This is a genomic window from Bradyrhizobium sp. USDA 4541 (assembly GCF_024171085.1).
In the GTDB taxonomy this organism is placed as follows: Bacteria; Pseudomonadota; Alphaproteobacteria; order Rhizobiales; family Xanthobacteraceae; genus Bradyrhizobium; species Bradyrhizobium australafricanum.
Genome location: NZ_JALJZF010000001.1, coordinates 4,826,943 through 4,880,206, shown reverse-complemented (window position 1 = coordinate 4,880,206; position 53,264 = coordinate 4,826,943). Strand labels below are relative to the sequence as shown.

The following is a 53,264-nucleotide window of genomic DNA, read 5'->3' as shown; positions in this document are numbered from 1 at the left end:
TTGCACTGCTGCTCCTGCTTCGCTTCGCCTGTAACGCTCGCCGACCGCCAGCATCACGCCCTGTCCGCCGGCGACGCCCATCTCGAGGCTCGAGGCGATGCGCCGCGCGCGATCGATGAAATGCGCCGCCGCGTCAGGCGGGCACAGCTCGGCCGCGGTCGCCTCGAACAGTTCGAGCCAGCGGTCGAAATGCGCGGCGTCGATCGGCAGCGGCATATGCTTGACCATCGGCGTGCCGTGATAGCGCCCGGTCATCAGCGCAACCGAAGACCAGAACGCGCACATCTGCGCCAGATGCGGCTCCCAATTGCTGATCCTGGTCTCGAACACCGGTCCGATCATCGGGTCCTTGCGGACCTTGGCGTAGAAGGCATGCACCAGCTGCTCGATCATGGCCTCGGTGATCCCGGTCCGCGCGACAATCCCGGCGGTGATCTGCTCGCGGCGCTCTGCTGCTGTCATGGCATACATCCTAAATAGGTATTTCAAATGCCTATTTAGGCTGCTATAGCTGATCCGCCAAGTGCTGATTTCGAAGGGCTTCCATGCGCCTGACATCGTTCACGGATTTTGCGCTCCGCGCCCTGATGCGGCTGGCCGGCGAGCCGGACCGGTCGTTTGCGACCAGCGAGATCGCGGCCGAGTTCGACATTTCCCGCAATCACCTTGCCAAGGTGGTGCGCGACCTTGCCGACGCCGGCTTCATTGCCACCCAGCGCGGCGCCGGTGGCGGGTTTTCGCTGGCACGGCCGGCGGAGACCATCACCCTCGGCCAGGTTGTCCGTGCGCTGGAAGGCGACAGTGCGCTGGTCGAATGTTTCAGGGATGATGGCGGAGATTGTCTGCTGCTGCCGCGCTGCCGGCTGAAGGCGAAGCTTGCGGCGGCACGCGAGGCCTTCATGCGCGAGCTCGACGGAACGACGCTCGCCGAATGCGCGTACCTGCCGCGTCCCGGCCGCCATCCCGCGAGGGCATCATGACGACGATCACATTCGCGGACGGCGCGTTCGAGGTCGACGCCAATATCGTCGCCGAAGGCCTCGGCATCGCGGTTCCGCTGCTGCAGGCCGGGATGCGCTCGGGCGCAATCACGACGCGCTCGGAGCGCGGGCTTGACGCCGATCAGGGGCGGCATCGCCTCACATTCTTCTCGGGGAGCAAGCGTTTCCGTCTCGTCATCGACGAGCACGGCACGATCATCCAACGCTCGACGCTGGATTTCGGCAATTCACCGTTGCCACGCGCGGCGCACCGGCCGAGCGGCTAGTGTGCTGAATGCGAAGTTCGTGCGATTTCGCAGCAGCCACTTTCACGAACTTCGCATTCATAAAGCACACTAGAATCATAAGTTTGCTAGTGTCCTTATCGAATCCGAAGTTCGCTCCGAAGGTGCGGCAAATGATGCGAACTTCGGATTCGGGACACTAGCACTACTTTGGCAGATTGTTGATTTTGCCGCGTTTTATAGGATTCCCGAATCAATTTTTCAATGATTCATGGGTGGTCGGCTCTGGGAGGGCTGACCATGCCCGGATGGGAAGACGAACTCGAACGTTGGCTGATGCCGTTCTTGGACCGGCTGGGTCATAAGACCCGGCAGCGGATGTGTCCTCTGTATGTTGCGGGATTGATCGGTCCGGGCGATCGCAAGAGCGTTCAGCCGATGGCGGAACGCCTTGCCACGGGCAACTACGACCAGTTGCACCATTTCATTGCGGACGGTGTCTGGGACGCGACGCCGCTGGAGACAGAGCTGCTCAACCAGGCGGACCGACTTGTCGGCGGCAGGGATGCGGTGCTGGTTATTGATGACACCTCACTTCCCAAGAAGGGTGAGCGCTCGGTCGGTGTTGCGGCTCAATACGCCTCGGCTCTCGGTAAAACGGCAAATTGCCAAACGCTGGTGTCTTTGACGCTTGCTCGCGGCGAAGTGCCCGTGATGGTCGCGTTACGTCTCTTTCTGCCTGACAGTTGGACAAGCGACATATCTCGTTTGAAGCGCGCTCGCGTGCCAGTCGAACATCGAACGGCACGGTCCAAGCCCGAGATTGCTCTAGCCGAGATTGACCGCGCGATGGCAGCCAACGTGCGCTTTGGATGTGTGCTGGCGGATGCAGGATACGGCCTCAGCGCACCGTTTCGACAAGGGCTAACAGAGCGCGGGCTGACCTGGGCTGTCGGCATCCCTCGGCACCAGAAAGTGTATCCGGTCGATGTGAAGCTCATTTGGCCGATTACCAAGGTCCGCGGAAAACCACGAAAGCACCACGTGCCCGATATCTTATCGATTGCCGCAGAACAAATGCTCGCCAGCGCCAAATGGAAAACCGTGAGTTGGCGTAGCGGGACGAAAGGTCGGCTGAAAGCCCAATTTGCTGCTCTCCGTGTCCGGACCGCCGACGGCCCTCCGCAGCGGATATGGGATAAAGGTCAGCAGCATCTCCCAGGCGACGAAGCCTGGCTCATTGGCGAGCAACGTGCGTCCGGGGAGAAGAAATACTATCTGGCCAACCTTCCGGCGGCGACGGATCTGCGCACGCTGGCCGCCACCATCAAGGCACGGTGGATTTGTGAGCAGGCGCATCAGCAGTTGAAGGAGGAACTTGGACTTGATCACTTCGAAGGGCGATCATGGCAAGGTCTTCATCGTCACGCCTTGATGACAATGATTGCCTACGCCTTCCTGCAACATCGTCGCCTCGCATACGCGGGGCGGAAAAAAAAGAATCAACGGGCCTCCGCCTCAGCCAACCATGCCAGCCGTACGTCACGCCATCGTCGATCTCATCCTTCGGCCGCCGTCTCAGCAGTGCCCATATTGCCGAAAGCAAATCCGTGAAAAACAGCGGCGAAAAAACAATCTGTTCGCGGTAGGGACCCCCATCACTGGGCGCCCCCCGCGCAGATCCCGGCGAGCCCAATTAAGGCACCGGGCTCCTACCTCGGGTGTTTGACGGCGAAGCGCAGCTTCGGCCATGGATGAAGGATGCGAACCTTGGGGAGCCAGTCGTCGGTGATCTGCGTTATGCGATCCCAGGTCAGACAGTTCCGCTGACTGCGCCGCCGAAGCGTACGCCTCCAGAGGTCGGTCAGATAGAACCGAAACGCATTGAGCGCTCGGCCATTCGTCGGGACAGCAAAGTACGCAAAGTGGCCGGTCACGACCTGCCTGAGCCATCTCCCCTGTGCAGGGATCGGCCAGTGCATTCGGCGCCTCAGCTCCTCCTTGATCTCGCGGAGTTTGGTTCGCATGCGGTCGCTACGGGTCTTCCGTTGAAGCTGGAAGCGCCCTTGGCGTGATTTGCCGCAGATGAATGTGAACCCCATGAACGCAAAGGTTTCCGGCTTTCCGAGTCCGCGCTGCTTACGTTGAGCCGCCGCATGGCGACCAAACTCAATCAGGCGGGTCTTGGCCGGATGGAGCGTCAGCTCGAACTCCTCCAGTCTCGCGCGCATCGCATCGAGGAAACGACGTGCGTCGTCCTCGCGCTCAAAGCCGACCACTACATCGTCCGCGTAACGCACGATGATCATGCCGCCGGAGGCCTCGCGTTGTCGCCAGCGCTTGGCCCACAGGTCGAGAGCGTAGTGTAGGTAGATGTTGCCGAGGAGCGGTGAAATCACCGAACCTTGACCCGTTCCCCTGTCATCAACGGTTACGACGCCGTCTTCGAGAATACCTGCCTTCAGCCATTTCTGGATGAGGCGGATGATGCGCTTGTCGCCGATCCTATGTTCCAAGAAGCGCGCCAGCCAAGATTGACTGACTGCGCCAAAGAAATTTTGGATGTCGGCGTCAACGATCCAGTTCACCTGCCGCGTCTCGATCGCTGTGCAGAGCGCGTCCAACGCATCATGTGGCCCTCTGCCGGGCCGAAACCCGTAGGAAAAGCCACAGAAGTCTCCTTCGTAGATGGCGTTGAGCACGATGACGGTGGCGCCCTGGACGATTTTGTCCTCGAGAGCCGCGATCGCTAACGGCCGCTGCTTGCCGTCTGCCTTTGGTATGTACGTCCGGCGAGACGGTTGCGGGCGGTATGTTCCTCGTTGGACCCGTTTGTGCAGATCGGCGAGCTGGGGCTCGAGATCTTCCTCGTAGTCCTGCCACGTCATGCCATCCACTCCGGGAGCGGCCCTACGCCTGAGCGCAAAGAACGCCGCCCGCAGTGTATCGACATTGATGTGGTGAAGGAGCGCGGTGAACCGGTCCTTCTTCCTCAGCCTTGCGGCTGCCCGTACGCGGTCCAGCGACTGGGTCATGCGAGCCCGGCCCTGTGTCCGGTGTATGCGCCGCTGTTCCGCGTTTCCCTTGGTCCCCAGCCTTGGCTCCACCCACTCCTCCGCCGGTAATCCGGCTTTGTTCGTCGGCTTCTCAGCTACTATGCCAGAGTCAGACTTCTCCGTGTCGTGCATCAGCGGCTACGGCTCCTCGCCTTCCCGCTGCGGACCATATCCTCGGAGGAGGAAGGTGGCCGACCCGGAGATATCCCGGTTCCCGTACAAGGAGCTTCCATGCATGCCAGGGTCTACGACCACGCCGGGCTGGACGGGTGCTCGCGTTTGCGCACTCGCCCATGTTGCCTTCCGCTCTTTGGACAGCGTCGACGCCCGGGATAACACTGTTTCGCGGCTCAATGGCTGGCCTGCATGCTCCCCTACCGACGCTTCGCCGACCCCCTCGCGGAGGCCTGCGCACGGCTCGGGGCCGATGTGGTTCGCTACACCTTCATCGCAATGGACTTTCACCATCTACTCCTTGCCGGTCTCCCGGCGCACCCAAAGTAGTGCTAGGTGGTGTGGACATTTATCGCATCCATAAGACGATGGCTGCGAGAGTAACGACGGCCAGGTAATTTCGGGCGGTCTTTTCGAAGCGGGTTGCGACGCGGCGGAACTGCTTGAGTTTTGAGAAGCAGCATTCGACGAGATGACGCTGGGCATAGAGATGCTTGTCCAGCGGATATTTGAGCGCACGTGACGGGTTGTTGGGGATGACGGCGAGCGCGCCTTTGGCAGCGATCGCCTGGCGCAAGTGATCGGCGTCATAAGCCGTATCCGCCATGACGACCTGGGCAGGTAATCCCTCGATCAATTCGGCGGCTTGCGGTACGTCGCTCTTCTGACCTGCGGTGAGCTTGAACCGTACGGGACATCCCAGGCCGCGAACGGCCATATGTATCTTGGTGCTCAGGCCACCGCGCGAGCGACCGATCGCCTGATCTTCAGACCCCCTTTTTTCGCCCCAGCGGCGTGCTGGTGCGCCCGGACGATGGTGGAGTCGACGATCAGATACTCGAAGTCCGGATCACCGGACATCGCTTCGAATATGCGCCACCAGACCCCCTTGATGCTCCATCGACTGAAGCGCCGAAACACGCTGTTCCAGTCTCCAAACACCTCCGGAAGATCACGCCAGGGAGAGCCAGTGCGCACGATCCAAAGTACGCCCTCCACAAACATCCGGTTGTCCCGTCCGGTCGAACCCTTCTGGTCAGGCCGGCCGATGATCAGCGGCGCCATCCGCTCCCATGTCGCGTCGCTCAATACCAAGCGGTCCATCACACCCAAGGCGGCCTCCCCAAAAGCAGCCTTGAATCTGATTTGCGCCTAAAAGGGAATCCTTAGAGTCCACACCACCTAGAGCGTTTTCGAGCGACGTGAGTCTCAGGCGTTCAGCGCCCGAGCGGTGCCGCGCTTCGACGAGGCGGCCTTCTTGCCCGCCGTGTTGATCAGGCTGTGGCCATTCAGGTGCTTGCCGTTCAGCGCCGTGCCGTTGGCGAGCTTGCCGTTTGCTTTGGCTGCCTTCTTCGCCTGCCGCTGCCTGGCCCGCTCCTCGGCCAGTTTCTCGGCCTTGCGCTGTGCCTTCCGCTCGGCCCTTTCCTTCAGCCGCACCCGCTCCGCCCTCGCCTCCGCGCGCTTCTTCTTGCGCTTCTTCTCGCAGGCATCGCACTTGCAGCCGATCGGCTTCAGATAGGCTTTGAAATAGTCGGTTCCGTAGTCGTAATTGATTTCGTCGCCCGGCTCGATGTCCTTGATGGCGCGGATGAACACCTTGCGCTTGCGTGGGCGAACGTCGGATTCCGCGTTCGGCCTGCAGGCATGGTTGATGTAGCGCGCGACGTTCTCGCGGATCGAGCCGTCGATGGTCCAGCGGTTGGTGAGCTCGAACAGATATTTGTTCTCGATCGCGTCCTCATCCTTCTTCTTCGAGTCGAGCAACGGCCCGAAATAACGGATGATCTTGGTGCCTTTCTTGATCGGCTTGGTGGCGAAAAGGCCAAGACCGGTCCGGGAACGGCCGACGCGATAGGGCTTGTTGGATGATATCGTGGGCATGACGATCGAGGTTACGGCACGCAGGTGCACGCGACAGAAGTTGCGAAGCCGCCCTTCTAGGACGATTCCGCGCGCCTGTCAGGTGTTTCCCGCGTGTCTATTGAACCTTCCCCAGATTGCATATGTCAGAGACAAAGTAACGTCCGGATCGCAGGTTTCCCCCGATGAAATACCTTGCTTTTGCAACAGTCTTTATGACGGCTGCCGGCGCAAATCCCGGTCATGCCGGCTCCGAGACGATCAGCAGCAGCTACACATCGACCGCGCCCAAGGCCTGCCGCATGATCGGCAAGCCCAGCGAAGAGGACGGCAGCACCACCAGGGTCTGCCCGGGAAAATCCGGGCTTGTGGTGCTGATCAACGAGGGCGATCTGCGTGAAGTGGTCTCGGTGGGCCGAAACCGCGAGGCGGCAGCCAGGGAACCGGCGGCGCGGGCCTGGTTCGGCCCGTTCAGTTCGACCGGCGACAGGGTCGAATGGCGTGCAGCCGGCGGCAAACCGTTTGCGATCATCCAGCGCTGGCAGATCGCCGACAACAGCGAACAGGACAAGCGCGGCGGTCCTGTCTCGCGGGCAATGCTCGCCGTGACCCGGCTGCCGCCGGGCGATGTCTGTCATGTCGCCTATGTCGACGTCGCGGCCAATCCCAACGCCAACGAGCTGGCGCGGCAGGCTGCCGATGATTTCGCCCGCGATTTCAAATGCGGCACGGATACGGTGAAGACGATCGGACAGAGCGGCCGGACCACGTCGCTTGTGAGGCGCTAGTGTGCTGAATGCGAAGTTCGTGCGATTTCGCGGCAACCACTTTCACGAACTTCGCATTCATAAAGCACACTAGAATCATAAGTTTGCTAGTGTCCTTATCGAATCCGAAGTTCGCTCCGAAGGTGCGGCAAATGATGCGAACTTCGGATTCGGGACGCTAGCCCAGGGCAGCACTGGTTATTGCCGCGCCGAGCGGCCCGCGGACAATCGCAGCATCGCGGTCAATAGCGTTTCCGCGGATGTGCCCTCGGGCGACCGATCCAGAATCGTCTTGAGGCGTCCGTCGAGCAGCAGCATGGTGAAACCATGCACCAGCGACCAGGCCGACGCGATCGCGGCGGCCTGATCCAGCGTAAGCTGCTCCTTGGAAATCTGCTCGTGCCGGCTGGCGCCGACGCCGCGGGTCAGCCCTGCGAACGAAGCCTCGGACGCCTCGTGCAGCGACGGGCGCGAGTGATCAAGCCGCTCGCTGCGGAACATCAGCCCGTATATGCCGGGATGTGCCTGGGCATAGGCAACATAAGCCTTGGCGCTCGCCACGCCCTTCTCGGGCGTCGTGGCCGCCGAAGCGTCCGCAGCCGCCATTGCCAGGCCGAATTGCCGGAAACCGATCGCCGCAAGTTCGCTGAGCAAACCGGTGAGATCGCCGAAATGATGCGTCGGCGCGGCGTGCGACACGCCGGCCTCGCGCGCCACCGCACGCAATGTCAGCCCCGCCAATCCATCACGCTCGAGCACGCGCTCGGCGGCCTTCAATAGCGCCTCATGCAGATCGCCATGGTGATACGGCGTGTCATTGGCGCGGCGCCGTCGGGCCGGACGAGCTGCCGCAGTCCGTGCAACCCGGCGGGTCGGAGCCCGTGCCGGGCGAGTCGCCTTGTTTTCTTTGGAGATTCTTGCCATGCGGCCTTATAGGTCGCAATTTTTACACTGTAAAGATTTTGCTTGACGATCGGCGGCGTCATCCCTACTGATATCTTTACGATGTAAAGATTATAATGCAGGGAGATGCGGAATGCTCGACCAGGTCACATCCAACGCGGCGCGCACCAATCTGGCGCCGATCCCATTCGAAGCCGACGCGCCGTTCCTGAAGATCTCGGGCGAATTGCCGCGCGAGCTGAACGGCACGCTCTATCGCAACGGCCCCAATCCGCAGTTCGAGGCGCCGGGTGCGCACTGGTTCGTCGGCGACGGCATGCTGCACGCCTTCCATCTCGAGAACGGCCGCGCCAGCTACCGCAACCGCTGGGTCCGCACGCCGAAATGGCAGGCCGAGCACGACGCCGGTCGCGCGCTGTTCGGCGGCTTCGGCCGCAAGATGCCGGATGCGCCGGCCACCACAACGACCGACGGCGGCGTCGCCAACACCAACATCATCTTCCATGGCGGCCGCCTGCTCGCGCTGGAGGAAGGCCATCTGCCGACCGAGATCGAGCCCGGCACGCTCAATCGCCTCGGCTATTGCGACTACAAGGGCGCGATCACAGGCCCCTTCACCGCGCATCCCAAGATCGATCCGGCGACCGGCGAGATGGTGTTCTTCGGCTACAACGCCGCGGGCCCGCTGACGCCGGCGCTGTCGTTCGGTGCGGTGAGCTCGTCCGGCGTGGTGACGCGGTTCGAACGCTTCGAGGCGCCTTATGCCAGCATGGTGCACGACTTCATCGTCACCGAGAATCATGTGCTGTTTCCGATCCTGCCGATCACCGGCAGCATGCAGCGCGCGATGCGCGGACAGGCGCCGTACGCCTGGGAGCCGGAGAAAGGCGCCTATGTCGGCGTGATGAAGCGCAGCGGCGCGTCAAAGGACATCGTCTGGTTCCGCGCCGAGACCTGCTACGTTTTCCACGTGATGAACGCGTGGGAAGATGGCAACCGCATCATCGCCGACGTGATGCAGTTCGAGGAAGCGCCGCTGTTCAATCATCCCGACGGCTCGCCGACGGACCCGCAGAAGAACCGCGCGCGCTATTGCCGCTGGACCTTCGGCCTCTCCGGCAACACCGACCGCTTCACGCAAACCTATCTCGACGACCTCACCGGCGAATTTCCGCGCGTCGACGATCGCCGCGCCGGATTTGCCAGCAATCACGGCTGGTACGCCTGCGCCAACCCCGATCTGCCGATGTTCGGTGCGCTGTCGGGCATCGTGCATGTCGACGGCCGCGGCAAGCGGCTCGGCCACTATCTGCTGCCCGCCGGCGATACGATCTCCGAGCCTGTGTTCGTCGAGCGCGGCGCTGACGCCGCGGAAGGCGACGGCTGGCTGCTCGCGGTGGTCTGGCGCGCCCGCGAAAACCGCAGCGACCTCGCCGTGTTCAACGCGCAAGATGTCGAAGCGGGCCCGACCGCGCTGGTCCATCTCGCCCACCGCGTGCCGGATGGATTCCACGGCAATTGGGTTGGGGCGGAGTAGCCAACGATCACCCCGGACGTCAGTGCGCCAACCTCTCCACGCGTCATGCCCGGGCTTGTCCCGGGCATCCACGTCTTTGTCGCCACCGACCGAAAACGAGCGGTCGCCACTTTATGCCATTGGCAAACCTTGGATTTTCCCGTCACCTCACGATTTTGACACTGTAAAGATTTCGCTTGACGCCTCCGTTGCCCACCATTAGGGTATCTTTACACTGTAAAGATAAGCCTATGAGGCTCACCATGACGATCTTCCTGATCCTCGCTCCCTACGGCGCCTTCGCCATGCTGATGCTGGTGACCTCGGCCACGGTGAGCCTGCTCAGTGCCGCCCTGATCTGCCTCGCTGCCATCGCGTTCGATGTCGCGCGCGGCCGCAGCATCAAGATCCTCGGCGTCGGTTCGGTCGTCATCTTCGCCGCGATCGGCTCCTACCTCACCTTCGTCGATGCGACGCTGAGCAACACCGCGGTGAAGATCGCGGTCGATGCCGGCATCCTGCTGGTGTCGCTCGGCTCGATCATGATCGGCCGTCCCTTCACGCGGCAATATGCGCTGGAGCAGGTCGATGCCGAGACCGCGAAGCTGCCCGGCTTCCTCCATGCCAACTACCTGATCACCGGCGCCTGGACCGCCGCGATGCTGCTCATGCTGATCGGCAACATTGCGGTGCTTTACGTGCCGGCGCTGCCGCTGTGGACCGGCCTCTTGATCGCCTTCGCCGCGCGCAATGCCGCGGTCGGCTTTACCCACTGGTATCCGCACTATCGCGCGGCCAAGGACGCGACGCCGCCAGCCGGCGCGCTGCCCTCACGCTAGACGCTGCCATAACAACATCACCACAATCATCCCGAGGAAACGGAAACCACGACGATGAAGAGCGTATTTGCCAGGCTTGCGAGCGACTTCCTCTCCACCATCGTCTTCCTGGTGGTCTATTTCGCCACCGACAATGTCCTGATCGCCACCGGCGTTGCGATCGCGGGCGCGATCGCGCAAGTGGTCTATGCGCGCGTCAAGGGACAGGCGCTCGGCTACATGACCTGGGCGAGCCTTGGGCTGGTGATCGTGCTCGGCGGTGCGACGCTTTTCACCAACGATCCGCGCTTCGTGCTGGCGAAGCCCGCGATCGGCCACATCGCGATCGGCGCGATCATGCTCAAGCGCGGCTGGATGCTGCGCTATCTGCCGCCGATCGTGACCGAGACAATTCCGGAATACGCCACCCTCGCCGGCTACGCCTGGGCCGGGCTGATGTTCATTCTCGCCGCCGGCACCGTTGCGATCGCGGCGACCGGCGACATGAAGCTGTGGGCGTTCTACGTGTCGGTGGTGCTGGTCGGCGCCAAGATCGCCGCCTTCGCGATCCAGTATGTCGCCTTCCGCGTCCTGGTCGGAAGCCGGCTGCGCGCCGCCGCCCGCGCCTGATCGCCGCAGCCGCGAACTAGGCGCGCGCGGCAAGATGGGCTATACCCGCGCACGCGTTTTCTTCGCGCGAACGGTAGCCATTTCGCTTGAAGGCGCCTTACCTGGAGGGGAGACATCAATGGCGGTGGACGGAAACTGGAATCTCACGATGACGACGCCGATGGGCGAGCGCAAGGCGACGCTGTCGCTGGCAAGCTCGGGCGGCACGCTCACCGGCACGCAGGGCGCCGAGGGCAACTCCACCGAAATCTTCGACGGCACCGTGAACGGCGACGACGTCGCCTGGAAGGTTTCCATCACCAATCCGATGCCGCTGACGCTCGAATTCACCGGCAAGGTCTCCGGCGACGGCATCTCCGGCGAGATGGGCATCGGCCCGATGGGCAGCTTCCCCTTCACCGGCACGCGGGCATAACCGCGGCACACGCACACGCATGCGCATCTTGGCATCCGTTGCCGTCATGGCGTTATCAGCCACGACGGCTTCCGCGCAGCAAGCAAGCGAAGCCGAACCGGCGTGGCGCGCGAGCGCGGTCGCGCTGGTGCCGGCCGGATATGTTGCGGGCACCTCTTCCAGCACGGATGCCACCCGCACCACCGGCTACCTCGCGGTCTATGCCGCGAGCGCGGACGACCCGAAGACGCCGGCAAGCGTCTTCGCGCCGCGTCAGATGATGGTCCTGACGCTAAGCAAGGATGGTACGCGCGCGCTGTCGGCCGAATTGAAGCCGCGCGGTCCGAGCGACATCGCTGCCGGAAATGCCGACGGGGCGGACAATGACTTTGCCGCGCGCCAGGCCGAGCTTGACGCGAACCGAAACGCACTGCCCGCTGGCACCGAGCCATGCGACCTCGGCGCCTGGTCGGAGGACAAGGACCTCGCAGGCCTCAACGTGCGCGCCGAGCCGTCGGTGAAGGCACGCGTGCTCGGCAAGCTGCCGCCACCCTACCATCTCAAGATGGGCGGGGCCGAGAACACGCCGGAGGGCGGCTGGCTCACCGAGTTTCGTATCATCGGCTTCAAGGACGGCTGGTTTCTGATCGAAGGCGCGATGCCGCCGGGCAAGGCCTATGAAGATGACAAGCGCTATCCGCGCAACGCGCCAAAGCCTTATGCCGGGCGCGGATGGGTTGCCGCCAACAAGGTCGGCGCGAGCTACGCCAACGGCTACACCCGCATGGGCGGGCTGTTCCAGGCCCCCTTCGTCGACGCCAAATGGACGCCGGCGCTGCGCAAGCTCGGCGGTGAGTTCGATACCGACGATGGTCCGAAACGCATCCTCGCCTGCAGCGGGCACTGGGCGCTGGTGGAGAGCCATGACGGCGTGCGCGGCTGGTGGCGCAGCCTGTGCTCCAACCAGGTGACGAACTGCAGCTAGTGTCCCGAGTCACAAGTTCGCAATCATAGATTCGCAGTAGATTCGCGTCGCTGTGCCAAGGATGGAGGCAAACAGCGGCGGAGTCTCCAATGGCGGTCCAGCAACTTGCCCCCCTGATATTGAGTGATGATGAGCGGGCTGAACTGACGTCGCTGACGATGCGGCGGAAGACGGCTCAGGCGCTGGCTCTGAGAGCCCGGATCGTGCTGACCTGTGCGGAAGGTGGTCAGAACACGGAAGTGGCGGTCAAGCTCGGGCTGGACCGGCAGACCGTAGGCAAGTGGCGGCGGCGCTTTATGGCACAGCGTGTGGCCGGGCTGCACGACGAGCCGCGTTCCGGCGCGCCGCGCACGATTGACGATGCCCGCATCGAAGCCGTGATCGTGAGGACGTTGGAGAGTTGCCCTGAGAACGCCACTCATTGGAGCTCCCGCGACATGGCCAAGACCAGCGGCCTATCGGTATCGACGGTCCAACGCATCTGGCGGGCCTTCGGGCTCCAGCCGCACCGGATGGAGACGTTCAAGCTCTCGACCGATCCGAACTTCGTGGCCAAAGTGCGCGATGTCGTGGGCCTCTACGTCTCACCACCCGAGCACGCCATCGTTCTGTGTGTGGATGAGAAGTCCCAAATCCAGGCGCTGGACCGCAGCCAGCCGTTGCTGCCGATGCGTCCCGGCCAGGCGGCCCGAAGGAGCCATGACTACAAAAGGCATGGCACCACATCGTTGTTCGCCGCCCTCGATATTGCGACGGGACGGGTCATCGGCAAATGCTACGGGCGCCACCGCACCGCCGAGTTCCGCAAGTTCCTTGACGAGATCGAGGCTGCCGTACCGCGCGAACTCGACGTCCATCTCGTCATGGACAATTACGTCACGCACAAGACCCCAATGATCCGGAGATGGCTCGCCAAAAGGCCGCGTTGGCACGTGCACCTGACCCCGACCAGTTCGTCATGGCTCAACCAAGTCGAGCGCTTCTTCGCGCTCCTCACCGATAAGAAGATCAGGCGCGGCGTCTATCGCAGCGTAGCCGCCCTCAGGGCGGACATCGCCTCGTTCATCGAACGACACAACGCCGATCCAAAACCGTTCCGATGGACCAAATCCGCCGATGATATCCTTGCTTCCATCGAGCGCTTCTGCCGTTACAATGCCCCGGCAAAACAAGCCCCGATGTTGCGAACTTCTGGTTCAGGACACTAGAACCAGATCTGCATCGGCAGATCGTACGCGTCTCGCGGCGGCGCTTCGGGAACGCTTCCGCATGGTTCGCGCGCAGCCAGCGCCACTGCACACGCATCCAGCACATCGTCGCGCTTCGCGCCGGTGCCGGTCCGAACTTCCGTCAGCCAGCGATCGATCTCGCGGAAGCCTGATCGCTTCAGCAGCCTGCGTCGGAGCGCATCGCCCTCCTCCGACTTCTTGCGCGGCAGAGACGCATCGCCGTTCAGCCGCAGGAACACCAGTTCGGGATGCACCTCGCGGATATCGCGCGTGGCGTTCGCGCGCACGAACGCATCGACCTCCATGATCTTCGGCCCAATGTGCCAGAGCTGGCGCGACACACGGGTCTGGCCGCGGCGCCGCGCTTCCTCGTTCGCCGCATCCGGATCATCAAACTCCTGCCACAGCCAGCGCCGCGCGCCGGTGAAGACGCGCGAGATGTGCGGGCGCAATCTTACGCGCGCGAGAAGGTCGCAATCGCGCTCGCCGTTATCGGTCATGCCGATCGGGATATCGATCCCGGCGCGATCGAACGGACGCGAAAGCGCGTCCGCGATGTCGCTGTGAAAGAAAATCGTACGCCGGTCGCCGTCGATGGTGACGGCGACCCAGCCCTTGGAAAACCCGTCGAGGCCGACCGCAATCAACCCAGGTTCAGTTCCTTGAAGAAGTCGTTGCCCTTGTCGTCGATGATGATGAAGGCCGGGAAGTCGACCACTTCGATGCGCCAGATCGCTTCCATGCCGAGCTCGGGATACTCGACCACCTCGACCTTCTTGATGCAGTGCTCGGCGAGGTTCGCCGCGGCGCCGCCGATCGAGCCGAGGTAGAAGCCGCCATGCTTCTTGCAAGCCTCGCGCACAGCGACCGCGCGGTTGCCCTTGGCAACCATCACCATCGAGCCGCCGGCCGCCTGGAACTGGTCGACGAAGGAATCCATGCGTCCCGCCGTGGTCGGGCCGAATGCACCGGAGGCGTAGCCATCGGGCGTCTTGGCGGGACCGGCGTAATAGACCGGATGGTTCTTGAAATAATCCGGCAACGGCTCGCCCTTCTCCAGCCGCTCGCGCAGCTTGGCGTGCGCCGAGTCGCGCGCCACGATCATGGTGCCGGTCATCGAGACGCGGGTCTTGATCGGATATTGCGACAGCGTCGCCAGGATCTCCTTCATCGGCTTGTTGAGGTCGATCTTGACGACCTCACCGCCGAGCGACTGCTCCACCGCAGGCAGATACTGCGCCGGGTTGTGCTCGAGCTCCTCGAGATAGACGCCGTCCCTGGTGATCTTGCCGAGCACCTGGCGGTCCGCCGAACAGGAGACGCCGAGCCCAATCGGCAGCGAGGCGCCGTGGCGCGGCATGCGGATCACGCGCACGTCATGGCAGAAATACTTGCCGCCGAACTGCGCGCCGACGCCGAGCGACTGCGTCATCTTGAGGATTTCCTGCTCCATCTCGAGATCGCGGAACGCATTGCCGTCGGCCGAGCCGTGGGTCGGCAGCGCGTCGAGATAGCGGGCCGAGGCAAGCTTCACGGTCTTCATGCAGAGCTCGGCCGAGGTGCCGCCGATCACGATCGCAAGGTGGTACGGGGGACACGCCGCGGTGCCGAGCGTCAGCACCTTCTCCTTCAGGAAGGCCAGCAGCCGGTCCTTGGTCAGCACCGAGGGCGTCGCCTGGAACAGGAAGCTCTTGTTGGCGCTTCCGCCGCCCTTGGCCATGAACATGAACTTGTAGGCATCATCGCCCTCGGCGTAAATCTCGCACTGCGCCGGCATGTTGTTGGCGGTGTTCTTCTCCTCATACATCGACAAGGGAGCTACCTGCGAGTAGCGCAGATTGCGGCGCAGATAGGCATCGCGCGCGCCTTCGGACAGCGCGGCCTCGTCGTCACCGTCGGTGATGACGTTGCATCCCTTCTTGCCCATGATGATCGCGGTGCCGGTGTCCTGGCACATCGGCAGCACGCCTCCGGCCGCGATGTTGGCATTCTTCAGGAAGTCGAAGGCGACGAACTTGTCGTTGTCGCTGGCTTCCTTGTCCTCGAGGATCGAGCGGAGCTGCTTCAGGTGGCCCGGCCGCAGATAGTGGTTGATGTCGCCGAAGGCTGCCTCGGAAAGCGCCCGCAGCGCCTCCCGCGACACCACAAGCATTTCCTTGCCCAACACCTTCTCGACCCGGACGCCCTCGCTCGTCACCTTCTTGTAGGGCGTGGTGTCGGCACCAAGCGGGAACAGAGGCGTGTGCTTGTAGGGCGGAACGGGCTTCTGCTGGTCGGGAAAAGCTGAGGGGGCGTTCATGAGCTGCTCGTCGGTTTCGAAAGGCCGGTGCCGGCCGCGGGGCCGCCGGCAATGTAGAGCCGTTCTAAGCCTTTTTCCGACAAAGGAAAGGGAAGCGGGCCGCCTTCCAGCCATGCGCGGGACCGGCAATCCGCGTGCTATGTTTCATGCCATCGTAATCCCAAGTTGCCACAACGCCGGCAAGCCGCGGAACGGCCAAGGAAACCATCAGGAAGCCATCAGGAGACCTTCATGAAGACAGCGCTTTTCGTCTGGTTCGCGGCGCTGGCCTTGTTGATCGCGATCCCGACCGGCGCCAATGCCGCCCGCCTCGGCAGGCCCTGCGGCGGCCTTGCCGGACTGCAATGCGGCAGTCGCGGCCAGTTCTGCCACTTCAAGCCCGGGACCTGCGGCCGCTTCGACCAGACCGGCACCTGCGCGTTCCGCCCGACGATCTGCAACAAGATCTTCAAGCCCGTATGCGGCTGCGACGGCAAGACCTATGGCAATGATTGCGAGCGCCGGGCCGCCGGGGCTTCCAAAGTGCAGGACGGCAGGTGCGCGTCCTGACGTGGCCATATTGACGCGCTCCGCGGGAGCCTGCATGTAGCTTCGCGTACTTTCATACCGCGGGGGGTATTTCGTGACAGCATCGTTGCGCCGACGCTTGCCTTTGAGCATCCGCTCCACTCTGCCGGCCGCGCTGATCGCGCTGGCGACGGTTTTCGTCGCAGCGACCGCGCATGCCGATCCCTGCGTTGATATCGCCAAGCAGCTCGCCGGCCAGATCGACGGACTGAAGGTCAATTTCAGCGCCGCCAACATCACCTACCTCACGCATCCGGCGGCAAAGGAATTGTCGCTCGGCTGCCGCGGCAAGGATTATTCGATCGAGCTCTACGCCAAGACCGATCGCAAGATGAAGCCGGAGTTCTTCAACCTGGTCGGCTCCGCCACCGCGCTGATCTTCACCGTGCCGAAGGACGACGCCGTCACCGGCACCTCGCGCTGCCTGAAGCGCATGGGCATCTTGCGCGGCAACACCATCACGATGCGCTATCGCCGCCTCAACCTCGAATGCACCCGCAACAAGACCGACGCCTCGATCACGGTTCGCCGCGGCAACAACGAGTGATCAGCCTTCGCTGGTGATGCGCGCGATGGCGTCGAGCACCCGGCCCCATCCCGGGCTCATCATGTCGAAGGCGAAGCGGTTGCCCGGCAGCACGAAGCCGTCATGCACCATCCGCAGATGGGTGCCGCCCTCGACCGGCGTCAGCGTCCAGGTGACGATCGTGTCGAGCTTCGAGCCGTATTCCGGATTGGTATCAGCACCGCCCTTCCAGGAGTAGCGCAACAGGCGCGGCGGATCGCAATCCAGCACCTCGCAATGCACGACACCGTCCCAGTCGCCCATCGGCTTGGTGTGGAAATTGAAGCGATGGCCAACGGCCGGCACGAAATCGTTCGGCATCAGCCATTTCGCGATCCGATCGCTCGTCGTCAGCGTTTGCCAGATCTTCTCGGCCGCGTAGGGCAGCATTTTCTCGACCGTGATCGCGTGCGTCTCACCCATCACTCACTCTCCTTCAACAGCCGTTCCAGATTTGCGAAGCGCTCGGCCCAGAACGTCTCGTAGTGGCCGAGCCAGTCGATCAGCGGACCGAGCCCCTTCGGCGCGATGCGATAATGGATATGCCGGCCCTCGCGGCGCTCGGCGACCAGCCCGGCATCGCGCAGCGCGCGCAGATGTTGCGACACCGCCGGCTGCGACACCTTTGAACCCTGCACCAGGCCGGTCGCGGCGATCTCGCCTTCCCGCGCAATCCGCTCAAACACCGCCCGCCGCGTCGGGTCCGCGAGGGTCTTCAACACATCGGTCAGCTGCGTGGCGGCGGGCATGAAAATATATAAGCAATTGCTTATATGACTGTCAATACAGTCGCGACGCTGGAACGTCTCGCCTGCTCCGAAAGTTGATCGCTGCGGTCGCATGTTTGCCGGGAAAAGGGTGCGATAATATCGACTGGAATCGTGCGGAGCCGCCCATGATCGCAAAGCTCCTTCTGCAGAATACCTTCTTCGTCATCACCATGGCCGTGCTGCTGTTTGCCTTCGCAGGTACGCTGCACTGGCCCGGCGCGTGGGTCTATCTGATCGCCTCGGCCGTGATCGGCCCGGCCTGCGGGCTCTGGCTCGCCAAGGTCGATCCCGGGCTGCTGGCCGAGCGCATGCGCCTCACCGCGCGTGAAGGCCAGCCCACCGAGGACAAGCGGTTCATGCTGGTGTTCCTGGTCGTTGCCGTGCTGTGGTTCGTCGCGATGGGGCTCGAGCGGCGCTTTGGCGGCGTCAATGACGGCGTGCCGCTGATCGTGCTCGGCCTTGTGCTGTATCTGGTCTCGACCGTGGCGATCCTGTGGGTGTTCCGCACCAACTCGTTCGCCGCGCCAGTCGTGAAGGTGCAGACCGAGCGCGACCATCACGTCATCTCGACCGGTCCCTACGCGCTGGTCCGCCATCCGATGTATACGAGCGTGATGCTGTTCTTCATCGGCGTGCCGCTGACGCTCGGCTCCTGGTGGGGCCTCGCCTTCGTGCCGGTGTTCTTCGTGATGTTTGCGATCCGCACCCGGATTGAGGAGCGCACGCTGGTGACGGGATTGTCAGGCTACGCCGATTATACGGCACGGGTGCGCTACCGCCTCGTGCCCGGGCTGTGGTGAGGGATCATCATGGCGGAGAAGACCTACACCGGCGGTTGCCATTGCGGACAGGTCCGCTTCGAATGCACCACCGATATGGCCATGGTGACGGCCTGCAACTGCTCGATCTGCACCAAGAAGGGCCTGCACTTCGTGTTCATGCCGCCGTCGAGCTTCCAGCTTCGCGCCGGCGCCGAGAACCTCAAGGAATATCTCTTCAACCGCCATGCGATCCGCCATCAACTTTGCGTCGATTGCGGCGTCGACGTGTTCGCGCGCGGCAAGAAGCCCGACGGCACCGACATCGTGGCGCTGAATGTCAGCTGCATCGATGGCATCGATCTGTCGAGGATCGCGATGACGCCGGTGGATGGGCGGAGCCGGTAGCCTTCCACGCCGTCATTCCGGGGCACGCGGAGCGTGAACCCGGAATCCAGAGATTGTGGCGCGAGATTCCGGGTTCGCTTCGCGCCCCGGAATGACGGCGATCACAAATCCAGCGCCTTGTAGCGCCGGAAAATGCCCTCTTCGTTGAAAGGAATCCGCCGCTCGCTGGCCAGATACGTCTGGATGTTCGGCCGCTCGGCGACGCGATCGCGCAGCGCGATCAGGCGCGGGATATTCTTCTCGAATGCCGCCATCCGCTTCGGAAACGCGTAGCGCAGGCCGTCCACGATCTGGAACAGCGACAGGTCGGCGTAGGTCAGCCGGCGGCCGGTGACGAACGCACCTCGGTTGGCCTGCACGAGATCCTCGAAATAGCCGAGATATTTCGGCACCCGCGAATCCCAGAACTCCTCGGAGCGTTTCTTCGCCGGCGCCTTCTGGTCCTCGTAATACAGCGATGGCCCGAGCGGATGATGGGTATCGTGGATCTCCAGCACGAAGTCCGCGATCGTCAGCTGCAGCTGGTGCACCCAGAGCTTTCCGCCCTCCGCCTTCGGCGCCAGGCCGTGGCGCGCGCCGAGATAGAGCAGGATATTGGCGGTCTGCCCGATCACGAGACTGCCGGCCTTGAGGAACGGCGGCGCGAAGGGCGGCGTGCCCTTGTGTGCCTCCATCATCTTCGTCATGGCACCCATGCCGCCCTTGGCGCGCGCGACATCGGTGTAGCCGGCGCCCGCATCCTCGAGCGCGAGGCGGACATATTCGCCGCGGCCCTGGATCATCGGCCAGTAGTAAAGCTGATAGTGCATGCACATACCTCCGAAAACTTCGCCGCATCGCTTCGCTTCACCTCGATCGTAGCCACGCCGCGGTCAGATCGTCCATCGCGCACCGCTGCCTGTGCGAACCGCACAGAGGCTGCTAAGGTTCCAACGTCGAATCTTTCGATGAGGGATCATCTTATGGCGGACAGCAAGAAGAAGCGGGGCGCGGCAGACCGCGCTCTGATCGCGTTGAGCGAGTCCTACGAAGTTGCGTACTGGTCCAAGAAGTTCAAGGTCACGCCGGCGAAGCTGAAGGCCGCGGTCAAGAAGGTCGGGCATTCCGCCAAGAAGGTGGAAGGCCATTTCAAGGAGCAGCGCCACAAGGCCGCCGACCGCGCGCGGATCGCGATCAGCGAGCCCTACGAGGTCCGCTACTGGTCGAAGAAGTTCAAGGTGACCCCTGCCCGGCTCAAGACCGCGGTCGCCGCGGTCGGACATTCCTCGAAGAAGGTCGAAGCCTATTTCGCGGCGAAGAAAAAAACCGCGAAGAAAAAGAAGGCCGCGAAGAAGACCGCAAAGAAGACCGTCAAGCGCAAAAAGAGCTGAGCGCGATCGTGCTATCCCGTCATTGCGAGGCGCGAGGCGACGAAGCAATCCATCGCTCCGGGCCTATGGTAGGATGGATTGCGTCGCTGCACTCGCAATGACGAAGCAGATGCGCTCTCTCAGTTCGCCGCGAAGCAGTACAGCAGGCCGTCGCCGCCGGTGCTCTTCAGGTCAGCCTGCGAGCAGCCGCCGTCGGGACCGCGCGAGGGATGCGACGTGTTCCAGGATTTTGACGGCTCGTCGTCGCGCAGGCCCTTGCGGTCGAAGTGCCCGAGCATGGCGGCGCCTTGTGTGCTGCTTGTCCAGTTCTTGCAGGTGCGGTCCTCGCCGGCCGCAAATGCCGTACCGTCTGCTTGCGACCCCGTCAGCACGTCGTGGCGGTTCGGCGTGTCGCCGGCACCGTTGACGACCTCGCCCTTCTCGGACAGGGCGGTCTGCTTGGTGAGATTGTTGCCGGCGCTGTGCAGGTCGGCGACGTCCTTGGCGACCACGACGCCCTTTACATTCTTCCACGGTCCCTTGCCGATACGATCGCGCGCATTCTCCGCTGCCTTGCCGTCGGCCGCCTGGGTCGAGAGATAGGCGCGCCAGGTCTTCGGCGCGCCGAAGCCGGCGGCCTGCGCCAGCGTCTGGCAATGATTGTCGGCGCCGGCGAGCCCGCCGAGATTGCCGCCGTTGCCGATGCCGTTGCTGGTCAGGAAGAAGCTGGTGTCGGCGGTCTGCGCCGCCGCCGGCGGCGCGGCCACGACGACGAACGCAAGACAGGCCGGAACCGCGATATGCGCAACGATCTTCATCTCAATCCTCCCGATGGTTGTTATGGTCCGCTGAGATCAACCCGCAGGCCCTCCGGATATTCCGGCGCCGCGACATGTGAATGAAGGCACAAAACAAAGGCGCCGCGGACGAGGCCGCGGCGCCTTGTATCTGTCATTCTCCGGCAACCGATCAGTTGGTCTGCTGGATCGCCGAAAGCTCCCAATTGCCGCCGCGCTGGCGTACGAAGGTCCAGACCTCAGTGACCTCCTCCGGCTGCGTGCTGCCGCCGACCTGACGGCCGGTGCCGCGCTCGAGCGTGGTGTCGACCAGCGAGTAGCGCATCGCGACCGTCGCATACTCGCTGTCGCCTTCGCGCCAGGCTTCCGCCAGATCGCCCTGCAGCAGCTTCACATTGGTCACCTTGTTGGTGACGTTGCGCGCCTTGTTCTCCTCGAGATCCTTCGAGAAGTACGACACCATCTCCGGCGTCGCGAGCGTGTGCAGCTTCGCGATGTCCTCGTTCGACCACGCGGTCTGGATGTCGCCGAGCAGCCGTTCGAACGTCTCATAGTCGCCCGGCGCGATCTCGACCGGCGCATTCGATCCGCCGCCGAGCCCGAAGCCCGAGCGGGCGTTCGCCTGCGGACCGGGGCCGACGTCGGGGCCACCGGCATAGGCGGCCGCCGGCGTGTTGCGGCGCTGCCACCACGACATCGCAAGGCGAACCACGAGCACGATCAGACCGATCTGCAGCAAGAGGCCGAGCATCGACGACAGGCCGCCGAGACCCGAGAACAGCCCGCCGCCGAACAGCATGCCGAACAGGCCGGCGCCAAGGAAGCCCGCGGCCAGGCCGCCGAGCAGGCCGCGGCCCATTCCACCGCGACCGAACAGGCCGCCGGAATTCGCCGCCGCCGGCGAGCCCATGTTCGGGCTACCAGGCTGGCTGAAGGTGCGGTTCATCGGCGCAACCGAGCCCGGCGCCGTGTTGGTCGAGGGCGGCGCGGAGAATGTCCGCGAGCCGCGCGAGCCGCCGCCGCCAACGCGGGCGTCGGCCGCCGAAACGGTCATCATCACGGGCAGCGCCAGTGCCATCGCGACAGCGATCGCCCGAACAATTCCACGCGTGCGTTGCGAGAAATTCATGTTGGTTTCCTCAAAGGATTCCCCGGCATGGGGAAACGCCCCTAAGATGGGCAGGGACGGTTAAAAGTGAAGCGGGAAACGGGAACCGCGGCTGCGGCCCTCGGTCGCGGAGATGTGACACTATGGTCCTTGTGGATGCGACGCGCGTCCTACCGCGGGATGAGGCCCGGTTTCAACCACAGTTACCGCGGAATTTCGCCTCGCACTTGCGAGAAGTAAAGCCGGTTGCCGCGGCAACCGGCTAGTTCGCCGTCATGGTTTCCTTCACCGCGGCGACCAGCTGCGTCAACGTGAAGGGTTTCGGCAGGAACGCGAACTGCTGGTTCTCCGGCAGGCTCTTCTCGAAGGCGTCCTCGGCATAGCCTGAGACGAAGATGATCTTCAGCTCCGCGTTGCGGCTGCGCATTTCCTTCAGCAGCGTCGGGCCGTCCATCTCCGGCATCACGACGTCGGAGACGACGAGATCGACGGCGCCGTTCTTCTCCTCGAACGCCTCCAGCGCCTCGACGCCGTTCGCCGCCTCGATCACGCTGTAGCCGCGCGAACGCAGGCCGCGCGCATTGAGCGAGCGCAAACCGTCCTCGTCCTCGACCAGCAGGATGGTGCCCTGCCCGGTCAGGTCCGGCTTCGGCTTGGCGGCTTCCGTGACGGCGGCGGTTTCCTTGGCCGCACCGTTGCCGGCCTGGGCCTCCGGTGCGACCTCCTGCTGCTGGCGATGCCGCGGCAGATAGATCCGGAACGTGGTGCCGCCGCCCGGCACGGAATCGACATAGACGAAGCCGCCGGTCTGCTTGACGATGCCGTAGACCGTGGACAGGCCGAGACCGGTCCCCTTGCCGACTTCCTTGGTCGAGAAGAACGGCTCGAAGATCTTGTCGATGATCTCGGCCGGAATGCCGGTGCCGGTGTCGGCGATCTCGATCTTCACATAGTCCGCCGCCGGCATGCCCTTGTTCGCGAGTTGGGCGGCTTCCTCGGTCGGCACATTGGCGGTGCGGATGATCAGCTTGCCGCCGTCGGGCATCGCATCGCGCGCGTTGACCGCGAGATTGACCACCACCTGCTCGAACTGCGAGACGTCGACCTTCACCGGCCACAGGTCGCGGCCATGCACGAGGTCGAGTTTGACCTTCTCGCCGATCAGCCGGCGCAGCAGCATTGTGAGGTCGCTCAATGCATCGCCGAGATCGAGCACCTGCGGCCGCAGCGTCTGGCGGCGCGAGAATGCAAGCAGCTGCCGCACCAGCGTCGCGGCGCGGGTGGCGTTCTGCTTGATCTGCATGATGTCCTGGAACGACGGGTCGGTCGGCTTGTGCGCGTTCAGCAGGAAGTCGTTGGCCATCATGATGGCCGACAGCACGTTGTTGAAGTCGTGCGCGATGCCGCCGGCGAGCTGGCCGACCATCTCCATCTTCTGCGACTGGTTGATCTGGTTTTCCAGCGCGCGCCGCTCGGTGGTTTCGAGCATGTAGACGATCGCTGTCTCGGCGTCGCGCTCGTCCTTCTCGACGGTGGTGACGAAGAACTGGGCAAAGCGCTCCTTGGGCCCGTCGAGCATCACCTCGACCGGCGCGATGTCGCCCTGGCCCTCGGCCGCCTGGTTGATCGCGGCGATCAGCAGGCCGCGGTCGCGCGGATTGACGGCGCGGAAGATCGACTTGGCGGCGCCGCCGTCGCCGTTCAGGCCCTGCGCCAGCTTGGCATAGCGCGCATTGGCGCCGACCACATTGCCGCCGCGATCGACGGTCGCGATCGCCATCGGCGTATGGTCGAAGAAACGCATGAAGCGCACCTCGGCGGCGCGCTCCGGATCAGAATGCTCGTCGCGGGCGCGGCTGATCACCAGCGTGCGCGAGGCGCCCGCCGCGCCGTCGGAGCCGAAAGCGAGCTTGTGATAGAGCCGCACCGGCACGGTCTTGCCGCCGCGCATCCGCAGGTCGATGTCGAACACCTCGGTCTTGACCTCGCCCGGCACCGCCGCAATCGAGGTCAACAGCGCCGCGCCGTCGCCCGAGACGATGTCGGTCAGTTTCAGGCCGCCCGAGCCGATCTCGGCCAGATCGTAGTCCAGCCAGTTGGCCAGCGTGGCGTTGACATAGGCGATCTCGCCGGCCGGATTGACCGAGAAGAAGCCGCATGGCGCGTGATCGAGATATTCGATCGCGTGCCGCAACTCCTGGAACACGTCTTCCTGGCGCTCGCGGTCGCGGGTGACGTCGGCGATCGACCAAACCGCATATTTCGCATCGCGCTTGCCCTCGCCGAGCGGGCGTACCCGCAGGCGCAGCCAGCGGCCCTGGCCGGCCTCGTGGCCGGCGAGGCGGACCTCCTCCTGCTGCCGCTTGCCCTCGCGCGCAGCCTTCAAAAGGCGGAACACGGCCTCGGAGACGTCGGGGTTGCCGATGAAGACGCGCTCGACCGGACGGACCTCCTGCGGCCCGGCCGCGCCGGTCAGCGTGAGATAGGCGGCGTTGGAATAGACCACGTGGCCGCGGGAGTCGGTGACGACGAGCCCTTCCTGGGCCTGGTCGGCGATCCGCGCCATCACCGGATCATCGGTGGCGCGGTCGGAGAAGCGGATGATGCCGGCGGCAAGGGCGAACAGGTTGAACAGCCCGACGGTGGCGAGCAGCGCCAGCACGCCGAGAATATAGGGCTGCGCCTCGGTGCGGCCGATGGTCATCAGCCAGACCGCCACCGCGACGATGCCGGCGGCGATCAGGACCACCAGCAGGATGCTGCCGTTCCGCCGCGCTGGCCCGTGGGCCACGAAAGGCTCGGTCACGGAAGGATCGTTGCTATCGGCGGTCATCTGGAGAGACATGGCTCGTCTGCATCACGAAGGCGACCGGCCGGCCACCTCGCCCCTGAGTGCCTGAATCGGACCCGAAAACGCAAGTCCAACAGGCGGCAATTTCGCAAGTTACGCGCATTCAAGCGGGTTTTCCGCCCCTTACTGCCGCAGGCCGGACAGGCCGCGCCTCAGCCGCATCACGTAGCCGATGATTTCGGCAACCGCGTGATAGTGCTCGACCGGGATCTCCCGGTCGAGCTCGACCGTCGCATAGAGCGCCCGGGCCAGCGCCACGTTCTCCACGATCGGAATGTCGTGCTCCTTGGCGATCTCGCGGATCTTGAAGGCAAGATTGTCGACGCCCTTGGCGACGCAGATCGGCGCCGACATGCTGCGGTCGTAGGCCAGCGCCACCGAATAGTGGGTCGGGTTGGTGATGATCACCGAGGCCTTCGGAACCTGGGCCATCATGCGCTTCTTGGCGCGCTGGACCCGCAATTGCTTGATCCTGCCCTTGACGTGCGGGTCGCCTTCCGACTGCTTGAACTCCTCCTTCATCTCCTGCAGCGACATCTTGTGACGCTCGTACCAGGTCCGGTACTGGAAGAAGTAATCGGCGATCGCGACCGCAGCGAGGATGGCCACCACCGCCGCCAGCAGATGCACCGTCATGCCGGTGATGGCGGGCAGCAGCTCGGCCGGATCGACCCGCAGGAAGGATTCCATCCGCATCCGGTCGGGCCACAGCACCGCGACCATCACGGCGCCGAGCGCAATCAGCTTGAACAGGCCCTTCAGGAAATTCGCCACCGCCTGCTTGCCGAACAGCCGCTTGAAGCCGGCAGCCGGCGAGATCTTGGAGAATTTCGGCTTCAGCTGCTCGCCCGACCACACCAGCTGATGCTGCACCATGTTGCCCGCGATCGCGGCCAGCGCCAGCAACAGGAACGGCACGCCGATCGCGGCGACCACCGCGTAGCCGAGCGACTGGGTCAGCGCCAGCAGGCCGGCACCGTCGGTGCGGATCATCCATGAATTGGCAATCAGGTTACGCAGCGGCATCAGGATGCCGCTGCCGATCGAACCCGAGAAGGTCGACAACACCAAGGTGCCGCCGGCGATCACGAACCAGGTGTTGACCTCCTGGCTCTTGGCGACGTCACCTTTCTCGAGGGCTTCATCGAGACGTTTTTGCGTAGGGTCTTCTGTTTTGTCTTCGGTATCGTCCGCCACTGCTTCTCCACCTAGTTCATCGGAGCGAGCTGGCGCATGACGCCGAGGAAATAGTCGAGATAGGTGTTCATCATCGCGGCGAGCACGACGCCGAAGATCAGGAACCCGACCATGATCGAGAGCGGCACGCCGACGAAATAGACCTGCATCTGCGGCATCAGCCGCGCCAGCACGCCAAGCCCGATGTTGAAGACCAGGCCGAACACCAGGAACGGCGCGGACAGCTGCAGGCCGATCTTGAAGGCGGCGGAGAAGGCCGAGGTCGCAAGCGCTGCGACATCGCCGGTCGGCATGATCTCGCCCGGCGAGAAGATGCGGTAGCTCTCGCTCAGCGCCGCAATGACGAGATAGTGGCTGTCGGTCGCAAACAGCAGCGTGAGGCCGAGGATGGTGAGGAAGTTGCCGATAATCTGGCCCTGCTGCCCCTGGGTCGGATCGACCGCGGTGACGAAGCCGAGGCCGAGCTGCTGCGCGATCACGGAGCCCGCGACGTTGAGCGCCGACAGCGTCACCCGCGCGGTCGCGCCGAGCACGATGCCGATGATGAGCTCATGCACCATCAGGACGCCGAGCGAGGAGATCGACGTCAGGTCGACATGATAGGCGTTGCGATGCAGGGGAAGGATGATCAGCGTCAGCAACAGCGCGATCGACAGTTTGACCCGCGCCGGGATGTTGCTCTCGCCGAAACCGGGCAGCAGCATCACCATCGCGCCCACGCGCGCGAAGACCAGCACGAAGATCGCGGCCAGCGCCGGCAGCAGGGAGACATCGATGCGCATGACCGCGGCATTAGTGCATCAACCGCCGATGATTCGCGATGAAATCCGCATCATGTGGCTACTGAGCGAGTCCGCCATGAACGGCAGCGCCAGCAGCAATGTGACGAAGATCGCGAGGATCTTCGGCACGAAAATCAGGGTCTGCTCCTGGATCTGCGTCAGCGCCTGGAACAGCGACACCACGACGCCGACCACGAGGCCGACCACCATCAGGGGCGATGACACCACCACGATGGTCCAGATCGCATCGCGCGCCACGTCGAGGGTTTCGGGGCCGGTCATTGTTGAGTTCTCGCTGTCAGTTGTTTGCACCGTCGTTCCGGGGCGATGCAACGCATCGAACCCGGAACCTCGAGATCTTTGATGTGCAATTGCACATCTGAGGCTCGATGCTGCGCATCGCCCCGGGATGACGTCGCAAGCGACGTCAGATCGGCATCTTCATGATGTCTTCATAGGCCTGGATCACGCGGTCGCGCACCGAGACCAGCGTCGACACCGCAACGTCGGTGTCGGCGACCGCCGTCACCACATCCATCACGTTCGCCTTGCCCGAGGTCATCGCCATGGTCTGCGCGTCGGACTTCTTGCCCGCCTCCAGGACGCTGCCGACGGAGTCCTTCAGCAGCGCGCTGAAGGATGGGCCGGCGACGGCCTGCCCGGCCTTCTCGGCGCCGCCGCGCTCCATCATCTTGGCGAGGTTGGCGTAGGCGTTGGCGGCGACTGTCGGTGAAGCCATGATTTACGTTCCCTGTTCTTGTTGCGTCAGGACTTGAGGATGTCGAGCGTGCGCTGGATCATCCGCCGCGTCGCGCTGATGATGTTGAGGTTGGCCTCGTAGGAGCGCTGGGCGTCGCGCATGTCGGTCATTTCGACCATCGCATTGACGTTCGGATATTTGACGTTGCCCGAGGCGTCCGCCGCCGGATTGCCCGGCTCGTGCTTGACCCGGAACGAAGACTGGTCGGGGCGGATCCGGCCCAGCGCCACGACCTGGGCGTCGAGCGTGCGATCGAGCGTGGAGGAGAAGGTCGGCACCTTGCGGCGGTAAGGGTCGCCGCCCGCGGTCTGCGCCGTCGAATCGGCATTGGCGATATTTTCCGAGATCACCCGCATGCGCCCCGCCTGCGCCCGCAGGCCTGAGGTTGCGATGCTCATCGAGCGGGCGAAATCGCTTGTTCCATCTGCCATGGGATCCTCCTGCCGCCGTCAGGCGGGCTAACCCTTGCTCTAGCCCTTGCCGATCGCAGTCTTCAGCAGATGCAGGCTGCGGCTGTAGAGCGAGGTGACGGCCGCATAGTCCATCTGGTTGGCCGACACTTTCAGCATCTGCTCCTCGAGATTGACCGCGTTGCCGGCCGGACGGGTCTGGAACCCGCTCTTGCCGCGATCGTTGTCGAAGCTGTCGGGCGCGCCGGACGCCGCCATGTGGGTAGCGCTGGTCTGCATCATCGGCAGCGTCCCCACGCCGCCGCCAACCGTGGCGCCGGCCCGGTCGAACTTCGGCTCGGCCAGGTCCCGCGGCCGGAAGTTCGGCGTGTCGGAATTGGAAATGTTCTCGGCGAGCACCCGCTGGCGCTCCTGGTGCCACTGCATCTTGGTGCGCAACGCCGACAGGATCGGGAGATCGTTCATGGCCATCGCCGCGGCTCCGTTAACCTCAGGGCTCTTCCGAGGTAGGCAGAATTTGCCCGGTGTATGGTTAACGGGTGGTTAAAATGCCGGACGGATCCGTGGAGAACGCCGCAACTGCGGCCTGCGAGCGCATTTTCGCCACGAATGCTGCGTTAACCAGCACAAACCAAGACAGCGTGGGGCGCTGAGAAGTCGTTTTGGGACAAGCGATTCTTGGTTTATTAATAGAACAGTGGGCTGCAAGCCGCTGGGAATTAAGAAATAAGGCGAATCTCCGGCGCGATTCGCTGCGCAAACCGCACCTATCAATCCGCGCCCGTTGATGGCGAAAGCTGAGGAAGGCCAAGATGGCCGGGGACTCCAATATGCAGGTCATTACATTCGTCTTGGCATTCGTTGTCGTGCTGGCGCTGATCGGCGTGACCGCATGGCTCGTCCGCCGCTTCGCCGGAAACCGCCTCGGGGCCAACGCCAACCGCGGGCGCATGCCGCGCCTGGCGGTGATCGACGCTGCCGCCGTTGACGGGCGGCGCCGCCTGGTGCTGGTCCGCCGCGACAACATCGAGCATCTCCTGATGATCGGCGGCCCCACCGATATCGTCGTCGAGCCGAATATCGTCCGCGCGATGCCCGCGCGCGATCAAATGTCGACCCGCCCCGCGGTCGCAGCCGATGCCGCGCCGCCGCGCGTGGCGCCGCTTCCGGATGCAGCCTGGAACGAGAGCGAAGCCGCCCGCTCCGACAATTTCGACCTTCCCGAGCCGGAGCTGCCGCCGCGTCAGACACGGCCCTCCTTCGCCGACGAGCTGCGCCGGCCCGCGCCGCCGATCGCCGAGCGTCGCAGCGATCCGCTCGCGGGCTTCACGCCCGAACGCGGCGAGCCGCGGCCCGATCCGATGCCGCCACGCCTGCCGCCGCGCTCCGAGCCGGTCGTCCCGCGTCCGCCGCGCGGCACCGCCGAGCCGCCGAAGGCGCCGCCACCGCTGCGCACAACCGAGCGCGCCGTGACGCCGCCGCCACCGCCTCCCCAGGCACCGCCGCCGGCTGCAACGCAGGCGCCTCCGGCTCCGCCGCCTCCATCGAACGCCGACGCCAATCTCGCCGAGATGGCGCAACGGCTCGAAGCGGCGCTGCGCCGCCCGACCGGCGCCGGCGAGACCGTCGCGCCGCCGGTTGCGCCCGAGGCGCCGCCGGCGCGCCCGCAGCGCAGCGAGCCGCCCGCCCCGCCCGCCGGCGGACAGAAGAGCGGGTTCGAAAATCTCGAGGACGAGATGGCCTCGCTGCTCGGCCGACCGAAGAATCCTTCGTGAGGCCAAGGGCAGTCCCGCGTAGAGTTTTTTTCATCGCTGTCCTGATCGCCGCCGGATCCCTCGCTGATCCGGCGATGGCGCAGGATATCAGCATCAATCTCGGCGGCGGCAATGGCGGCGTGACCGAGCGCGCGATCCAGCTGATTGCGCTGCTGACGGTGCTGTCGATCGCGCCGTCGATCCTGATCATGATGACGTCGTTCACGCGCATCGTGGTCGTGCTGTCGCTGCTGCGCACCGCGCTCGGCACCGCCACCGCGCCGCCGAACTCGGTGATGATCGCGCTTGCGATGTTCCTCACCGCCTTCGTGATGGGGCCGGTGCTGCAGAAATCCTATGACGACGGCATCAAGCCGCTGGTCGCCAACCAGATCGGCGTTGAGGACGCGTTGCAGCGCGCCTCGGTCCCCTTGCGCGGCTTCATGCAGAAGAACGTCCGCGAGAAGGATTTGAAGCTGTTCATGGACCTCTCGGGCGAGCCGCCGCCGGCGACGCCGGAGGAGATGTCGCTGCGCATCCTGGTGCCGGCCTTCATGATCTCCGAGCTGAAACGCGCCTTCGAGATCGGCTTCCTGCTGTTCCTGCCGTTTTTGATCATCGACCTCGTGGTCGCCTCGGTCCTGATGTCGATGGGCATGATGATGCTGCCGCCGGTAGTGGTCTCGCTGCCGTTCAAGCTGATCTTCTTCGTGCTGGTCGACGGCTGGGCCCTGGTCGCCGGCAGCCTGGTGCAGAGTTACGGCGGGTAGCGCCCTGCGAAACATTCATGGCCCGTCAGCTGGATCGGCCACACCGTTGCACTATCATGCGCGGCACCGCATCCAGGGAGCCGCGCCGTGCAGCAGCCATTCGACCGCGCCGCAGAAGATCTCGGCAACGCCATCCATCTCGAACATGTCAACGTGCAGGTGCCGGACCAGCGCCTCGCCACGCTGTTCTACGTCGCCGGCATCGGGCTGACGCGCGATCCCTATCTGATGGTCTCCGACAGCAACATGTGGGTGAATGTCGGCCGCAGCCAGTTTCACCTGCCGAGCGGCCGCCAGCAGGTGCTGCGCGGCCACACCGGCATCGTGATCGCCGGGCGGCAGGCCCTGCTGCAGCGGCTCGCCGCGGTCGCGCCCAAGCTCGAGGGCACCGCGTTCAGCTATCGCGAGCGCAACGATCACGTCGAGGCCACCTGCCCCTGGGGCAACCGGCTACGCTGCTTCGAACCGGACGCCGAACGGTTCGGGCGCATCGCGCTCGGCATGCCCTATGTCGAGTTCGAGGTGCCGCGCGGCACGGCTGAGGCGATCAGCCGGTTCTATCCTGAGATCATGGGCATCCCCGCCAGCGTCGTGAACGGCGACGACGTCGTCGCGCGCGCAAAAGTCGGCAAGGATCAGTATCTGCAATTCCGCGAGAGCGACGCTGCGCAGGGCGAATTCGACGGCCATCACATCCAGATCTACATCACGGACTTCTCGGGCCCCTACCGGCGACTGCGCGAGCGTAATCTGGTCTCACGCGAGGACAATCAATACCAGTACCGCTTCTGCGACATCGTCGATCCGGCCGACGGCCGGCATCTGTTCACCGTCGAGCACGAGGTGCGCAGCGCTACCCACCCGATGTATCTGCGGCCACTGGTCAATCGCAATCCGGCGCAGACCAACCCCACCTTCGCCAACGGCTACGACCAGGCGCCGTGGGCGATGGGGCCGGACCAGTATGACGGCTGAGCGCGCGCTCTTCGGCGTCACGTCATGATCCGCAAATTCCAGCAAACGAGACGACATGCTTCCCTCCCAGCGCCATCTGTTCGAGATTCCACGCGAGGTCTGCTACCTGAATTCGGCGTCCTACAGCCCGCTGCCGCTGAAGACGCTCGAGGCCGGCCGCACAGCGGTCGGACGCAAAGGCCAGCCCTGGACGATCGATCCCGGCTTCGCCGGCCGGCAGCATGAGCGCGCCCGTAGCGCGGCGGCCCGCCTGATCAAGGCCGCGCCCGACGATGTCGCGCTGATCCCCGCGATCAGCTACGGCGTCGCGACGGTGGCGAAGGCGCTGAGCATTCCGCGCGGCTCACGCGTCATCGTGCTGGAGAACGACCATTCCTCGCCGGTCCTCGAATGGCACGCCCGCGCCGAGGCGCAGGGGTTCGTCGTCGACACCGTACGCCAGCCCGCCGACGGCGACTGGACATCGGCAGTGCTGGCAACGATCGAGCGGTCAGGCGCGCCGCCGGTCGGCCTCGCCTCGATCTCCTCGGTGCACTGGTCGGACGGCGGCATGATCGACGTCGACAAGGTGCAGGCCGCGCTGCGGCGGCACGGCGCAATGTTCGTCATCGACGCCACGCAGAGTGCGGGTGTCGTGGCGATGGACGTGACGAGGCTCGACCCCGACGCCGTGATGTTTCCGACCTACAAATGGCTGATCGGGCCCTACGGGCGCGCCTTCCTCTACATTGCAAAACGCCACCAGAACGGCGTGCCGCTGGAGCAGACCTCCAGCGGCCGCCGCAACGTCAACTCCGAGAATCCGGTCTATTTCGGCGATCTCGCCTATGTCGACAACGCCACGCGTTACGACATGGGCGAGCGCGATCATTTCATCACGCTGGAGATGGCCTCGATCGGCATGGAGATGATGGCGGAATGGGGCGCCGCTGCCGTCAGCACGCGGCTCGCGATGCTCAACGAGCGGATCGCGGGCGGCGTGCGTGATCTCAAGCTCGATATGCTGGCGCGCGACCTACGTGCGCCGCACATCCTGAGCCTCGGCATGGCGGGCGGCATCCCGAAAGAATTGATCGCGCGGCTCGCCGCCGAGAACATCCATGTCGCGCTGCGGCTCGGCCGGATGCGGATCTCGCCGCACGTTTTCAACGACGAGGCCGATGTCGATCGCCTCGTCGCTGTCTTGACCAAAGCGCTGCGCGGTTAGCTGGACTTGTGCCGCAGTCCGACGACGCCGAACAGTTCGATCGCTAACGCGACGGCCACTCCGGCCGCGCCGATCACGAACAGCAGCGCATAGTCGCCGCCGCTGCGCGCGAACAGCCAGGACAGGCCGTACGCCCCCGCCGCCTGGAACAGCGCGAAGGTCGTGGTGGCCTGCGCCCAGGCTGAACGCTGGCTCGCCGCGGAATGCGGGATCAGCTCGTGGATGCGGCCGATCACCAGCGGCACGATGCCGGGCGTGAAGCCGCCGACGATCAGGCTCGACACGATCAGCGCGGCAGGCGATGTCGTCACGGCCGGCAGCGCCACCACAACCGCCTCGATCAGGAACGCCGCGCGGAGCGCCGCGGCGAAGCCGGCGCGATCGGCGAGGTGTCCCGTGAGCAACGGTCCGACCACGGCGCCAATGCCGTACAGCACCCAGTAATGCGATCCCGCCGCGATCCCCTGCCCAAGCCCGCGGGCGACGAAATCGACCAGGAACACCATGTGCGGCACCAGCGCCAGCGCGTTGAGGCCGTATTCCAGGCACAGCGCGATCACCAGCGGCGAGCGCAGGCCATGCGACGCGACGGGCTGCTCGACCACGCCACGTGCGGCGGGAGCTTCGGCAGGCCACGCCTTCCAGCTGACCAGTGTCAGCACCGCCGACAGCACGCCAAGACCGTACCAGGCCTGCTTGACGCCCTGCTGCAGCAACAGCGGCACCAGCGTGCCGGACGCGGCGACGCCGAGGCCAACACCGGCAAAGATCACGCCGCCGATCAGGCCGCGCTTGCTGGGTGCGGTATGCGGCAGGATCGCCGTTGCCGCCAGCACCATGATCACGCCGCCGCTGACGCCAGCGAGAAAGCGAAAACCGAAGAACCAGATGAAGGAGATCGGCACCGCGCAGGCAAAGCAGGTGATCGCGGCCAGCACCATCATGCCGCGCAGCGCCCACACCGAGCCGATGCGCGCGCCGAGATCGCGGGCGAGCAGCGCGCCGGCGAGATAGCCGGCAAGGTTGGCCGCACCGAGATAGACCGCTTCCGCCGGCGTGAACCACTTTGCGGCGATCAAAGCCGGGATCAGCGGTGTGTAGGCGAAGCGCGCCAGTCCGAGCCCGACCAGCGAGGCGCACAGCCCCGCGGCCGCGGACAGCCACAGCGGCCCGCCCGCATCGCGATCCGGCGCGGCGTGATGATGGCGCCTGTGATGATCGACATTGGCTGACATGGACATCGCAGTAGGCCCTCCGGCCGTTCATGAAAAATGATTAGTTGCGATCGCAGCAATCGCTCGCAGCGATCACGGCTCACCTCTCCCGATCGGGAGAGGTGCACATTCGGTTTGGGGAAAGCCTTCAGCGGGAAGATTTGGACGCCGCAGCGGCAGCGAGCTTCTTGCGATAGTCCAGCGCGGGCAGCCCGCCCCAGCCCCAATTATCGGTATCAACTTCCTCGATGACGACGAACGTCGACTCCATGGGCTTGCCAAGCACGTCGCGCAGCAGTTCGCTGGCGCCCTTGATCAATGCCGCCTTCTGCTCCGGCGTGGTAGACGACGCCCCCGGCGCCGTCCCCTCACGCGTGACCTGGATGGTGACGATAGGCATGGCACTCTCCGGATCGTGCTCGTTAATGACCGGCGCTCTGGCCGCCGTCGACATGCAGGATCTCGCCGGTGACGAAGCCCGCGCCTTCCAGGAACAGCACGGCGTCGACGATGTCCTTGGCTTCACCCATTCGTCCGACCGGATGCAGCTTGGCGAGGAAGTCGTGCGTCGCCGGCGCGTGCATCGGGGTCTTGATCACACCGGGCGCCACCGCGTTCACGCGGATGCCCTTGGCGGCATATTCGATGGCGAGCGACTTGGTGGCGGCGTTCAGGCCGCCCTTGGTCAGCGAGGCCAGCACCGAGGGAACGTTGCTGTTGGCGTGATCGACCAGGCTGGTCGTGATCTGCACGATGTGCCCGGATCCCTGCTTCTCCATCTCCCTGGCGGCGCGGCGGGTGATGTAGAAGAAGCCGTTGAGGTTGGTCGCGAGCACCTGCGCGTAGTCCTGGTCGGTGTAGTCGGTGAACGGCTTGGCCAGGAAGATGCCGGCATTGTTGACCAGCGTGTCGATGCGGCCGAAGCGCCCGAGCGCCTGCTTGACGATGCGGTCGGCGACTTCGGGATCGCCGATGTCGCCTGTGACGGTCAGAACGTCGCTGTCGGTCGACGGCTTGATGCTGCGGGAATTGGCGACGACGCGCCAGTTGCGGTCGCGATAGCCCTTGACGATGGCCTCGCCGAGGCCCTGCGACGCACCGGTGACAATGGCAACCTTCTGCTCTGCACCCATGATCTCTCTCCATCTGTTGCTGAAGCGACCCAGCGCCGCTTCGATGGAGAGCAAGCTAGATACATCCGCTTTCCGCGCGAATGCCCGCTATTCGGCAGACACTCTTCCGCGGCGCGAACGAATGGCGCCGGCCCTGCTGGCCTCGCGCGACAGCCGCTCGAAATAGCGTTTCAGCCGCGGCGTCGCGAAATCGACGAAGGCGCGCACCTTGGGCACGTCGAAGCGGCCCTGCGGCGCCAAAAGATGCACCGGCAGCGGCGGATGCTCGTCGCCGGGGAGCAGGATCTGCAACCGCCCGTCACGGATTTCGTCGGCGATGTGATACGAGAACAGCCGGGTGACGCCGTGTCCTTCGCTGGCGGAGGCCACCGCCGCGCGCACCGTGTTGACGACCAGCCGCGGCGTGAACTGGACCGCGCGCGCGATCTTCGACTTCGCGGCCGGCGGGAAGCTCCAGGAGTCGAGCCCGAAATGCGTCATGGCGATGATCTGGTGCTTCGCCAGATCAGCCGGCTCGGCGATCAGCGGATGCTGCGCGAGATAGCCCGGCGATGCCGCCACCACGCGGCGCACCTCGCCGAGCTTGATCGCGATGAAACTGGAATCGGCGAGATGGGCGATGCGCAGCGCGACGTCGATCCCCTCGTCGATCAGATTGACGGTGCGATCGAGCATCACGAGCCGCACCGACACCGCCGGATAGTCCGTCATGAAGGCATCGAGCACCGGCCGCAGCAAATCCTCGCCGACCACGACGGGCGCGGTGACGGTCAGCGTGCCGCGCGGCACCGACCGCTCGCCACCCGCCGAGATGTCGGCTTCCTCGAGCTCGCTGAGGATACGACGGCATGCGGCCGCATAGCGCTGGCCGGCATCGCTCAGCTTCAGCGAGCGCGTCGTGCGATGTAGCAGCTCGGCGCCGACATAGTGCTCAAGGAAAGCGATCGCCCGGCTGACCGCCGCCGGCGAGCGCCGCAGTTTCCGGCCGGCACCGGCGAGGCTGCCCTCGTCGACCGCCGCAACGAAAACTTTCATGGCGTCGATGCGGTCCATGACGGCTCCTTCGCTGGAGACACCTTGGACGACATTGACGTCGATCTCTCACTTGTCGCCGAACTGTATCTTGCCGATGACATCGAAATTCGTCCCATTGGGCCGAAGTACAAAGAAATCTCCCATGGCGATCGATGGTTCAAGAACGATGTTTGAGATGTTGAGATCGTGGGTAATCATCACCAGGTTTGCGGAAGACCGATACTCAAGGATGTCTTGCAAGACCCGCTCCTGATCCGAATTCGCCTGGCTTTCGGACAACACACCTGGAGGCATCAGATATTGGACAGGCGTCGCGCGACCGAATGCAAGCTTCCCAGTGTCGATGCAACGGCAATACGGGCTGGTCAGGACCTCTCCGACCGCAATCCCGTGGGCACGGAACGCTTCGCCGATCCGCTTGGCTTGCTCAATGCCGCGGGCGGAAAGGTTTACTTCCTCGGAGCAGTTTCCGGGCGCGAGGTGCCCGATACCTTCTCGCATATCGACGTGGGTATGGCGCAGCAGGACAACCATGCCGCCTCGCTTCAATGCCACCCAGGCCTGTTCGTCATCGCCAAAGGCGTGATCGGCCGAGATCGCCAGCGAACATGCCAAAGCGAGGAGGACCATTGCTATTCTGCTGCTCAAGACTGAAAGCATTGGTCGGGAATGCTTGGGTTCAACGAGCCCTTAGCGATACCATGGATTCGGTTGAATGATCGAGATCGGGAATGTCGCCGGTTGGCCCATGGCGTCAACATAGGCGTGGCTGCCTGGCGCCGCTCTCGGGGCAAGCGGCCACAGGCATTCGTCGATGCAGGCCTTAGTCGGCCTCCACGTCATACTGCTTGCTGAGATGGTCGCCGATCTGCACCAGCATCGCGACGCATTCGGGATAGCCGGGCCTCGCCACCGTGGCGTCATCGGCGCTGGCGCGAAACTCCCAGCTGTCGCCGTCGCGCAGCACGGAGATGTCGATGCTGTCGGGGCAGTCGGCATGGGCCTTCAACTCGGCCCGCGCCATCGCGATCAGTTCGGCTTCGGTCTTGATCGGCTTGCTCATGTAACGACGTCCTCCCGGCGCTGTGCAACGGACGCCATGGTTGCCGATTTGACGGCACGATGTCGAGAACATCGCGTGCGATCACAACCAGTTGCAATTGACAAAATACTCGTCCCCGGCGAACATTTGGCAGGGTCGATACCACCCGCCGCTTGCACCCCGCCCGGGGACGGTGAAGGTATCAAGCCAAGCTTCAGGCTTCCTTTGCCCGCACGAACGGGTCAGCAACGCAAGCCCCTGACGCTTTCCGTTCGTCGATGCAAAGGTTGATCCCATGCGCGACTTTCGTGATGCCAAGGCCATGGCTCAGACGCTGCGCGAAGCGCTCGGCGCCAAATCGATCCCCCTCACCCACAGCGACAGCCTGGAAGTGATCGCCAAACTATTCGGCCAGCGCGACTGGAACACGCTGGCGGCACGGATACGGGCCGCCGGCGGATCCGCCGATGTGCTGCCTTCCGCTCAGCAATCGCCGCCGGACGTCATGCGGCAAGAGATCGCAGTCGCTGTGGCGGTGCTCGACCGCTATGCCGGCTTCTACCAGTTCAGCGAGCAGGCCGTCCTCAGTGTGATGCGCGAGGATCACCACTTGGCTGTACAGCTCACCGGGCAGCGTGCCGTACCGTTCTTTGCGGAGAGCCAGACCGAGTTTTTCGCCAGGGAGGTCGACGCGCAGATCAGCTTTGTCATCGCGGCTGACGGTCAGGCGACGTCACTGATCCTGCATCAAAATGGCGACAAGCCGATGCCGCGCATTGACGCTGCAAGTGCGAAACAGATTGCGGATCGCACCGCAGAGCGTGTGAAGAAACAGTCGCCGGCTCCAGGAACCGAGGCTGCGGTCCGCCGCCTGATCGAGGGGGTCGCATCGGGACAGCCCGACTATGCGGACATGACCCCTGCGCTCGCCGCGGCGACCCGCGAGCAATTGCCACACCTGCAGCCTTTCCTCGCCGACCTCGGCGCGATCGAAGCCACCCGCTTCCTCGGCGTCGGCGCGCAGGGCGAGGATGTCTACAGTGTGCGGCACGCCAACGGCGCCTCGCATTGGCGGATCGCGCTCGACGCCACCGGGATCATTTCGACCGCGTGGGTGTCTGCCGGGCCGTGAGACCCAGCGCGGCTACGGCGCCGCGCTGGCGCGGCGCTCGCCCTTGATCGCCGGCAGCGCGCTCACCGGCGCGACCTTTGGGTTGTCAGTCACCGATCCGGTCGCGACCGGATCGGGCAATGGCGCGCGGGCGGTGGCGTCGGGGAAGCGGGTCTTCATCTCGCGGATGAAGCCGTCGAGCGTGTCGACGCTGGCGGCCATTCGCGCGATCTGGGCGAATTCGGCGCTGGACGTCGCCACCGGCTTGCTGGCCGAGTCGAAGGCGAGCTTGTCGGCATCGCCGGACATCAGCGGCGCGTATTTCTCGCGGAACCGGGACAGCCCGATGGCGTCCTCGGCAAGCGCGTAGCCGACCACGGCGCGGATGATATCGGCCTTCTCGCCCGGATTGAGCGGGGTGAAGTCGCGCCAGCGGTCGCCATAATAGAGCTCGATCTGCTCGGACGCCTCGCGCCAGCGCCGCGACGCCCAATAGATGTCGGAGCGCAGCCGGATTGCCTCGCGGCCGGTGATGTTCGAGATGATGTCGAGCGCTAGATCGTGCCGGCCAACGTCGCTCTGCGCGCGCGCCTCGAGCAGCAGCCGCTGCTGGCGCAGCTCGCCGGAGAGATCCGCGATCCGCGTCGAGCGCAGCGCGGCAATGGCGCGGTCGGGCTTGCGGTTCATCAGATAGATCATCGCAAGGCGCGCCGCGACCTGGGCGCGGGCCGCGCCTTCAAGCCGCTTGTCGACCTGGTATTGCAGGAGGTCGGCGGCCTGGTCGAGCAGATCGACGCCGACCAGGCGGTCGGCGAGACGGCGGATCATCTCGTCGCCGCGGCGGCCGATCGGCGTCAGTTCGCGATATTCGTAGAAGGTGCCGAGCGCATCGATCGGCGACATCTCGACGCCCCTGGGGCCGAGGTAGAGCTGCACGAACAAGGCCGAGGCGCCATCCTGCGCCTGGCGCGATTCCGGCGCATTCGGCTGCAGCCGGGTCGCCGCACGCGTCACCGCGAAGGCGTCGGCATAGCGCGCCGTCTCGGCGTAGATCTTCGACAGCACATACAGCGTCTTCAGCTCGATATTGTCGCCGCGCCACAGCATCGACAGCAGCTCGAGCTCCTTCAGCACATCGTCGCGGCCGATCTCGCCGCGCTTCTGCTTGAGCAGCGTCTCCAGCAACCTGCCTTCGGCGGCAGCCTGGCGATCGGCCGAATTGGCGGCGAAGCGATAGGCGTCGAGCGCATCCTTCTCCTGGCCGAGCGCCTCGGCCAGCCGGCCGCGCAGCACCGCAACCGCGGGCTTCAGTTCGCCGGGAACGCCGACTACGTCGAGATCGCTCTTGCGCCGCGCGGCGCCGGCATAGTCCTTGACCTCGAGCGAGGCCTTCATCGAGTCCATGGTGACGATGCGCTGCAAATCGGGCGGCAGCGTCGCCACCGCGAATTCGGCGTTTTTGAACTTCTCGCGCGCCTCGGCCCATTTGCCCTCGCGGGCGAAGGCGAGCCCCTTCCACAATTGGGAATCGTAGCCGTTGCCGATCACGGGATTGGCGAGATCCTTCAGGCCCTGCGCCGGGTGGCCGATCAGGATGCTGGCGACCGCGTGCACCATCACCACCGACGCCGTCTCGCTGCCGCGCTTGCTCTCGGACAGGATCAGATTGGCGACACCATGGGCTTCCTGGTACATGCCGCGCGCCATGTAGAAGTCGGCGAGATCGAGCCGCGCCTGCGGCAGCTGCTCGGCATTGGCCGACGCGGTCGCCGCAATCAGGCCGTCGAGCTGCTTGAGGAACGTGTCTGACTGGTTCTTGCGCCACTCGTCCGGATCGAACAACGGCTTCACCGCCGCGGTCGCGCGCTCGGCGGCGACGTCGGCCGATGACAGCGTCAGGCCGCCCGGCCGGCCCAGCATCACCTTGTCGGCGCCGACCTCGGCCTTGACGTCGTCCGCGTTCGGATGAACCACGACGCCGTGGATCGATTCCAGCAGCGAGAGCTCGACGAAATCCTGCCGCTTGATGATGCCGCGGGTCGGCGGCGGCGCGGTCACCACCCAGAGCGTATCGCCGGCGTCGGGATCGACCAGTCTGTGGAGCTGGCCGGGATTGGCGAGCGGTACGCTGACATTGGCGAGCGAGGGCTCCGAGATGTTGCGCACCACGGTGAGCGGCAATGGCGGCTTCTGCACGCGGTCGGCAAAGGTCAGCGTCCAGCTCACGCCGCGCGAGCGGTCGTCGCTTTCGAGCGACGGCATCTGCGGCCGGTTGAGGCGGAAGCGCACCGCCTGGCCTTTCTCCAGCGCGATCCGGCTGACATCTGATATCAGCGAGCCGGCCTTGGCGCGGACCGGATCGACGTCGATTGCCTCAGCCGTGTCGAACACCATCCAAACCGTGTCGGCGCGGCGGAACAGCGCCGCCGGCGTCGCGCCGGGGAATGAGAACGTCACGCGCAGGCCGTCGCTGTCGCGCTGGGCCTCGACCGCGGGCTTGCCGCCGGCACGGGCCTCCGCAGCGGGCGGCGATGGCGCCGCAGCCGCCTCCGGCGCTTCCATCGCCGGCGCGGCGGCGACAGCAGGCACCGGCCGTGGTGCGTCGGTCACGGGCGCCGTGTTCTGTTCCGCCGCAGAGCCGGCACCACCGTCGTGCGGCGGGGTCGGCGCAGCAGCGTTCTCGGCGTTGGCCGCAGGTGCCGCCGCGATTTTCGGCAGCTCGGGATCGGACGGTTCCGATCGGGGCTGCTCCGTTTTGGCGGGCGCGGCCGCCGGTTGCTCGCTCGTGGCTTGCTCCGGCTTGAGCGGCTCGGAGCGCAGCGGTTCGGACTTGGCAGGCTCGGACTTCGGCGGTTCGGTTTTGGACTGTTCAGGCTTGATCTCGATCTTGGCCTGCTGGGCGATGCTTTCCGACGTCACCGGCGCGATCGCCGCGGCGCCTTTCGGTTTGGCGCGCGGCGTCGGCAACAATGAGCTCAGCGAGGGCTTTGCCGCCTGCTGCTCGTTCTGCTGGAAGGCGACGTCGACGATGTAGTTCTTCTCGTCGCGGAACGAATGCACGTCGACATCGCCCATCAGCGACACATCGACTGCCGACGTGTCCGTGTCGGCGCGCGCGCTGATCGACGCGACATTCGGTGGGGCGGCGACCTTGGCATCGGCAAGGTCGAAGGTCAGGACCGAGTTGAAGGACAGTGTCAACTTCTGCTCGTTCAGCACCGAGGAGACACTGACCCCGTCGGGCACCTCGAACACGAAACGGACGAAGGTGGGTTGCACCAGCGCGCGAACCCGCACCGGCGGCTTCTTCTTGGCGGCGTCGGCGGCACGCTGCATGCGCAGCAGGCGCTCGGCGGCGCGGGCGCGCTCGGCAAGCTCGCGGATCACCTCCTGCGGCAGCGACGGCGGCGGGCCGGTCCAGCTGTCGGGCAGGAAGTCGATGAAGATGCGCTCGCCGGCGGTCATGGTGTTGACGGAGACGCGGCGCGCCAGCGAGAGACGGATCGCCGAGCCGTCGGGATCGCGGCGTGCGGCGCCGACATAATCGGGCACCGCATCCTGCAGTTTCTCGACGGGGATATCGACCGGACGTTTGAAGCGGATCACGATGATCGAGCCGGCGGTCGTGACCTCCGACTCGACATCCTCCTTCAGCTTCAGCACCAGCCGGGCATAGCCGTTCGCGGCAGAGAATGTCGCCTCACCTGGCACCGCGTCTTCGGCCCGCGCCGCAGTCGGATAGGTAAGGGTTGTAAGCGCAAGGGCGGTGGCAAGCAGGCACAGACGCGCGGTCCGCGCCAAGGCGCGGCCTAGCGACCATGTTCCAGCGGCAGCCGTTCGCGCCATCTCGAAACGTTTTCTCGGGACCCCAGCCATACCAAGCGCGAAGCGCCCTCGCCCACGCTTCCCGATCTTGGATCGGGCGGCGTTAAGGAGCTGTTAACGTCAACGGATTGTTTCGGACCGGCCCCTGCCACGGAATGACTGTGTACTATAGTTGACAAATCGACCGCGTTGTGTATGATCCAGGTCGTTCAGACCGACGCTTTTGCGCACGGGCTCAACTCGCTAGCCGACATAAAAGCGGTCGCCCGGATCTGCGCACGCATCCGGCGTCTCTATTTCACGCGTCGAGGCAAAACCATCGTGCTCCTGCTCTGCGGTGGCGACAAGCGAACCCAAAGCAAGGACGTCAAGGCGGCCCAGACGATGGTGAAGGAGATTTGAGATGCCGCTCAAGACGACCAAGTTCGACATCAAGGATCATCTGAAGACGCTAGAGCAGCAGATCGCCTATCTCGAAGCGGCGCTGGAAGAGGACGATCCCTCGTTCATCGCGACAGCTATCGGCGACATCGCCAGAGCTCGCGGCGTATCGCAGTTTTCGCGCGAAACTGGCTTGAGCCGCGAAGTGATCTACAAGTCATTCCGGCCCGGCGGCAATCCGACTATTGAAACCCTGAACAAGGCGACAAAAGCGCTCGGTTTGAAGCTGAAGCTTGTTCCGAGCGCCGCCTAGCTGCGCAGATAGCGGTGCGCGGTATCCTCGCAGAATTGGAGTCAGCCAGGGGCCCGCTGCGCGGCTGTGACCGGACAGGATTTGGCCTTGCAACGAGCCTTACTCCGCGCTGCCGGGTACCGTGCGCAAATACGCCACGATGGCATCGAGGTCATCGGAACTGATCCGGGCGTAGTAGTGGTATCCCATCGGTCGACCGAGACGGCTGCCATCGCGGCTGACACCGTCGGTGATCGCACGCTTGATCTCGTCGTCGCTCCATGTGCCGATCCCATTGGTCTTGTTCTGCGTGATGTTGCGTGAGACCGAGATACCCCACGGCCCGGAGAATTTGACGCCACCCGCGCCAAGACTGCTCTTGTATTCTCGTCCCCTCGGTCCAATCGGCGTATGGCACGCCATGCAATGCGCGATCGTGACGAGATAGAATCCCTTCTGCACCTTGTCGCTCATCATCGGTTCGGCGAATGGGTTCTCGCCGCCCGGCGGAACGTTCTCGACTTGAGGCACCTTGTAGATCGGATCGGGCACCTTGTTGTGGACCGGCGTGATCGTACGCAAATATGCGACGACCGCGTCGAGATCATTTTCCGTCAGGATGTGATAGAAGCTGGTCGGCATGATCATCGCGGTGTGCACGCCCTTTGGGGTTTGCCCGGTCCGCAGCAGTTTCTTGATATCGGCGTCGCTCCAGCTTCCGATGCCTGTTTCCTTGTCTTGCGTGATGTTGGCGGCATGCACTGTGAACGGCGGCTCGTCCCAGTATCCCCCGCCCGAGAACGCCTTCTCCAAAACATCGCCGTTCGGTCCTTTGGGCGTGTGGCAATTGCCGCAAGCCAGAATGCCGTTGACAAGGTAATCGCCCCGCTTGACGAGTTCGGGTTGGGCCCATGCCAGATTGGTGGTGGCGATGACGACAAGCATCATGAACAGGCTACGCATATTGGTTTCCTCGAAATTTCTCGGTGATGAAAAATTCAATTTCTGATCGGGCGCAGCTTCGCGCCCGGCACAAGAGCAATTCAATCAATCAACTCAAGCGGCGGTCCATGCGACCGCAATCGCGGAAGGCTCCAAAGCAGCGAAGTCACGCTGGCCTTCCTCACGCCAATGCTAGACCCGCATCAAGCACTTTGGCAATGTCTGCGATGGCTCTGTTGCAATGGCCTTGGCGCCGTTCGGCACGGATGTACGCCGAGGCGCCACGAGAGGGGGCCACAAGCCGCCCTGCTCCGCTTATGTCGGCAAAGGATCGTGACCATCAGGCCGCCTTGTGCCCGCTTGTCCATTTGCACCGGATCGGGGCGACTTGGCGAACTCGGCCGGACGGACATCGGAGCGGTCAAGCCGCCCCGTTGATTGGTAATAATGATTTATCGCAACGCGGAAGCAGCACTGCTGCCTCACTCGATTTCCGATTGTTCTGCAATAATTTCTTTTTGAGAGGATCGCCCATGCGAAAGCCACTATCAATTCTTGCTCTCTTAATGAGTGTCTCGATTGCCCAAGCCGGTCCGAAGGAGGACGCAGCGCAGCTCGTTGAGGGAGCAAAGCCTTCGCTGACGCCGACCTTGACGGTATCGTCGGTTTCTATGCCCCGGAAGCGACCATGATCGGGACGTTCGGCAAGGTCGTCATGACGAAGCCGGAGCAAATCCGCAAATACTTCGAAGCGACAATCCTCAATTCGCCCCCCAACACTGTGGCGCTGCAAAGCGCAGAGGCTCTCCTGATCGACGAGAGGACGGTGGTGCTTGCCGGGTTCGACACCATCTCCGGCGTCATGAAGGATGGCCAGCCTTATAGCAGCCTCGGCCGCGTCACATTCGTGATCGCGAAGCAAGGCTCGGATTGGAAGATTGTCCATCTGCACCGGTCTCCACTCCCGAAAACCTGACGACAGACCCCATCAATTCGTCTTCGGGGTGAGCATCTTGCCTTCGATCTTGGGAAGATCGTCGGTCGAGGCCGACTTGTCGCCGCCGGCACGGCGGGCGAGTTCGACCGTGAGCCGTTCGGCGGCTTCCGGCTGCATCAGGCCGAGGATGTCGGACATCTTGCGCGGCTGGATCTGCGAGGCGATCTGGTAGAGCACGTTCATTTCCAGACGATCGAACACCTTCGCGGCGTCCTTCGGCTTCATGTTCTCGTACATGGTGACGATGCCCTTGAAGCGCGCGGCATCGGCTTCCGCCTTTGCCGCGGCATCGGCATTCGTCTTGGCGTCATTGGCCTTGGCCTCCTCGACCTTGGCCTCGATGCGCTTCTCGGCGGCCTTCAGCAGGCTTTCGCGGATCTCGACCTCGCGCGCACGCGTCTCGAGCTCCTGGCGGCGCGCCTGCAGCCGCTCCAGGATCGCGCGCTCGGATGCCGACACTTGCGGCGGCGCATCCAGGTTGACGACGACGCCATCGGGCTTGGACGGCTCCGCGGCCGGTGCGGCCGGCTTCGGCGCCTCGTCCTTCTTGGCGTCCTTGTGCTCGACCGATCCCGTGATGTCGCCGGGATCGGCCTTGATCTTGCTGTCCACCACCGCCTTGCCGGCGCCGGGGAAGTTGAAATTCTGTTGCGCCCAAGATGGGCCAGCCGGGCCGGCCGGCGGCGTATCGTCGGCAAACACGTAACCGCCATCGAGCACGAGGCCGGCGACCTTCAGCACCATCAGGCCGAAGATCGCGACCAGCACCACGGGCATCACTCTGATGTCACGAAGCAACTTCATGCAGCGAGGCCGCCGGCCCTCCTGCGCTCGGTGAAGGCTTCAGCCGCCGCGGCAACCGCGTGTGCGGCCGAGACCCTGGGCGCCGGCGCCACTGGCGCGGCGGGCGCAGCCGCCGGTGCCGGTGCATGCGCGGGCTCGGACGGCCGCGCGGCCATCGCGATCTTGGACAGGCGGCGCACCACGTGGTCGCCCTCCGCCAGCTGGTTCTTCAGCAGCGCCGACATCTGCGTCGCCGCATCGAGCTGGTTGCCGAGGTTCTCGTTGACGTCGCGGACCGCATGCTTCAACCCGCCGATCGCCCGCTCGGCGATCTCGGTCGCGGTGATCAGTTCGGCGATCGTCGCCTTCAGCGAATGCTCGTCGGCCTTCAGCCGCTGCAGGCGCTTGTTGAGCAGCCAGCAATAGCCGATCGTCAGCATCAGCAGCACGGCTACCAGACTCTCGATTGCTAGTCCAAGCACATGACTCATGGTGCCTCCATCATCTTGGTCCGCTCGTCCGCCTTCTCGAACATCGCGAAGGTGGTTTGGGGTTTACGCAAATTCTTGGTGACGCGGATCGCGACACGGTCGCCGACCCGGCCCATGCGCCCTTCGGTCAGGGTGACGTTGCCGCAGCGCACCGAGACCAGCGCGTCGGAGCGGATATCCAGCGGCAGCGTGTCGCCGACCTTGAGCTTCATCAGCTCCTTCAGCGGGATATCGGCTTCATAGAGCACCGCATCGACCGCGATCTCGGCCTGCGCCACTTCGGTGGCGAAATGGCCTTCCCAGATCGGGTCGCGGCCGAACTTTTCGCCCATGAACATCTGCAACAGCACGTTGCGGATCGGTTCGATGGTGGCGTAGGGCAGCAGCAATTCGACATTGCCGCCGCGGTCTTCCATGTCGATGCGCAAGCGCACCAGGATCGCGGCATTGGCCGGGCGGCTGATCGCGGCAAAGCGCGGGTTGGTCTCGAGCCGGTCGATCGTGAAGGTCACCGGCGACAGCGGCCGGAACGCCTGCTCGGCATCCGACAGCACCACTTCGACCAGCCGCTTGACGAGGTTGGTCTCGATCGTGGTGTAGGGCCGGCCCTCGATGCGCAGCTGGGTCTGGCCGCGGCGGCCGCCGAGCAGCACGTCGATCATCGAATAGATCAGGCTGGAATCGACGGTAGCGAGCCCGAAGTTCTCCCACTCCTCCGCCTTGAACACCGAGAGCACCGCCGGCAACGGGATCGAGTTCATGTAGTCGCCGAAGCGCACCGAGGTGATGCGGTCGAGCGAGACCTCGACGTTGTCGGAGGTGAAATTGCGCAAACTGGTCGTCATCAACCGCACCAGGCGGTCGAACACGATTTCGAGCATCGGCAGACGCTCGTAGGACACCATCGCGGAATCGATGATGGCGCGGATGCCGGAATGGTCGTCGAGGCTAACGTCGCCGACCGTGAAGCCGAGGAGATTGTCGATCTCCTCCTGCGACAGCACGCGCTCGCCATTGGTGCTCTTGCTGCCGAAGTCGCGGCTGCCGTCCTCGACCATGGCGGCCCATTGCAGCGCCATGTTCTCGGTGAGCTCGTTCTTTGCGGCTTCCGCCGCGGCCGCCGCGGGATCCTCGGAATCGAGCGAGGCTTCCCACTGCGCCGCAATGGCGTCCTGGTCCATCTGGTCGTTGCCGGCCATGGCTTTACATCCACCCCGTCACTGGATCACGACTTCCTTGAACAGCACCGCGTTGACCTGGTTAGGTGCCAGCGCAAGGTTGACGCGCTTGGTCAGTTCTTCCTTGAGGCGGAACAGGCCGGCCGAGCCGTTGAGGTCGCTCGGGCGCAGCTCGCGCATGTAGGTCTGGAACAGGTCGGTGACGCGCGGCAGCGCCGGCTTGATCGCCTCGACCTGCTTCTCTTCCTTGACCTCGAGCACGAGCTTCAGCTTGAGATATTGCACGCGCTCGCCGGGCGCGCCGACCAGATTGACCAGCATGTCCGGCACGTCGACGAAGCTCGGCGGCTTCGGCGGCGGCGCTTCGGCGTGCTGCTCCTCGCCGTGGCCGCGCATGAAGACGAACCAGCCGCCGGCGCCCGCGCCGAGCACGACGAGGCCGACGACGGCAATGATCAGCTTGAGCTTGCCCTTCTTCGGTGCGGCCGCGCCCTCGCCGCTGTCCGCCTTTTCCTCGTCCGCCATCGTCCGCTCGCTTCACTCTGAAGGATGCGAACGCGATTTGCCCCAGCCTTGGCCTGAAGACGCGATACAAATGCCGCCGGCGCACACGCGCCCCAATGCCGGCAACACTGGGGTCATAATGGTTAACGGAAGCTTAGGATTTACCATCCACTAGGAAAAAACTGCCGGGCAAACATGGTCAACAAGACCTTTCTGCCGCCCCGGGCCACACCCGGTAAAACAACTAAACCATTCAAATAACACACTATTCCAAGTTGGCACGGCTTTCGCTGAGAGGACGGCGTAACCCGCGGGTTTGGGAGAACCCAATGGTTACCGACGGGTCCGGCGTGGAGGTTTGGGAGAACCTGCATTCGGATCGCCTCACAGGGGAGAACCACCGATGCAGAATACGCTTCTGGTCGGCCTATCGAAGCAGATGGTGCTGGAACGGCAGATGGATGTCGTCTCCAACAACATCGCGAACATGAACACCAACGGCTACAAGGCCGACCGGTCGCTGTTCCAGGAATATCTGTCCTCGAACGCGCATGAGGACAATTTCGCCTCCTCCGACCGCCGCGTCTCCTTCGTGCAGGACCGCGCGACCTTCCACGATTTCGCGCAGGGCCCGACCGAAGAGACCAAGAACCCGCTCGACGTCGCGATCGACGGCAATGCCTTCCTGGTGGTGCAGACGCCGGGCGGCGAGCGCTACACCCGCGAAGGCAGCCTGCAGATCAACAATCGCGGCCAGTTGGTCACTGCTTCGGGCTACCAGGTGCTCGGCACCGCCGGCCCGATCACCTTCCAGCAGACCGACCACGACGTCTCGATCGCCGCCGACGGCAACATCACCGTGCTCGAGGGCACCTCCCGTCTCGACTCGATCCGCGGCAAGCTGCGCCTCGTCTCGTTCGCGCAGGCCCAGCGCCTGCTGAAGGAAGGCTCCAACCTCTACGCGCCGGGCGAAGGCACGCAGGCTCTGCCGGACACCAAGGCCCAGATCCGCCAGGGCTTCATCGAGAAGTCGAACGTCAATTCCGTCGTCGAGATGAGCCGCATGATCGAGATCACGCGGACCTACACCCAAATCGCCTCGCTGCTGCAGCAGCAGAGCGACCTGCACAAATCGGCGATCGAGAAACTCGCCGACGTGCCGAACTGATCCAGGGGATTGACCGATGCGCGCACTTTATACAGCTGCGACCGGAATGGCGGCACAGGAACTCAGCGTTCAGGTGATCTCCAACAACATCGCGAACCTGCGCACCACCGGCTACAAGAAGCAGCGCGCCGCGTTCCAGGACCTGATCTACGACCATGTGCGCCGGGTCGGCGCGCAGGCCTCCGACCAGAACACCATCATGCCGATGGGCATCGACCTCGGCGGCGGCGTCAAGACCGTCGGCACGCCGCGCATGATGACCCAGGGCACGCTGTCGCCGACCGGCAACGATCTCGACATCGCGATCCGCGGCGAAGGCTTCTTCAAGATCCTGATGCCGGACGGCACCTTCACCTACACCCGCGACGGCTCGTTCCAGATGGACAATCAGGGCCGCATCGTCAATGCGCAGGGCAATTTGCTGCAGCCGACGATCACGATCCCGCAGAACGCGTCCGGCCTCACCATCAATGCGCAAGGCCAGGTCTCGGTGACCCTGCCGGGCCAGACCGCATCGACCAACATCGGCCAGATCGGCCTGACCCGATTCATCAACAAGGCCGGCCTGATGCCGATCGGCGACAATCTGTTCCAGGAAACGCCGGCCTCCGGCCAGCCGCAGGACGGCACCGCCAACACCGACGGCTATGGCGACATGCAGCAGAGCAACCTCGAACAGGCCAATGTCGAGGTGGTCTCGGAAATCTCCGACCTGATCGCCGCACAGCGCGCCTATGAGATGAACTCGAAGGTGGTCTCCGCCGCCGACCAGATGATGCAGTCGACCTCCAACCTATTCCGCTGAGGATGATGTCGATGATCGCCCGCTCCCTCCTGATCGCAGCCGCGCTCCTCGCGGTCACCGTGGCGCCGTCGGCCGCGCAAAGCCGCCGCGAGACCATCGCGGTGCCGACGCTGCGCGCCAGCATCACGGTCGCCGACGACATCGTGCGGGTCGGCGACCTCATCGACAATGCCGGCAGCGCCGGCAGCGTCGCGGTCTACCGCGCGCCGGACCTCGGCACCACAGGCACGCTGCCGGTCGCGCAAGTGCTCAACGTGTTGCGCTCGCACCAGGTGATCGGCGTCGACACCCGCGAGCTGAAGGAGATCACCGTCACCCGGCTGGCGCGCACCATCGACAGCAGGGAGATCGAGCAGCAGGTGTCGCGCGCGCTGGAGGGCCGCCACGGGCTCGGCAGGGCCGGCAACATCGCGCTGACCTTCGACCGCGATCCCGGCGACATCCGCCTCGAGGCAACCAATACCGGCGTGATGCAGCCGATCGCCGTGCGCTACGACCCGCGCTCGACGCGTTTCGACCTGACCTTCGAGATCGGCAACGACGCCGGCGCCGCGCCGTCGAAGCTGCGCTTCACCGGAACCGCGATCGAAACCATCGAGGCCGCCGTGCTGACGCGCAATGTCGAGCGCGGCGACGTGTTGAAGGCCTCCGACGTGATCGTCGAGCGCCGTCCGAAGGCCGAAATCGGCAACGACGCGGCGGTGCGCGACAGCGCCGTCGGCATGCAGGTCCGCCGCCAGCTCCGCCCCGGCCAGGCGCTGCGCGTCGCCGACCTCGCGAAGCCCGATCTCGTCACCCGCGACCAGAACGTCACGCTGATCTACCGCACCGCTGGCCTCTACCTGACGATCCGCGGCAAGGCGATGGATGGCGGCGCCGAGGGCGACACCGTCAGCGTGATGAATCTGCAGTCCAAGCGTGCCGTCTCCGGCGTCGTCACCGGCCGCGGCGAGGTCTCGATCTCGGTCGCGACCCCGCGCGCGGCGCCGACCGCCGACGCCACCGAATCCAATTCCGCTTCCGTCAAGCTGAGTTCAGTCGCACCAAACGCCGAGTAAAGTTCATGTCCCAGTACCGCATCAACCGCCTCGTCCTGACCGGTGCGCTGCTCGCGCTCGGAACGATCGCCAGCGGTTGCTCGTCGATCGACCGTCTCTCCCAGATCGGCGAGCAGCCGAAGCTGTCGTCGATCGACAATCCGACCACCCAGCCCGGCTACAAGCCGGTGCAGATGCCGATGCCGAAGCCCGAGGTCGCCTCCTACAGCCCGAACTCGCTGTGGCGCAGCGGCTCCCGCGCCTTCTTCAAGGATCAGCGCGCCGCGCGCGTCGGCGACATCCTGACCATCACGGTGAACTTCACCGACAAGGCCGCGATCGCCAACGAGACCCAGCGCAGCCGTACCAACTCCGAGGATTCGGGCGTCACCAACTTCCTGGGCTCGCAGACCATCACGCAGCCGAACAAGATCCTGCCCGGCCGCATCCTGACCGCCGACTCCACCGCCTCCAGCGACGGCAAGGGCTCGGTGAACCGCCAGGAAGCGTTGCAGACCAACGTCGCCGCGGTCGTCACCCAAGTGCTCCCGAACGGCAATCTCGTAGTCGAGGGCAAGCAGGAGATCCGGGTCAATTTCGAAATCCGCGAGCTGATCGTGGCCGGCATCGTGCGCCCGGAGGACATCCAGAGCGACAACACGATCGATTCCTCGAAGATCGCCCAGGCCCGCATCGCCTATGGCGGCCGCGGCCAGATCACCGACGTGCAACAGCCGCGCTACGGCCAGCAGGTTCTCGACGTGCTGCTGCCCTTCTAACGGCATGATCCCGAAGAGTGGAAACCGGTTTTCGGAAACGGATCATGCCTGAGTAGGACTTTTACGAGCTCCCACATCTCGTCGCGAACCTAGGCGCGGCGCGGTGTACCAACACGGCCCTCGCTAGCTCCCCTGGCGAGGGCCGTGGCTTTTTGTGACCGGTGGCGTGCGCCGGCGCGGTCGCCGCGCGCAGTCCGATACCGCTTCACGAAAGTCGCGCCATCGCCTTGTCGGTTCGTTAACCCTCGCAGCAGCGCGCAGTAGAAGTCCCGGCGCTTGCAACGTAGGGAGACGACAACGCAGGGTTTTCTGTTTGTATGACGGTCATGCAAAGAGACGGACGATATGCGGCGTGGTTCCGGACGCCGCGGGGCGAAGGCACCGGAATAGTCCAGCTTGCAAATGGCAGGATCTCGGGCGGTGACGCCATGTTCATTTATGGCGGCACCTACCAGCTCGATCAGGACCGCTTCACGGCGACGCTGACGACGCATCGCTATGCCGACGGCCCGTTCACCACCGTGTTCGGATGTGACGAGGTCGAGGCGCAGCTGACCGGCTCGTTCAACGGCAACCGGGCGGTGTGCTCGGGCACGGCCAAGCAGGCCCCCGGCGTGCTGTTCGAAGCCACGCTGTTTCTGCAGCAACAGGAGCCGGAGCCCGCCCCCGGCCCAAGGACCACGACTACGCGCGCGGATGTGGCGAGGCTGCCGAAGCTCCCCGGCCGGCGCACGACGGTCGTGAGCAGGCGTTTCAGCTAATCCGTCCGCAATCCCGATGGCGTCGCCACCCGGTCCGGCGTACGATCGCGCATGCGCGAAGCGCAGCCCGATCGATGCAGCCGGAAGGAGGAACGCATGTATGCCGCCATCCGTCACGCCAAGGCGAAGACTGGTAGCGCCGAGGAACTCGCGCGCCGGATCAAGGAAGGCGCAATCCCGATCATCAGCGACGTTGAAGGCTTCATGGCCTATTACGTGGTCTATGCCGGCGACGATACCGTCACCGCGATCAGCGTCTTCAACAACCATGCCGGCGCCGAAGAGGCCAACCGCCGCGCGCTGGCCTGGATCGATGACAATCTCGGCCCATTGCTGGTCGGCCAGGCCACCGCGGTTGCGGGTCCAGTGATCGTGCATACCAAGGCATAACGGCCGCAACCGGGTTGCGGGTCCGGTGATCGTGCATACCAAGGCATAACGGCCGCAACCGGGTTGCTGGTCCCGTGATCGTGCACACCATAGCCTGACGGCAGCGCCCGGCAAACTTCGCCCGGCAGAAGCTGCCGGCGGCGCGTCGTGCGCGCGTGGCGGCGTCGCGATCCCGTTGAAATCACGGCTGCAACGGATGGCACGCCATTTGCTCCACGATTGCAGCATTGCAATGGGGACTGCGCGCGCAGATGACGTCGATCTCGGCCCTTGGATCGGTCACCGCCAGCATGACGACTGGCACATTGAAGAAACCGCTGACCGCCGACGCCACCGGCGGCAGCTCGCTCGGCGACACCGTCGAGCAGAAGTTTCTCAAATATGCGCAGATGAGCCCGATGGACCGGATGCGCGCGAACATCCTCAAAAGCATGGGCATGTCGGAAGAAGATCTCAAGAACATGACGCCGGATCAGCGCGCCACGGTCGAGCAGAAGATCAAGGAGCTGATC

At 64.4% G+C, this 53,264-nt stretch carries 61 protein-coding genes and 1 pseudogene (3 of these 62 running past the window's edge); 30 read left to right on the top strand and 32 right to left on the bottom strand.

Going from position 1 to position 53,264, the window contains the following annotated elements; genetic code table 11:
* Position 1: a 1-nt sliver of a hypothetical protein gene (locus J2R80_RS22940; protein WP_194295321.1), read on the bottom strand. Its footprint begins 158 nt before the window's first position; a 1-nt sliver of its 159-nt coding sequence is all that appears in the window; only part of the start codon is in view: it crosses the left edge, with 1 base visible at position 1; its stop codon lies beyond the left edge, outside the window.
* A protein-coding gene (locus tag J2R80_RS22935; protein WP_083714912.1) for a group III truncated hemoglobin crosses the window boundary here: on the bottom strand, positions 1 to 462 show its 5' portion. Its footprint begins 3 nt before the window's first position; only the first 462 of its 465 coding nucleotides appear in the window; its start codon is at positions 460 to 462; its stop codon lies off the left edge, out of view. The genes J2R80_RS22940 and J2R80_RS22935 overlap by 4 nt, the downstream gene beginning before the upstream one ends.
* 83 nt (positions 463 to 545) lie before the next feature.
* On the opposite strand from J2R80_RS22935, the gene J2R80_RS22930 reads away from it, so the two are divergent.
* From J2R80_RS22930 to J2R80_RS22920, 3 genes are all read left to right on the top strand, one after another.
* Positions 546 to 980: an Rrf2 family transcriptional regulator gene (locus tag J2R80_RS22930; RefSeq protein WP_092085010.1), complete on the top strand. Its 435-nt coding sequence runs from the start codon at positions 546 to 548 to the stop codon at positions 978 to 980.
* Positions 977 to 1,267, top strand: a complete 291-nt coding sequence (locus tag J2R80_RS22925; protein ID WP_028339832.1) for a DUF6522 family protein — start codon at positions 977 to 979, stop codon at positions 1,265 to 1,267. The genes J2R80_RS22930 and J2R80_RS22925 overlap by 4 nt, the downstream gene beginning before the upstream one ends.
* A gap of 222 nt (positions 1,268 to 1,489) precedes the next feature.
* Entirely contained in the window at positions 1,490 to 2,839 is a 1,350-nt protein-coding gene (locus J2R80_RS22920; RefSeq protein WP_253588474.1) for an IS701 family transposase, read from the top strand.
* A 98-nt stretch (positions 2,840 to 2,937) separates the two neighbouring features.
* On the opposite strand, the gene ltrA is transcribed toward J2R80_RS22920, so the two are convergent.
* The 3 genes from ltrA to J2R80_RS22905 all read right to left on the bottom strand — a co-directional run bounded on the left by ltrA (position 2,938) and on the right by J2R80_RS22905 (position 6,336).
* On the bottom strand, positions 2,938 to 4,413 hold the full coding sequence (gene ltrA / locus J2R80_RS22915; RefSeq protein ID WP_253637902.1) for a group II intron reverse transcriptase/maturase: 1,476 nt from the start codon (positions 4,411 to 4,413) through the stop codon (positions 2,938 to 2,940).
* A gap of 391 nt (positions 4,414 to 4,804) precedes the next feature.
* Positions 4,805 to 5,568 (bottom strand): IS5 family transposase gene (locus J2R80_RS22910; RefSeq protein WP_139481326.1). Its coding sequence is split into 2 segments (ribosomal slippage): positions 4,805 to 5,230 and positions 5,233 to 5,568, totalling 762 coding nucleotides; the frame shifts between segments, so codons are not numbered across the junction.
* A gap of 96 nt (positions 5,569 to 5,664) precedes the next feature.
* Complete coding sequence (locus J2R80_RS22905; protein ID WP_076825821.1) at positions 5,665 to 6,336, bottom strand: SET domain-containing protein; 672 nt, start codon at positions 6,334 to 6,336, stop codon at positions 5,665 to 5,667.
* A gap of 194 nt (positions 6,337 to 6,530) precedes the next feature.
* On the opposite strand from J2R80_RS22905, the gene J2R80_RS22900 reads away from it, so the two are divergent.
* Positions 6,531 to 7,103, top strand: coding sequence for a hypothetical protein (locus tag J2R80_RS22900; RefSeq protein WP_141342780.1), 573 nt, complete (start codon positions 6,531 to 6,533; stop codon positions 7,101 to 7,103).
* Positions 7,104 to 7,280: 177 nt separating this feature from the next.
* Here the strand turns inward: J2R80_RS22900 and J2R80_RS22895 are convergent, their stop codons facing one another.
* Positions 7,281 to 8,006, bottom strand: coding sequence for a TetR/AcrR family transcriptional regulator (locus J2R80_RS22895; RefSeq protein WP_253639463.1), 726 nt, complete (start codon positions 8,004 to 8,006; stop codon positions 7,281 to 7,283).
* 112 nt (positions 8,007 to 8,118) lie between these two features.
* Between J2R80_RS22895 and J2R80_RS22890 the strand changes: the two genes are divergently transcribed.
* The 6 genes from J2R80_RS22890 to J2R80_RS22865 all read left to right on the top strand — a co-directional run bounded on the left by J2R80_RS22890 (position 8,119) and on the right by J2R80_RS22865 (position 13,536).
* A complete protein-coding gene (locus tag J2R80_RS22890) occupies positions 8,119 to 9,522 on the top strand; it encodes a carotenoid oxygenase family protein (protein WP_253639462.1) in 1,404 nt (467 codons plus the stop codon).
* Between the two features lie 242 nt (positions 9,523 to 9,764).
* Positions 9,765 to 10,340, top strand: a complete 576-nt coding sequence (locus tag J2R80_RS22885; protein ID WP_076825824.1) for a hypothetical protein — start codon at positions 9,765 to 9,767, stop codon at positions 10,338 to 10,340.
* Positions 10,341 to 10,394: 54 nt separating this feature from the next.
* Entirely contained in the window at positions 10,395 to 10,949 is a 555-nt protein-coding gene (locus J2R80_RS22880) for an inner membrane-spanning protein YciB (protein ID WP_076825607.1), read from the top strand.
* 118 nt (positions 10,950 to 11,067) lie between these two features.
* Positions 11,068 to 11,364 carry a hypothetical protein gene (locus tag J2R80_RS22875; protein WP_028337138.1) on the top strand — a complete coding sequence of 99 codons (297 nt, stop codon included), beginning with the start codon at positions 11,068 to 11,070 and terminating at the stop codon, positions 11,362 to 11,364.
* Positions 11,365 to 11,383: 19 nt separating this feature from the next.
* Positions 11,384 to 12,328, top strand: a complete 945-nt coding sequence (locus J2R80_RS22870) for an SH3 domain-containing protein (protein WP_309143769.1) — start codon at positions 11,384 to 11,386, stop codon at positions 12,326 to 12,328.
* 89 nt (positions 12,329 to 12,417) lie between these two features.
* A complete protein-coding gene (locus J2R80_RS22865) occupies positions 12,418 to 13,536 on the top strand; it encodes an IS630 family transposase (protein WP_141343495.1) in 1,119 nt (372 codons plus the stop codon).
* Here J2R80_RS22865 and J2R80_RS22860 read toward each other — a convergent pair.
* Both J2R80_RS22860 and J2R80_RS22855 read right to left on the bottom strand, forming a co-directional pair.
* Entirely contained in the window at positions 13,533 to 14,204 is a 672-nt protein-coding gene (locus J2R80_RS22860; RefSeq protein ID WP_076825609.1) for a DUF429 domain-containing protein, read from the bottom strand. The two genes, J2R80_RS22865 and J2R80_RS22860, sit on opposite strands and share 4 nt — an antisense overlap.
* Complete coding sequence (locus tag J2R80_RS22855) at positions 14,201 to 15,856, bottom strand: fumarate hydratase (protein WP_076825611.1); 1,656 nt, start codon at positions 15,854 to 15,856, stop codon at positions 14,201 to 14,203. Before J2R80_RS22855 ends, J2R80_RS22860 begins: the two co-directional genes overlap by 4 nt.
* Positions 15,857 to 16,087: 231 nt before the next feature.
* Here J2R80_RS22855 and J2R80_RS22850 point away from each other — a divergent pair, with 231 nt between their 5' ends.
* Together J2R80_RS22850 and J2R80_RS22845 are read left to right on the top strand one after the other, a co-directional pair.
* Positions 16,088 to 16,405, top strand: a complete 318-nt coding sequence (locus J2R80_RS22850) for a Kazal-type serine protease inhibitor family protein (RefSeq protein ID WP_253589875.1) — start codon at positions 16,088 to 16,090, stop codon at positions 16,403 to 16,405.
* A 109-nt stretch (positions 16,406 to 16,514) separates the two neighbouring features.
* Positions 16,515 to 16,970, top strand: a complete 456-nt coding sequence (locus J2R80_RS22845) for a hypothetical protein (RefSeq protein ID WP_371852106.1) — start codon at positions 16,515 to 16,517, stop codon at positions 16,968 to 16,970.
* On the opposite strand, the gene J2R80_RS22840 is transcribed toward J2R80_RS22845, so the two are convergent.
* Positions 16,971 to 17,411 (bottom strand): SRPBCC domain-containing protein, encoded by a 441-nt coding sequence (locus J2R80_RS22840; RefSeq protein WP_076825617.1) that lies wholly within the window; start codon positions 17,409 to 17,411, stop codon positions 16,971 to 16,973.
* Entirely contained in the window at positions 17,411 to 17,737 is a 327-nt protein-coding gene (locus J2R80_RS22835; RefSeq protein ID WP_028339820.1) for a helix-turn-helix transcriptional regulator, read from the bottom strand. Before J2R80_RS22835 ends, J2R80_RS22840 begins: the two co-directional genes overlap by 1 nt.
* Positions 17,738 to 17,883: 146 nt before the next feature.
* Here J2R80_RS22835 and J2R80_RS22830 point away from each other — a divergent pair, with 146 nt between their 5' ends.
* Entirely contained in the window at positions 17,884 to 18,558 is a 675-nt protein-coding gene (locus J2R80_RS22830) for an isoprenylcysteine carboxylmethyltransferase family protein (protein ID WP_057018340.1), read from the top strand.
* A 9-nt stretch (positions 18,559 to 18,567) separates the two neighbouring features.
* Complete coding sequence (locus J2R80_RS22825; protein WP_076825621.1) at positions 18,568 to 18,924, top strand: GFA family protein; 357 nt, start codon at positions 18,568 to 18,570, stop codon at positions 18,922 to 18,924.
* Positions 18,925 to 19,025: 101 nt separating this feature from the next.
* Here the strand turns inward: J2R80_RS22825 and J2R80_RS22820 are convergent, their stop codons facing one another.
* Positions 19,026 to 19,733 (bottom strand): glutathione S-transferase, encoded by a 708-nt coding sequence (locus J2R80_RS22820; protein WP_253589874.1) that lies wholly within the window; start codon positions 19,731 to 19,733, stop codon positions 19,026 to 19,028.
* A gap of 153 nt (positions 19,734 to 19,886) precedes the next feature.
* Between J2R80_RS22820 and J2R80_RS22815 the strand changes: the two genes are divergently transcribed.
* Positions 19,887 to 20,294, top strand: a complete 408-nt coding sequence (locus J2R80_RS22815; protein WP_076825623.1) for a DUF3606 domain-containing protein — start codon at positions 19,887 to 19,889, stop codon at positions 20,292 to 20,294.
* Positions 20,295 to 20,413: 119 nt separating this feature from the next.
* Here the strand turns inward: J2R80_RS22815 and J2R80_RS22810 are convergent, their stop codons facing one another.
* The 9 genes from J2R80_RS22810 to flgB all read right to left on the bottom strand — a co-directional run bounded on the left by J2R80_RS22810 (position 20,414) and on the right by flgB (position 28,649).
* Positions 20,414 to 21,091: a lectin gene (locus tag J2R80_RS22810; protein ID WP_076825625.1), complete on the bottom strand. Its 678-nt coding sequence runs from the start codon at positions 21,089 to 21,091 to the stop codon at positions 20,414 to 20,416.
* 151 nt (positions 21,092 to 21,242) lie between these two features.
* Positions 21,243 to 22,199 carry a Tim44-like domain-containing protein gene (locus J2R80_RS22805; RefSeq protein WP_253639460.1) on the bottom strand — a complete coding sequence of 319 codons (957 nt, stop codon included), beginning with the start codon at positions 22,197 to 22,199 and terminating at the stop codon, positions 21,243 to 21,245.
* A gap of 241 nt (positions 22,200 to 22,440) precedes the next feature.
* Positions 22,441 to 25,011, bottom strand: coding sequence for a cell cycle histidine kinase CckA (cckA, locus tag J2R80_RS22800; protein ID WP_253641020.1), 2,571 nt, complete (start codon positions 25,009 to 25,011; stop codon positions 22,441 to 22,443).
* A gap of 141 nt (positions 25,012 to 25,152) precedes the next feature.
* A complete protein-coding gene (flhB, locus tag J2R80_RS22795; protein WP_057018335.1) occupies positions 25,153 to 26,226 on the bottom strand; it encodes a flagellar biosynthesis protein FlhB in 1,074 nt (357 codons plus the stop codon).
* 11 nt (positions 26,227 to 26,237) lie between these two features.
* Positions 26,238 to 27,008, bottom strand: a complete 771-nt coding sequence (gene fliR, locus J2R80_RS22790; protein ID WP_016844767.1) for a flagellar biosynthetic protein FliR — start codon at positions 27,006 to 27,008, stop codon at positions 26,238 to 26,240.
* Between the two features lie 18 nt (positions 27,009 to 27,026).
* Positions 27,027 to 27,290 (bottom strand): flagellar biosynthesis protein FliQ, encoded by a 264-nt coding sequence (fliQ, locus tag J2R80_RS22785; protein WP_016844766.1) that lies wholly within the window; start codon positions 27,288 to 27,290, stop codon positions 27,027 to 27,029.
* A gap of 145 nt (positions 27,291 to 27,435) precedes the next feature.
* The gene (gene fliE / locus J2R80_RS22780; RefSeq protein ID WP_057018333.1) at positions 27,436 to 27,747 is read right to left on the bottom strand and encodes a flagellar hook-basal body complex protein FliE; all 312 of its coding nucleotides are present in this window, start codon (positions 27,745 to 27,747) and stop codon (positions 27,436 to 27,438) included.
* Positions 27,748 to 27,773: 26 nt separating this feature from the next.
* The gene (gene flgC, locus J2R80_RS22775; protein WP_018272466.1) at positions 27,774 to 28,199 is read right to left on the bottom strand and encodes a flagellar basal body rod protein FlgC; all 426 of its coding nucleotides are present in this window, start codon (positions 28,197 to 28,199) and stop codon (positions 27,774 to 27,776) included.
* A gap of 39 nt (positions 28,200 to 28,238) precedes the next feature.
* Complete coding sequence (gene flgB / locus J2R80_RS22770; protein ID WP_076825629.1) at positions 28,239 to 28,649, bottom strand: flagellar basal body rod protein FlgB; 411 nt, start codon at positions 28,647 to 28,649, stop codon at positions 28,239 to 28,241.
* A gap of 359 nt (positions 28,650 to 29,008) precedes the next feature.
* On the opposite strand from flgB, the gene J2R80_RS22765 reads away from it, so the two are divergent.
* The 4 genes from J2R80_RS22765 to J2R80_RS22750 all read left to right on the top strand — a co-directional run bounded on the left by J2R80_RS22765 (position 29,009) and on the right by J2R80_RS22750 (position 32,884).
* On the top strand, positions 29,009 to 29,953 hold the full coding sequence (locus J2R80_RS22765) for a flagellar biosynthetic protein FliO (RefSeq protein ID WP_253589872.1): 945 nt from the start codon (positions 29,009 to 29,011) through the stop codon (positions 29,951 to 29,953).
* Positions 29,950 to 30,702: a flagellar type III secretion system pore protein FliP gene (fliP, locus tag J2R80_RS22760; protein WP_253589871.1), complete on the top strand. Its 753-nt coding sequence runs from the start codon at positions 29,950 to 29,952 to the stop codon at positions 30,700 to 30,702. Before J2R80_RS22765 ends, fliP begins: the two co-directional genes overlap by 4 nt.
* An 87-nt stretch (positions 30,703 to 30,789) precedes the next feature.
* The gene (locus tag J2R80_RS22755; protein WP_253589870.1) at positions 30,790 to 31,677 is read left to right on the top strand and encodes a hypothetical protein; all 888 of its coding nucleotides are present in this window, start codon (positions 30,790 to 30,792) and stop codon (positions 31,675 to 31,677) included.
* A gap of 55 nt (positions 31,678 to 31,732) precedes the next feature.
* On the top strand, positions 31,733 to 32,884 hold the full coding sequence (locus tag J2R80_RS22750; protein ID WP_076825636.1) for an aminotransferase class V-fold PLP-dependent enzyme: 1,152 nt from the start codon (positions 31,733 to 31,735) through the stop codon (positions 32,882 to 32,884).
* Here J2R80_RS22750 and J2R80_RS22745 read toward each other — a convergent pair.
* The 6 genes from J2R80_RS22745 to J2R80_RS22720 form a co-directional block, all read right to left on the bottom strand.
* Entirely contained in the window at positions 32,881 to 34,125 is a 1,245-nt protein-coding gene (locus tag J2R80_RS22745; protein WP_244558690.1) for a YbfB/YjiJ family MFS transporter, read from the bottom strand. The genes J2R80_RS22750 and J2R80_RS22745 overlap by 4 nt on opposite strands.
* 121 nt (positions 34,126 to 34,246) lie before the next feature.
* Positions 34,247 to 34,498, bottom strand: a complete 252-nt coding sequence (locus J2R80_RS22740) for a 4-oxalocrotonate tautomerase family protein (RefSeq protein WP_028337158.1) — start codon at positions 34,496 to 34,498, stop codon at positions 34,247 to 34,249.
* 22 nt (positions 34,499 to 34,520) lie between these two features.
* Positions 34,521 to 35,231: an SDR family NAD(P)-dependent oxidoreductase gene (locus J2R80_RS22735; RefSeq protein ID WP_253589869.1), complete on the bottom strand. Its 711-nt coding sequence runs from the start codon at positions 35,229 to 35,231 to the stop codon at positions 34,521 to 34,523.
* Between the two features lie 87 nt (positions 35,232 to 35,318).
* Complete coding sequence (locus tag J2R80_RS22730; protein WP_076825639.1) at positions 35,319 to 36,284, bottom strand: LysR family transcriptional regulator; 966 nt, start codon at positions 36,282 to 36,284, stop codon at positions 35,319 to 35,321.
* Between the two features lie 48 nt (positions 36,285 to 36,332).
* A complete protein-coding gene (locus J2R80_RS22725) occupies positions 36,333 to 36,896 on the bottom strand; it encodes a histidine phosphatase family protein (protein ID WP_253589868.1) in 564 nt (187 codons plus the stop codon).
* Positions 36,897 to 37,089: 193 nt separating this feature from the next.
* Complete coding sequence (locus J2R80_RS22720) at positions 37,090 to 37,329, bottom strand: hypothetical protein (protein WP_076825642.1); 240 nt, start codon at positions 37,327 to 37,329, stop codon at positions 37,090 to 37,092.
* 301 nt (positions 37,330 to 37,630) lie between these two features.
* Between J2R80_RS22720 and J2R80_RS22715 the strand changes: the two genes are divergently transcribed.
* A complete protein-coding gene (locus J2R80_RS22715) occupies positions 37,631 to 38,440 on the top strand; it encodes a glyoxalase superfamily protein (RefSeq protein ID WP_253639459.1) in 810 nt (269 codons plus the stop codon).
* A gap of 12 nt (positions 38,441 to 38,452) precedes the next feature.
* On the opposite strand, the gene J2R80_RS22710 is transcribed toward J2R80_RS22715, so the two are convergent.
* Positions 38,453 to 42,265 (bottom strand): tetratricopeptide repeat protein, encoded by a 3,813-nt coding sequence (locus J2R80_RS22710; RefSeq protein WP_253639458.1) that lies wholly within the window; start codon positions 42,263 to 42,265, stop codon positions 38,453 to 38,455.
* Between the two features lie 174 nt (positions 42,266 to 42,439).
* Between J2R80_RS22710 and J2R80_RS22705 the strand changes: the two genes are divergently transcribed.
* The gene (locus tag J2R80_RS22705; protein WP_253639457.1) at positions 42,440 to 42,646 is read left to right on the top strand and encodes a type II toxin-antitoxin system RelE/ParE family toxin; all 207 of its coding nucleotides are present in this window, start codon (positions 42,440 to 42,442) and stop codon (positions 42,644 to 42,646) included.
* 1 nt (position 42,647) lies between these two features.
* A complete protein-coding gene (locus J2R80_RS22700) occupies positions 42,648 to 42,938 on the top strand; it encodes an addiction module antidote protein (RefSeq protein WP_028339801.1) in 291 nt (96 codons plus the stop codon).
* Positions 42,939 to 43,037: 99 nt separating this feature from the next.
* On the opposite strand, the gene J2R80_RS22695 is transcribed toward J2R80_RS22700, so the two are convergent.
* Positions 43,038 to 43,880 carry a c-type cytochrome gene (locus J2R80_RS22695; protein WP_253639456.1) on the bottom strand — a complete coding sequence of 281 codons (843 nt, stop codon included), beginning with the start codon at positions 43,878 to 43,880 and terminating at the stop codon, positions 43,038 to 43,040.
* A 619-nt stretch (positions 43,881 to 44,499) separates the two neighbouring features.
* Here J2R80_RS22695 and J2R80_RS22690 point away from each other — a divergent pair.
* Positions 44,500 to 44,835 (top strand): annotated as a pseudogene (locus tag J2R80_RS22690) (nuclear transport factor 2 family protein); the annotation flags it as partial.
* Between the two features lie 12 nt (positions 44,836 to 44,847).
* On the opposite strand, the gene J2R80_RS22685 reads toward J2R80_RS22690, so the two are convergent.
* The 4 genes from J2R80_RS22685 to fliL are packed head-to-tail and all read right to left on the bottom strand — an operon-like array spanning position 44,848 to position 47,833.
* Positions 44,848 to 45,660 (bottom strand): MotE family protein, encoded by an 813-nt coding sequence (locus J2R80_RS22685; protein ID WP_057018623.1) that lies wholly within the window; start codon positions 45,658 to 45,660, stop codon positions 44,848 to 44,850.
* Positions 45,657 to 46,130, bottom strand: coding sequence for a DUF6468 domain-containing protein (locus tag J2R80_RS22680; RefSeq protein ID WP_225647918.1), 474 nt, complete (start codon positions 46,128 to 46,130; stop codon positions 45,657 to 45,659). The genes J2R80_RS22685 and J2R80_RS22680 overlap by 4 nt, the downstream gene beginning before the upstream one ends.
* Complete coding sequence (gene fliM / locus J2R80_RS22675; RefSeq protein WP_168854986.1) at positions 46,127 to 47,329, bottom strand: flagellar motor switch protein FliM; 1,203 nt, start codon at positions 47,327 to 47,329, stop codon at positions 46,127 to 46,129. The genes J2R80_RS22680 and fliM overlap by 4 nt, the downstream gene beginning before the upstream one ends.
* An 18-nt stretch (positions 47,330 to 47,347) precedes the next feature.
* Positions 47,348 to 47,833 (bottom strand): flagellar basal body-associated protein FliL, encoded by a 486-nt coding sequence (gene fliL / locus J2R80_RS22670; RefSeq protein ID WP_253639454.1) that lies wholly within the window; start codon positions 47,831 to 47,833, stop codon positions 47,348 to 47,350.
* Positions 47,834 to 48,215: 382 nt separating this feature from the next.
* Here fliL and flgF point away from each other — a divergent pair, with 382 nt between their 5' ends.
* The 7 genes from flgF to J2R80_RS22635 all read left to right on the top strand — a co-directional run.
* Entirely contained in the window at positions 48,216 to 48,980 is a 765-nt protein-coding gene (flgF, locus tag J2R80_RS22665; protein WP_057018627.1) for a flagellar basal-body rod protein FlgF, read from the top strand.
* Positions 48,981 to 48,996: 16 nt separating this feature from the next.
* Positions 48,997 to 49,785: a flagellar basal-body rod protein FlgG gene (gene flgG, locus J2R80_RS22660; RefSeq protein WP_028337173.1), complete on the top strand. Its 789-nt coding sequence runs from the start codon at positions 48,997 to 48,999 to the stop codon at positions 49,783 to 49,785.
* A gap of 2 nt (positions 49,786 to 49,787) precedes the next feature.
* Positions 49,788 to 50,843, top strand: coding sequence for a flagellar basal body P-ring formation chaperone FlgA (gene flgA, locus J2R80_RS22655; RefSeq protein WP_253639453.1), 1,056 nt, complete (start codon positions 49,788 to 49,790; stop codon positions 50,841 to 50,843).
* 5 nt (positions 50,844 to 50,848) lie between these two features.
* Positions 50,849 to 51,601, top strand: a complete 753-nt coding sequence (flgH, locus tag J2R80_RS22650; protein ID WP_028337175.1) for a flagellar basal body L-ring protein FlgH — start codon at positions 50,849 to 50,851, stop codon at positions 51,599 to 51,601.
* 428 nt (positions 51,602 to 52,029) lie between these two features.
* On the top strand, positions 52,030 to 52,362 hold the full coding sequence (locus tag J2R80_RS22645) for a hypothetical protein (RefSeq protein WP_371852101.1): 333 nt from the start codon (positions 52,030 to 52,032) through the stop codon (positions 52,360 to 52,362).
* A gap of 96 nt (positions 52,363 to 52,458) precedes the next feature.
* Complete coding sequence (locus J2R80_RS22640; RefSeq protein ID WP_028337177.1) at positions 52,459 to 52,752, top strand: hypothetical protein; 294 nt, start codon at positions 52,459 to 52,461, stop codon at positions 52,750 to 52,752.
* A gap of 251 nt (positions 52,753 to 53,003) precedes the next feature.
* Positions 53,004 to 53,264, top strand: partial view of a hypothetical protein gene (locus J2R80_RS22635; protein WP_076825660.1) — the 5' portion only. Its footprint extends 60 nt past the window's final position; the window shows 261 of its 321 coding nt (coding positions 1-261); the start codon lies at positions 53,004 to 53,006; its stop codon lies beyond the right edge, outside the window.

Bases quoted from the DNA above. Each gene is read 5' to 3' on its own strand.
- J2R80_RS22870 (WP_309143769.1), top strand. From the start codon at position 11,384: ATGCGCATCTTGGCATCCGTTGCCGTCATGGCGTTATCAGCCACGACG.
- J2R80_RS22825 (WP_076825621.1), top strand. From the start codon at position 18,568: ATGGCGGAGAAGACCTACACCGGCGGTTGCCATTGCGGACAGGTCCGC.
- J2R80_RS22830 (WP_057018340.1), top strand. From the start codon at position 17,884: ATGATCGCAAAGCTCCTTCTGCAGAATACCTTCTTCGTCATCACCATG.
- J2R80_RS22900 (WP_141342780.1), top strand. From the start codon at position 6,531: ATGACGGCTGCCGGCGCAAATCCCGGTCATGCCGGCTCCGAGACGATC.
- J2R80_RS22640 (WP_028337177.1), top strand. From the start codon at position 52,459: ATGTATGCCGCCATCCGTCACGCCAAGGCGAAGACTGGTAGCGCCGAG.
- J2R80_RS22920 (WP_253588474.1), top strand. From the start codon at position 1,490: ATGATTCATGGGTGGTCGGCTCTGGGAGGGCTGACCATGCCCGGATGG.
- fliR (WP_016844767.1), bottom strand. From the start codon at position 27,008: ATGCGCATCGATGTCTCCCTGCTGCCGGCGCTGGCCGCGATCTTCGTG.
- J2R80_RS22645 (WP_371852101.1), top strand. From the start codon at position 52,030: ATGTTCATTTATGGCGGCACCTACCAGCTCGATCAGGACCGCTTCACG.
- J2R80_RS22815 (WP_076825623.1), top strand. From the start codon at position 19,887: ATGGCGGACAGCAAGAAGAAGCGGGGCGCGGCAGACCGCGCTCTGATC.
- J2R80_RS22905 (WP_076825821.1), bottom strand. From the start codon at position 6,336: ATGCCCACGATATCATCCAACAAGCCCTATCGCGTCGGCCGTTCCCGG.
- fliE (WP_057018333.1), bottom strand. From the start codon at position 27,747: ATGGCTTCACCGACAGTCGCCGCCAACGCCTACGCCAACCTCGCCAAG.
- J2R80_RS22765 (WP_253589872.1), top strand. From the start codon at position 29,009: ATGCAGGTCATTACATTCGTCTTGGCATTCGTTGTCGTGCTGGCGCTG.
- J2R80_RS22700 (WP_028339801.1), top strand. From the start codon at position 42,648: ATGCCGCTCAAGACGACCAAGTTCGACATCAAGGATCATCTGAAGACG.
- J2R80_RS22875 (WP_028337138.1), top strand. From the start codon at position 11,068: ATGGCGGTGGACGGAAACTGGAATCTCACGATGACGACGCCGATGGGC.
- fliQ (WP_016844766.1), bottom strand. From the start codon at position 27,290: ATGACCGGCCCCGAAACCCTCGACGTGGCGCGCGATGCGATCTGGACC.
- J2R80_RS22855 (WP_076825611.1), bottom strand. From the start codon at position 15,856: ATGAACGCCCCCTCAGCTTTTCCCGACCAGCAGAAGCCCGTTCCGCCC.
- fliL (WP_253639454.1), bottom strand. From the start codon at position 47,833: ATGGCGGACGAGGAAAAGGCGGACAGCGGCGAGGGCGCGGCCGCACCG.
- J2R80_RS22895 (WP_253639463.1), bottom strand. From the start codon at position 8,006: ATGGCAAGAATCTCCAAAGAAAACAAGGCGACTCGCCCGGCACGGGCT.
- flgA (WP_253639453.1), top strand. From the start codon at position 49,788: ATGATGTCGATGATCGCCCGCTCCCTCCTGATCGCAGCCGCGCTCCTC.
- J2R80_RS22705 (WP_253639457.1), top strand. From the start codon at position 42,440: ATGATCCAGGTCGTTCAGACCGACGCTTTTGCGCACGGGCTCAACTCG.
- J2R80_RS22720 (WP_076825642.1), bottom strand. From the start codon at position 37,329: ATGAGCAAGCCGATCAAGACCGAAGCCGAACTGATCGCGATGGCGCGG.
- J2R80_RS22840 (WP_076825617.1), bottom strand. From the start codon at position 17,411: ATGGGTGAGACGCACGCGATCACGGTCGAGAAAATGCTGCCCTACGCG.
- J2R80_RS22750 (WP_076825636.1), top strand. From the start codon at position 31,733: ATGCTTCCCTCCCAGCGCCATCTGTTCGAGATTCCACGCGAGGTCTGC.
- J2R80_RS22805 (WP_253639460.1), bottom strand. From the start codon at position 22,199: ATGAATTTCTCGCAACGCACGCGTGGAATTGTTCGGGCGATCGCTGTC.
- J2R80_RS22740 (WP_028337158.1), bottom strand. From the start codon at position 34,498: ATGCCTATCGTCACCATCCAGGTCACGCGTGAGGGGACGGCGCCGGGG.
- cckA (WP_253641020.1), bottom strand. From the start codon at position 25,011: ATGACCGCCGATAGCAACGATCCTTCCGTGACCGAGCCTTTCGTGGCC.
- J2R80_RS22745 (WP_244558690.1), bottom strand. From the start codon at position 34,125: ATGTCCATGTCAGCCAATGTCGATCATCACAGGCGCCATCATCACGCC.
- J2R80_RS22730 (WP_076825639.1), bottom strand. From the start codon at position 36,284: ATGGACCGCATCGACGCCATGAAAGTTTTCGTTGCGGCGGTCGACGAG.
- flgB (WP_076825629.1), bottom strand. From the start codon at position 28,649: ATGGCCATGAACGATCTCCCGATCCTGTCGGCGTTGCGCACCAAGATG.
- J2R80_RS22820 (WP_253589874.1), bottom strand. From the start codon at position 19,733: ATGCACTATCAGCTTTACTACTGGCCGATGATCCAGGGCCGCGGCGAA.
- J2R80_RS22930 (WP_092085010.1), top strand. From the start codon at position 546: ATGCGCCTGACATCGTTCACGGATTTTGCGCTCCGCGCCCTGATGCGG.
- J2R80_RS22850 (WP_253589875.1), top strand. From the start codon at position 16,088: ATGAAGACAGCGCTTTTCGTCTGGTTCGCGGCGCTGGCCTTGTTGATC.
- J2R80_RS22715 (WP_253639459.1), top strand. From the start codon at position 37,631: ATGGCTCAGACGCTGCGCGAAGCGCTCGGCGCCAAATCGATCCCCCTC.
- J2R80_RS22685 (WP_057018623.1), bottom strand. From the start codon at position 45,660: ATGAAGTTGCTTCGTGACATCAGAGTGATGCCCGTGGTGCTGGTCGCG.
- flgF (WP_057018627.1), top strand. From the start codon at position 48,216: ATGCAGAATACGCTTCTGGTCGGCCTATCGAAGCAGATGGTGCTGGAA.
- fliM (WP_168854986.1), bottom strand. From the start codon at position 47,329: ATGGCCGGCAACGACCAGATGGACCAGGACGCCATTGCGGCGCAGTGG.
- ltrA (WP_253637902.1), bottom strand. From the start codon at position 4,413: ATGCACGACACGGAGAAGTCTGACTCTGGCATAGTAGCTGAGAAGCCG.
- J2R80_RS22810 (WP_076825625.1), bottom strand. From the start codon at position 21,091: ATGAAGATCGTTGCGCATATCGCGGTTCCGGCCTGTCTTGCGTTCGTC.
- flgG (WP_028337173.1), top strand. From the start codon at position 48,997: ATGCGCGCACTTTATACAGCTGCGACCGGAATGGCGGCACAGGAACTC.
- J2R80_RS22835 (WP_028339820.1), bottom strand. From the start codon at position 17,737: ATGCCCGCCGCCACGCAGCTGACCGATGTGTTGAAGACCCTCGCGGAC.
- J2R80_RS22680 (WP_225647918.1), bottom strand. From the start codon at position 46,130: ATGAGTCATGTGCTTGGACTAGCAATCGAGAGTCTGGTAGCCGTGCTG.
- J2R80_RS22735 (WP_253589869.1), bottom strand. From the start codon at position 35,231: ATGGGTGCAGAGCAGAAGGTTGCCATTGTCACCGGTGCGTCGCAGGGC.
- J2R80_RS22890 (WP_253639462.1), top strand. From the start codon at position 8,119: ATGCTCGACCAGGTCACATCCAACGCGGCGCGCACCAATCTGGCGCCG.
- J2R80_RS22925 (WP_028339832.1), top strand. From the start codon at position 977: ATGACGACGATCACATTCGCGGACGGCGCGTTCGAGGTCGACGCCAAT.
- flgH (WP_028337175.1), top strand. From the start codon at position 50,849: ATGTCCCAGTACCGCATCAACCGCCTCGTCCTGACCGGTGCGCTGCTC.
- flgC (WP_018272466.1), bottom strand. From the start codon at position 28,199: ATGGCAGATGGAACAAGCGATTTCGCCCGCTCGATGAGCATCGCAACC.
- J2R80_RS22710 (WP_253639458.1), bottom strand. From the start codon at position 42,265: ATGGCGCGAACGGCTGCCGCTGGAACATGGTCGCTAGGCCGCGCCTTG.
- J2R80_RS22695 (WP_253639456.1), bottom strand. From the start codon at position 43,880: ATGCGTAGCCTGTTCATGATGCTTGTCGTCATCGCCACCACCAATCTG.
- J2R80_RS22880 (WP_076825607.1), top strand. From the start codon at position 10,395: ATGAAGAGCGTATTTGCCAGGCTTGCGAGCGACTTCCTCTCCACCATC.
- J2R80_RS22885 (WP_076825824.1), top strand. From the start codon at position 9,765: ATGACGATCTTCCTGATCCTCGCTCCCTACGGCGCCTTCGCCATGCTG.
- J2R80_RS22865 (WP_141343495.1), top strand. From the start codon at position 12,418: ATGGCGGTCCAGCAACTTGCCCCCCTGATATTGAGTGATGATGAGCGG.
- J2R80_RS22725 (WP_253589868.1), bottom strand. From the start codon at position 36,896: ATGGTCCTCCTCGCTTTGGCATGTTCGCTGGCGATCTCGGCCGATCAC.